Origin of the sequence: Velocimicrobium porci (assembly GCF_009696045.1) — a bacterium.
In the GTDB taxonomy this organism is placed as follows: domain Bacteria; phylum Bacillota; class Clostridia; order Lachnospirales; family Lachnospiraceae; genus Velocimicrobium; species Velocimicrobium porci.
In genome coordinates, this window is the sequence record NZ_VUMT01000012.1 from 1 (window position 1) to 57671 (window position 57671).

Genomic DNA, 57671 nt, shown 5'->3' on the forward strand with positions numbered 1-57671 from the left:
TTAAGTGATGGTCTTCAATATTATAAAGATTTAGAAAAGACATTACAAAAAACGCTTGTTGTAGCGGAAAAGGCTGCTGAAGAAACGAAAAATGCTTCTATTTCAAAAGCAAATGCAATTGAACAAACAAAGAAAAAACGTTACAAAATAATAATATCAAAATACATATAGAGGAGGTAACTTTATGTTAACACCTGTAGAAATGCAAAACAGACCACTAAAAACCGGACGTGGATATAAGAAAAATGAAATGGATGAATTTCTCGAAGAAGTATTCAAAGATTATGAACAATTATATAAAGAAAATTTAGAATTGAAAGATAAGCTTTCCGTATTAAGTGATGGTCTTCAATATTATAAAGATTTAGAAAAGACATTACAAAAAACGCTTGTTGTAGCGGAAAAGGCTGCTGAAGAAACGAAAAATGCTTCTATTTCAAAAGCAAATGCAATTGAACAAAAAGCACAGGCACAGGCACGTTATATTATTGAAGATGCAAAAAAGCAGGCCGAAAAAATCCACAATCAGACAGTGACCTTATTACAGCAATATGAAAATTATCGCTCTCAGTATAAACAGCTTGTATCTGCACAGCTTGAATTAATGGAATCAGATGCATTTCATTTACGGTTAAATAATATCGCTGATACACCTGACTTTTTAAAGGAAGAAGAAACAAAAAATGCAGATATTAAAATACCAAATATAAACAAAAGTAGAGCAGTAGAGCCAGAAATAACTTCACCTGAAGAAGAAATAAAAGATGAGAAATCAGATGATACAATTCCGGTAATAAATATTCCAGATATTGATATTCCTGAAGTTAATATACCTAAAATAGAAATGCCAGAGATGGAATCTACAGAAATGGTTCGTAAAGCACCTGATTCTGCAGATGTAGAACAAAAACCTATCGTTGTAGAAAGTACTACACATGTAGAACAAAGTAATAATAATACAAATATTAGCCATTCAGAGCAAAAAAATGAAGATTTAACATTAAATGAAATTGTAAAAAAAGAACTCACAGAAAATATATCTTCTATTAACAGTTCTTCTTTAGAAGCTTTTGCTCCGGAAAAGAAACCAATCAGGCAAGAGGCAAAAACGGAATTGAAAAGACCAGACAAAATACGTATTACCAGACCGGAACGTTTGTACATTCATAAAAAAATTACAAGCTCACAAGAAACTTCTGTACAAGAAAAAAATGATAATTTTGATGATACATTTGAATTCCTTTAAATTCTTCTTATAAGTGTTATATATAAAGGAGGGACTGTTTATGGATATTATAAATAAAGAATTGATTATAACAAAAGAGGATAATCCAATTTATACCATATATATCGAAAACAATTATAACAAGCTTTCTTCTGTCATTGATAAATTGCAATTAGAACATGGAAAAGCATTAATTGTAACGGACTCAAATATCGGTATTCATTATGCCCAAGAAGTAAAATCAATTGTAAATCAATCAATACCTTTTGTCGAAATTTTAACATTAGAGCCTGGAGAAGCGAATAAAAATATTGAAACAATTCAAAAAATCTACCATACATTAATCAGTTATCAGTTTGACAGAAAAGATATTTTAATTGCATTGGGTGGTGGGGTTGTTGGAGATATGACAGGATTTGCCGCTGCGACTTATTTAAGAGGAATTCGCTTTATACAGCTTCCAACTTCTTTATTGGCAATGGTCGATAGCAGTATTGGTGGAAAGACCGGAGTAGATTATTTATCCTACAAAAATATGGTCGGTGCCTTTCATCAGCCAAGTGCAGTATACATCAACCTTCAGGTGTTGAATACTTTACCAGAACGAGAATACTATTCCGGCTTTGGTGAAATTATAAAACATGGTCTGATTAAGGACAAATCATATTATCGATGGTTGAAAAGTAACAGTTCCTCCATTTTATCCAGAGAAAATGAAAGTTTGACCGAAATGATTTATCGAAGCTGTTCGATAAAAAAACAAGTTGTTGAATCGGATCCACATGAAAACGGCGAAAGAGCATTGTTGAATTTCGGTCATACAGTTGGACATTCAATTGAAAAACAATTAAATTTTAGTTATCTTCATGGCGAGTGTGTTTCATTAGGAATCGTAGCAGCAGCACAATTGTCTTATGAACATGGAAATCTTTCCATTGATGAATTGGAAGATATAAAAGAAACATTAAAACAATTTAAACTTCCGGTTTGCTTATCTAATGTTTCTTTTTCATCAAAAATAATTGCGCAAACTACAAGAAATGATAAAAAAATGGAAGCTGGACAAATTAAATTCATTTTACTTCATTCAATTGGCGCCGCATATATCGACAAAACAATTACAGAACAGGAGATTGAGAGTGCTGTTCAGTTAATACTAATTTAAGAGATTTTAAGAGATTTTAAGAGATTTTAAGAGATGAGGTAACCTATGAATCAGAAAAAAGCACGAAAAGGCGTAAGTATTCTTTTGTTACTTGTAATTATTGATCAGGCAACAAAGCAATTGGCAAAATATTTTTTAGAGGGAACAGAGGGTTTATCTATTATTCCAGGGGTGTTTTCTCTTCAGTACCTTGAAAACAGAGGTGCAGCTTTTGGAATATTTCAAAATAAAACAATTTTTTTAGTTGTATTAACATTAGCAATCATGCTTTTACTGTGTTATGTTTATATAAAATTACCAGATACAAAGCATTATCTGCCTATGGAATATACTTTGATTTTAATTGCATCAGGAGCGATTGGAAATTTTATTGACCGTATTATAAACCGGTATGTGATTGATTTTTTCTATTTTGAATTGATTGACTTTCCAATTTTTAATGTGGCCGATTGTTATGTAACAGTAGCTACAATTTTATTGCTTTTATTATGTCTTTTTTATTACAAAGAAGATGATTTTACATGTTTATCAAAGAAAAAAGGAGAATAAAATTTTAAAATGGAAAATCAATTACTTACTTTCTTAGTAACGGATGAAGATAAAAATAAACGAATTGATAAATATCTCACGGAAAAAAATCAAGAACTTTCACGTTCCTATATTCAAAAACTAATTCAAGATGGTCTTGTTACTAAGAATAATAAAATATTAAAAGCAAATTATAAGCTATCAGTTGGAGATACGATATCGGTTGCAATTCCTGCACCTGTTGACCTAGATATTGAACCTGAGCCAATACCTCTTGATATTATTTATGAAGATGATGATGTAATATTAATTAACAAACCTAAAAATATGGTAGTGCATCCTGCACCAGGACATTATTCAGGAACGATTGTAAATGCGTTACTATATCATTGCAAGAACAATCTTTCCGGGATAAATGGTGTTATGCGACCGGGTATTGTTCATCGGATTGATATGAATACAACCGGTGTTATTGTCGCCTGTAAAAATGATAAAGCACACAATTGCCTTGCAAAACAGTTAAAAGAACATTCGATAACAAGAAAGTATGATGCAATCGTATATGGTAATTTCGCTGATTTAACAGGTACGATAGAAGGTCCAATAGGACGTCATCCGATTGACCGAAAAAAGATGGCAATTAACCAAAAAAATGGGAAATCAGCGGTAACTCACTATACCGTTTTAGAAAATCTTCAGCAATTTTCACATATTGAGTGTATGCTGGAAACAGGAAGAACGCATCAGATTCGAGTTCATATGGCAAGTATTAATCATCCGCTATTAGGGGATGATGTCTATGGTCCTAAAAAAACAAAATTTAGCTATTTAGAAGGTCAGACACTCCATGCGAGAGTACTTGGCTTTATTCATCCTACAAGAAATCAATATATGGAATTTGAGGCACCTCTGCCTGAATATTTTAATCACTTATTACAACAACTAAGATAAATTGATAGGTATTACTAAAAAATTAATTATGTTGCAAAAGTATTACATAATAAGTTGACTTTTTTATTCTAATAATGTAGAATTTAATTGATAATTTCTACAAGTGTAGAGTTTGATTCTTATTATTTTGTTAAAGGTAATATTAATGGAGGTGTTTTTGTGAAGGAAATACGACTTCATGAAGGTGAATTAAATATAATGGAACTTTTATGGTCCAATAAAGTATTGGCTGCAAAAGATATCTCAAAAATTATAAAAGAATATATTGGATGGGAAAAAAATACCACCTATACAGTCATCAAACGTTTAATTGATAAAGGTGCCATTATTAGAGAAGATCCTGGTTTTTTATGTAAAGCCGCAATTCCAAAGCGAACCATTCAAATTATAGAAACACAGGCATTATTAAACAAATTGTACAATGGTTCACTCAGTAATTTTTTAACAGAATATATTGGGAATCAAACGTTGTCAACGAGTGAAGTTCTTGAATTAGAACGAATTATTAATGAATATAAGCTATAATTTTTTATTATGATATTAGCTGTAGTGTAGTAATAAGAACAGTATAAAAACATGTGTTTTTATATCAAAATAACTCTTCGCCAAATCCCTGTTTTGCGAAGAGAAATAAGGAGTTTATAAAAAATGTACAAATTCAAATCAACGTTATTATTTTTTTTCTGTTTTACTTTTATTCTTTTTTCGGGGAAAATTGCATATTCGGATACCGTTTCAGAACCGAATCCAACTTCAGAACCTACTGTAACTTCAGATTCAACACTAATTTCAGAACCTACTGCAAGTCCTGAGCCAACACCAACTTCAGAACCTGTCACAAGTCCTGAGCCAACACCAACTTCAGAGCCTGTTACAAGTTCTGAGCCGAATCCAATCCCTAAAGAGATCCCTTTGTTATCCCAAAAAGAATTAACGATTGTATATGGTAAAAAAGGAAATGTTCCAAAGATAAAAAATCTTCCGGCTAATTACAAAATTTCATATAAGGCTACAAATACATCCGTTGCCACTGTAAGCAATAAAGGTATAATTACTCCAAAAGGCATAGGGAATTGTAAAATAAATATAAAGATAACTGACTTATCATATGATAAAAATACGGTATATACTCTTCCACTTAATATTCATATAATATCAAATATAAAGAAAATTACATACCAGTATCTTGAATCTTCTTCGATTACATTAGCAGTCAGTCAAACAAGAAAATTAGATTATACTATTTCTCCAAAGACTTCTAAAATTCCTACCTTGGTCTGGAAATCTTCTAATCCTGATGTTGCTACTGTTTCGACCAATGGAATCATAAAAGCAAAAAAGCAAGGAAAAGCAAAGATTTCGGTTTTTGTAAAAGGGAATAAAGCGATATCGGATTCCATAAAAGTAACTGTAACAAAAAGAGCCGATTCTTTTTCACCTAAAAAGCTATCTATTGTTGATCCTTCATCTTCTAGATATACATACACTGCAATGGAAACCGACATTAGGCAATTACAAAAAAAATATGGCGATCGTATTCATGTAACAACAATTGGAAACTCTTATGATAATCGAAAAATTTGTGAAATCACTCTTGGTAATCCAAATGCCACTAAGAATATCGTCATTAATTCTGCTATTCATGCAAGAGAATATATGACATCCCAGCTTACCATGAGACAGTTAGAATATTATTGTAGTAATTATTACAATGGAATTTATAAAGGTCGCTATTATAGTGAATTATTTGATAACGTATGTATTCATTTGATACCAATGTTGAATCCAGACGGTGTTTCCATCAGTCAATTTGGCTTAAAAGGAATTCATAATGCTACTTTGCGTCGTAATGTAGAAAAGATAGGAAAAAAATATGGAAACGGTTCATTCTCCTTTTATAAAAAATGGAAAGCAAATGCACGTGGCGTTGACTTAAATCGAAATTTTAGTCCAGGATGGAAAACTTCAGCAAGAAACTACAAACATCCAAATAGTGCCTATTATAAAGGAACTATGCCGGCATCTGAAAAAGAAACACAAGCTATTATAAAAACAATTAACCTGCAAAAACCAGTTGCAACACTTAATTATCATGCAATGGGTTCTGTTATATATTGGTATTTTGGTCAAAAAGGAGAACTATTAAATAGGTCAAAAAAATTGGTTTCAGAAATTAAACGTCTGACCAATTATATGCCAATAAACGGAAGTTATAACAAGAAAGACGCTGCAGGGCTCGGTGACTGGACTTCTATATGCAAGCACATTCCAACTGCAACCATTGAAATCGGAAGATCACAATGTCCGGTTTCAATCAAAGAATTTCCGTCAATTTGGAATAAAAATAAAGAAATATGGGTGGCTACTGCCAGTTTATATGATTAATTTCATTATATATTTAGCAAAACAAGGAAAGGAATTGATTAAAATGAATGAAAATATTTCATATAATAAGCAACTTACTATTGATAATACTTCGAAATTACGAGAATTATTGACAACACTCCCTGGTTTTTGTAAGGAATATTTTCGGGCAATTGAACCAAAAACTTCGACTAAAACAAGAATTTCTTATGTATACGATCTTCGTGTTTTTTTTCAATTTTTAATTCAAACAAATCCACAATTTAAAACATATAATACAACCGATTTTAAATTAGAAGATTTAGAACAGTTAGAATCCGTGGACATTGAAGAATATTTAGAATATCTAAAATTGTATCAAAATCAGGATGGAAAAAGTTATACAAACGATGAACGTGGAATTCATAGAAAACTATCTTCTCTCCGTTCATTTTATTACTATTTTAACCGTAGAAAATTATTGAAAACAAATCCATCCTTACTTGTGGATATGCCCAAAATTCATTCGAAAGAGATTGTTCGCTTAGATTATGATGAAGTTGCTATGCTGTTAGATTTGGTAGAACATGGAAGTCCTAATTTAACTGGACGAAAAAAAACTTATTTTAAACAAAATAAATTAAGGAATTTGGCAATTTTTACCCTTTTGCTTGGAACTGGAATTCGTGTATCAGAATGTGTTGGCTTAGACTTAAATGATGTTGATTTTAAAAATGACCGAATTAAAATTATTCGAAAAGGTGGAAAGGAAGATTTTGTATACTTTGGAATTGAAGTTGAAGAAGCATTGCGAAATTATATAGAAGTCAGTCGCACTGCTATTACTCCTTTGCCTGGTCACGAAAATGCTTTATTTCTATCTATCCAAAAAAGAAGAATGACTGTTCGTGCAATTGAAAACTTAGTATCCGATTATGCAAGCCAAATTACAACCCTAAAACATATTACACCGCATAAACTTCGCAGTACTTATGGAACTACTTTATACCGGGAAACAGGTGATATTTATCTTGTTGCCGAAGTGTTAGGACATAATGATGTAAATACGACAAAAAAGCACTATGCTGCACTTGATGAAGACCGTAAACGTAAGGCAGCAAATGTAGTTAAATTAAGAGAAAGCTAGTATTTGTTATTAGTTATAATTAGGAAGTCACACCCTTTTACTTATATCAATTATCAATAAAAAGGTGTGACTTCTTAATTGGATTTTGCTTTTGTATAATAAGTATTTTTTTCTTTATACCATTATGGAAATTGCACTTTTATAAGTGGATTTCCCATATATTCGATAAATCGGAACATATCATCAACGCTAATTTCAATTGTTGCTGTATTAATATTTGGATGGAATGTAATCTTCTCTCTTTCTAAGATTTCCGTATCTACAACAACTTTGATATCATGCTCTTTGTTATTTATAAGTCCGAATACAGATACCATACCTGGTTTTAAATTCAAATATTCTACTAATTTTTCTTCAGAAGCAAAGCTAACATGTTTTTCTCCAACCAAAGGTGAGAATTCCTTAATCTTTAATGGCTTATTTCCATTCATTATTACGAGATAAAAATCTGTTTTTTTCTTATTCGTTAAAAATAAACTTTTACTAGGAATACCAGTTAAATGTCCCATACATTTATCTGCTTCCTCACAAGTAATCGTTGGCTCATGTTCTGTTCTTGAAAATGGAATATTTAATTCATCTAGTACTTTGTAAACCTCTTTTTCAACTTCTTGAATCATAATCTTCTCTCCTATTATTTAAAATTACATTTCTAATTTTATATATTAAGTTTATCTAATTTCGTACAAGATATCAACTACTTTTCCTTCTTTTTCTTTCTTGAACAACTATTATATGGAAAGATTACACGATTTTCACATGATTTTGTAACGCCCGTTCTAATTCTTTCTGCTGTATTCCAATGTATCTTTGTGTCGTTACGACAGAACTATGCTGAAGAAGCACGCGAACTAATTCGATATTATAATCTGAATTGACATAAATATCCGTGGCAAAATACTTTCGAAAACTATGCGTTGAAATGCAGTCTAATCCCATATAATCCGCGACAATCTTAAGCTGCTTTTGCACTGCTCTTACTGTAATTGGGAACAATCGGGCTTCCGGACGAATCCCTGCACGTATTGCATAATTTTGGATATAAAGATAAACTTCCATTGGAACTGTAAAGGTTCTTGCCTTTTTTGTCTTTTTTTCAATAATGTCTAACCGATAACGGTCACCATCCAGCACAATATCAATTAACCTTAGTTGAAGGACATCGGAGATTCTAAGTCCTAAATTTGCCTCAAGATTTAATATTGTTGCTAATCGTTCATTTCCTCGGAAATGTTTGCCATCTCCATAATCAAATCCATTTCTTATTAGTTGAACTATTTCCAAATAGGATTCTTTTGTCAAAGATAATGTCTTTTTATTTGCCAAACTAGGTACCTCATTTCATATAATATTTTCCTATTTTTATTTTACATAATAGTTCGTAAAAAAACAAGTAAAAGTTCGCCGCTAATCTGTCAAACCCTAATAAAACCAGTAAAGTTCGTATTCTATTACAGAATACGAACTTTGCTGGTTTTATAGGCATCGTTTTAATTCACTTGCTTTTCTATTTTTTCTGCCTGCTCTTCTATCTTTTCAAAGTGATACTCTTTCTTAATTTCTTCGATTGATCTTGCGTATTTTTCAAGATTCTTTGTATTATAATAATCTTTTATTAAATCGTAAAGTGTAACCGGCTTTTTTACGGATTGTGCATTCAAAGAATCCTGCCACACATGCGAATGATATAATCGATCTAACGTCATACAGAGTAATGCGCCGGAATCATATCGATTCCATTTAATTTCTGATGTATAGCCTGAATTTTCTGCAATAGCAGAAAAAAGAACAGAAAACTTTCTATCTTTATCAGACTTAATTCCAGATAGTAATTTTAACTTTGGTGTATCGGTGCAAGAAGATGCCTTTATCCCAACATAAGTTGCTGTTCCCTCCACTGTTTCATGTTTCTTTTCTTCTACGTAATCAATTGGATCTAATAACTTTCTATACTCAGAAATTGTCACATAATCAGCAACTGCCCTCTTTAATTCTTTATAGTCATAGGAGTTTAGTTGTCCTAACAACACATCTAAACTAGCGTATTGTAAACCGAGATAAGAAAACCATTCTTTTGATTTACCTGATAATATAATTTCCTTTTCTGTTCCCCAATCATTTTGAATTGTATAATGAAATAATTCATGTGAAAGAAATGGAACAAAATACTGGCTTGGCTTTAAGGCATGTTCTAAATTTTTCTTGTTATATTTCATATAATAAACATGAGAAGATTCTCCTAATTTCATATTAGAACCAATCGTCTGAAAATTACCGAAGGGACTCCACGTAGCTCCAATCCCTGGTGTTAAAACAGATAATCGATAGACATCTGGCAGATGATAAGAAGCCGGCATATCAATTTTCTGTGCATACCATTTATTTTCTAATCCTTTGACCCCGATGGCATAAGCATTTCCACGTAACAGATTTATTGTATCACCCGAAAAATTAAGACAATCCCCCTTCCTTACTAAAACAATTGGAAGTTCTCTTAAGTCATATTGTTTCCATAGTTTCTTTTCTTTTAACTCTGTTTCAGAATACAACATATTTAACTGTGAGAGCATCGTTCTATCGGTCTTACTTAAGTTATTATAGTTTCGATTGAATATATGATTTGATAAAATGGTTAGTCCTAATAAAATAATAAGTCCTGATAAAACAAACCAAAATTTCTTATGTTTTTTGTGTTTTATATTTCTTCTTTTCATTTGCAGCCTGCTACTCAAAATAGAAATAAATATCCCCTTTGTTTTGGTAGCTTCTCCTTTCCTTTTTCCTAAATTCTATATTGCTTCAATATAGAAAAGTATAGCATAAAAAATCCTTTTGTTATTTAATTTTTTCTAACATTTTTTAGCTTTTTCTTTCGTATAATTAATAGATTCATTTATTATACAACAAGCAGTCATGCCATTAAAATTTCCAAATACTGTGATAGTACACTTCTAATCCTCAATTTTTTTGCATAATTCATTAGCTTATGATAATCTTTCTCTTTTTCTTTTGTATAAGCTTTTAAAACACTATAAACGTAATCTTTTTCTAATTTATTACGTGCCTTTACAATATCACATATTGTTCGTTCCTTATCATATATTTGTATCAAATGGTTATACTTTGTAAGATATTCTATTTTTCCAAGTTCATGTAATTCAGGTTTGACTGTCATAACGCCTAAACCTGATTCTCTAAGTCGGTTTGTGGCATAAGTCTGTGGTACGGTAACATAAATCTTATCCGGTATTGTATCAACAAGATGATGAAGTACTAGGGCTGTTTTACCGGAAAAAATAATCTGTTTTGAACGAAGCTGAATATAATATAATTGATCCAATTTTGTCCGAGCTGTGATATAAATTCCATGAGAAACATGCTCTAGTTTTCCCTCTTTTTGAAATTGATTTAAATATTGTCTTGGAATTCCAAGGTCTTCAACATCTTTGGTTAAAATCGTTCCATCTGATTCTGCAATAAATTTTTCTAATGCTTGTTCATAATTCATATAATTTTCATTTCCTTTTTCCTTTTAGATTTACATTTGTATATCTATTATAAAATATAATTATACGAATGTAAATACAAATAAATTTTTCTATTTTATTTAATATATTCTGCAACTTTTTTTGCGAACTGACTTAACCATTTATCAAATGGAAATAATATAATGGTAGTTCCTATATTTAAAAAAGTATGTATATTTGCTATCTGCGTTTCTATATGCTCAGGGGTGAAGGCTATAAAAAGTGATTCTAGGGGAGTCCATAAAAAAAGAGGTATAAATACAACCATGCTAATAACATTAAAGAGTAAATGCACTAACATTGCTTCTTTTGCAGAACGATTTGCTCCGATAGAAGCCAAAACAGATGTAATACAAGTTCCTATATTTTGCCCAAACAAGATGTAAACAGAGCTTGATAAATTAATTAATCCACTTCCCGCTAATGCCTGTAATATTCCAACTGATGCCGAAGAAGATTGTATAATTGCTGTAAATATAGTTCCAATTACAACGCCGATGAATGGATTTGTAAAATTTGTAAGCATTTCAACAAAAAATGGATTATTTTTTAACGGGAGCATTGCCTGACTCATAGTTTCCATCCCAATATATAATACGCCAATACCAGAAAGCAGATTTCCAAACACATGAAATTTCTTTTTTTTAAAAAAAGTTATAAGAATCATTCCTAAAAATGCAATTACAGGAGCAATATAACCTAAATCAAATGCTAGCATTTGACTGGTAAATGTAGTTCCGATATTGGCTCCCATAATAATCCATGTTGCTTGCTTTAAAGTCATAATTTTAGAACCAACAAGGCTAACTGTCATAACCGTAATAAGTGAAGACGATTGGACAAACGCGGTTACAAGTGTTGCCGTGATGATTCCAAGACATTTTGTTGAAGTGAATTTTTCTAAAAGGATCTGCATTTTATTACCTGCCAGATGTTCTAACTCCTCCTTCATCATCTGCATGCCGAAGAAGAAGAATGTCAGACCACTGAGTAATTTTATAAAATTCGAACTTGTCATGATTATTATCCTAAAATGAAAAAGTATCACATTTGTGATACTTTTAATTTGTATATTATATTCTGTTAATCCGAAAATATTCGTTCCCATTCATTAATCAAACGTTCAAACGACCAAATAGCGTTTGCCGGACTTGTAGATGGTAATCTTATTGCTTTAATCTCCGTCTGTTTTAAACAATATCGCTTATAAAGTTCGTCAGCTTTTCCACCATTAACTACAATTTTTTTTATGTTTGTTTGCTTAAGAAGTGATGGAATATCATTTGGCACTACATTTTTTATACTGCTATCGCTCGAACCACAAATGTCACAACTTTCAATAACATCCCACAAAGCAATATGATTTTTTAGCAACAACTGCTTTTTTTCTTCAATCGAAACAGGTTGTTCTACATCTAATAGATAACTCAATACTTTCCAAAATCGATTTTGAGGATGATGATAATAAAATTCTCCCTCTCTTGATTTCACAGATGGGAAAGATCCTAATATTAATATTTCTGAATCTTTATTATATACAGGTCCGAATGTATGAGTCACATGTTCTGTTTTTTTCTTTTCCATTTTATTCATTCCTTTAATTTTATTCGTTATCTTCGAAATTTCTTTCTGGTACCGCTATATATTCCTCGTGATAAATCTTTAGTGTAGTAGCAAGCATTTCAAATCCCAAAAACATGACATGATGTGTGAATTTTTCAAATGGATCCGATATTAAAATTAATGCTAAACCAATTGTAACAATAGCCTGAATTAATTCAATTCCAAATTTTAAGTGAACAGACAGTTTATAAAATGCAATATTTAACTCTTTGGTACCTTTCATCAGACCAAAGCCACCCCATGTATACCCTAAAATACCTATCGAATTTTCATGTTTCAAAATAATAAATGTTCCCATTATTAAAAGAATCAATGCCTGTGCTGTTTCGGCTGTTTCTAATGTCTTGTATTCTTTTTTCCTTATTGCATTCCATTCATAAACAAAACCAACAATAACCATTGAGCCACCAATCATATAAGGAAGAGCAATTGTTAAATGAGATGGAAAAACGATGCAGATTACAGCAGCCAATGGAATTAAATAAATTCTAAATTTTTTCAACAGTTGAATCACTACAAAACTCCTTTATACAATTTAATCTGAATTGCCTATTACTTAAGCTTAATTTCTTCACTGGAATTTAAGTATTCCGGTTCTGTAATTTTCTCAGATGAAGCATCATGAAAATACGTTCTGAAAAAAATTATTTCCCCTGTAAAAGGTTCATAATTTAAAATATGAGAAGATTGCTCTGAATTTAGTTGATTTTCCGAAGCTTCTCCACCAAGACAAGTGTATTTATTTCCCTTTTCATCAAAAATATCTAAAATATACCCCTGACTTTTTTTTAATTTATCGCATGAATATTCAATTGAAGAATATATGGCATGTTGAGTAACTTGCTTAACCATTAGTGATTTTCCATTTGCCAAAGTATATTTTTTATTTACTGATATTCGATTCTTTTCATATAATTTCTCTGGAAATTGAAAATTAAATTCTGCTTTCTTTTTGTCATTTAGAGTATAGAGTGTTAATGTAGCCTTTTCTCCTGCCTGATTAGAAAGATTGCCTAAAATTTCTTTCGGATCTTCGCAAACAGCAATATAATAACTATCATCCCCATTGTTCTCTGTTGCAAAATTAGAAATTGATAAGAAATATTTTGTTCCACCTTCCAAAACTAATCGCATTTTCGCAGGATACTCTGATGGAAACAGACTTTCATTTTTTGATGTCAGCTTATAGCAAATATCAATTATATTCTCCTCACACAAAACAGATTCTACTTTTAAATCTGAATTGGCGATTTCTTTTATATCTGTTGGATTTGAACGAAATTCTTTTAATTCTTCCGAATAAAATCTGTCATATGAAGAATAAGAATTTGACGACGCAGAAATTACCGGTTCATTTTCAAATCGTCGCAATAAAATTGGTATTAAAAAAATACAAATCAATAAAACCAATGCTCCAATTGAAATAAATTTTGAATATTTCGTTGATATTTTTTTCATGTTGACTCCCTCTCTTCCACTTCTTTTTGCCAAGTAATAAAAATTATCCTGTTTTCCAACGTTTGTACATTAAATTTGCTCCTATAGTGAGAAAACAATTTATATTATCCTAACAAAAAGAAGACTTTTTTCAATTATAACATAAATAAAGAGGGAATCCTATTAATTTTTTCGAATACAGGTAAAATTTTTATAAAATCTAATACTATATAATTAATTGAATCATTTCGATTGTTCACCGAGAGAATATTTTTCTTTTTCATGAAAACGTTCTAAAAAATGATGTTTTTCACCATTTTGCTGGTATGATATTACTGTATTCAAATTAACATTGTACATACTTTTAAATATATTCATATCAATAATGTCGCTCGTTTCTCTAAATTTATTGATAAGTTGTTTCATTTCCTGTCTTTTCGATACATCAGCGGCATTTTCCGCATGTGCAATATTTTCAGTAAATCGACATGCACATTGAATAAATTCTAACTCATTATATTCCATCCAGCGAATAATATCTTTTTCCTTTACATAATAAAGCGGACGTATTAATTCCATACCCGGATGATTTGTACTTTTTAATTTTGGCATCATTGTTGTAAATTGTCCACCATATAAAATACTCATTAAGATAGTTTCTATTACATCATCAAAATGATGTCCCAATGCTATCTTATTGCAACCCAAAGATTGTGCCTTTTTATATAGATAACCTCTTCTCATTCTTGCACAGAGATAGCATGGATTTTCTTCAATATTAACAACAGTATCAAAAATCTCTGTATTAAAAATAGTTATCGGTATATTCATAATTTTGGCATTTTCAATAATTTTCTCGCGATTAACCTGATTATATCCGGGATCCATAACAATGAATTCCAGTTCAAAATTTACCTGCCCGTGTTTTTTTATCTCCTGCATACATTTTGCCAAAAGCATGGAATCTTTGCCACCAGAAATACATACCGCTATTTTATCCCCTTCTTCAATCAATTCATATTCTTTAATTCCCTCAATAAATTTTCTCCAAATTGATTTTCTATAACGTTTAATTATACTCCGTTCAATTTCTTGATATCGTTCCATCTTTACCATCACTTTCTTTTCTATTTTGTCCTAATAATATATTAGACTCTGAAAATAAAGTTATCTCCAGAGTCTAATAAATTTACTTTATCATAATTTTGTTGCTTTTTCAACTGTCATTTTTAACTGGTTTCGTTCAATTGTATCTAAAATTAACTTTTCCGAATTGGAATCAAGAAACAAAAATAGTTGTGCAATTAATTCCTCTCTATAATTTTTATGTATAAAAAACCGGTTTTCAATGCAACGAACACGTTCCGCCAATCCATTCATTTCTGTAACGGTATATTGAATTATATCCTCTACATCCTCTTTGAATACTTCTGTGTAAGAACTGGAAATTGTTAACCCGGTTACTTCTTTTATTATTTTTGCATAAGAGGCAGCTACAATACTTCCAAGGTCTTCCAGCCTTTTAATTGTTTCTTCATTTAATTGAAATAAAAAATATGGATTTAATTCTTCTCCTTTTAGTATCCATGATGCATAGGACTTTTTCAAAAGAATTAAAATACTTCCTTTAATTTCACTTTGCGAAAACATTGTTTTTATCCCAATTAAATTGTTATCTTTTAGATGAACTAATTCAAGTAATTGCTTTGCACGACTTGGACAAATCTTGGAGTTTTCCATATAAATTTTTTGATGGAATAAATCCCCAAGAAGCTTAGATGCAATTTGAAACCCTTTTTCTGTCAAGTCCCGTAATATTTGGTCAGTTTTATTTCTATTGGCAAGATACATATCTAAAATATCCATTGGCATCGGTTTTGAAAAATAGTATCCTTGAACATGATCACAGCCTATTTGTTCTAAAAATTCAACTTGATTTCTTGTTTCAACACCCTCACAAATTACTCGAACATGAATCCGATTTGCCATCTCAATAATACTCTCAATAATTTGATGACTTCGTTCAGATAGTTCCCCATCTGGCAAAAATCCTCTATCTAATTTCAACACATCAAATGGAATTAATCGAACCATATTTAGAGAAGAGTATCCGGAACCAAAGTCGTCAATAGAAACCATACAGCCCAATTTTTTTATCTGTTTAACAACCTTCACGATTCCGTCCATATCCTGTCCGAATACACTTTCTGTAATTTCCAGTTCAATATATTGTTTCGGAAAGCTAAATTGATTCAAAGTTTCTTGTAGCCGTTTGATGTAATCTGTTTTTGTAATAGTAATCCTTGACTGATTAATAGATATTGTATACATTTCTTCTTCTGACTCATAAATTGATTGAAGCTTTTCACACACACGTTTTAATACAAAAAAATCAATTTCAATGATAAATTCATTTTTTTCAAAAATCGGTATAAATTGATTAGGTGATAGAAAACCAAATTTTGGAGAAATCCAACGTATCAATGCCTCGGCTCCTACAAATTGCTCATCAGATAAGCGATATTTCGGTTGCATATAGATCTTAAATTCATCTTCTCTCAAAGCATTATTCATTCTGGAAATCAGCTTCTTTTCTTTGTTTAGCATTCGTTCCATTGCATCATCAAATAATGCAAAAGTATGATGCTTCTCACTAACAGATTTTCTTGCTGCGTCTGCTCTGTCAATTGCATAAGAAATTGAATCCACCTTTAAATCGTTAAAGAAGTAAATGCCACCCAAAAATTGCAATAAAATAATTTCATCTTCATAACAAACTTTTTTCTTTGCATATAATTTATCTAAGGCAATCATAAATTGGTCATTTGATTCTAATAATGTTAATACATGAAAAACTGAATTTCTGTCTCTTGCCAATAACAGAGTATTGGGCAATTCCTGTTTTAATAAATCCGAGAAATAACGAATTACTTTATTTAAAACAGAGTAGCCATACCATTCACTGATTTCTGACAGACTTCTAATTTCAAAAGAACAAATTGCATAATTTTGACCCTTTTTATTTTGTATAATTTCTTCTCCTAATTCATAGAAAGTGGAATAACTCATAAATCCTGTGACTGCATCAGCACCAGACAGGCGGGCAATTTCTTTTTCATAACGGATACTTTGAAGCTTTATTCCTATTATTTGAGCAATATAGCGGAACAAATTAATATCTTCGTAGCTTGAATGTTCATATTCATCTTTATACTCAATTCCTAAAACCCCGATTGGCTTCTCTGACACATAAAATAACAATTGTATGCCAGCCAAAGAGCTATTTGGAATAACCATTTGAAAACCTTTGGGCAATGGACAGTCCTTTGACCATTGAAGTATTTCATTTTCGTCAAAATAGGAAAAATATTGACCTAAGGAAAAACAATCCAACCGTTGAAATGAGAATCTTTTACTTTCTGTTTCTTTATTAAACCATTCATAATTCATAGAAATAAATCGATTATCATTAGACAATTCCAAAATATAAGTCCGTTTTAAATGATACAATTCCCCTACAATTTCTAGCACACGGTTAATTGCAAGCTTTGGTTGTCCAATTCTTGTAATTAAATTTAAACATACTGGTATTACATTAATTCGGTCATATTTTATTTGGAGTAAATTCTTAGGGATTGCATCAGTTGAAATGGAATCTACAGAATACTGTCCGTTTCCTTTTTTCTTTGCTTCCTCTAATGCCACCTTAGCTTTTTTTAATAAAACTTCAAAAGAGTCCTCACAGGTTAAAATAGAAGCTCCTACAGAAACAGTAACTTCAACCTTTTTATTTCCATAACTATAAACATCCTGAAGTGTTCTGCAGATTTTTTGACATTTTAGCAAAACAATTGAACTTTCCTTTATATCCTTCATAAAAACAAGAAAACATTCTTCTTTTATGCGGGTAATGATATCACTTGAGCGAAACATCATTTTTAACTTTTGAGCAGCCTCTGACAAAATCAGCTCACTATTTTTCTTTTCTACCTGCATATAAATTTCTGCCATATTATCAAGTGTAATTAAAAATAAACCGCACTGTGTCCGTTTAGAACAAAAAGCTAAATAATTGTTAATTAAACGGATTGCTGTGCGTTCACTATACAATTTTGTTAGATAATCATGAGAAACATCTTCAATCTCATACTTTTCAATTCCAACTTTGCCAGGCATTCCATTTTCTTGGAGTAAATGAGCATGAACAGTGGGAATGGAAATATGGAACCGAATTAACTTTAGTTCTTCTAAATCTGTTATCTGGAATACAAATGTCATAATTAAAGGACTCTTAAAAGACTTTGAATATTCATAATATTCCATGTAAGCAAATCCTTCAATTACACAAACTGTTTCATTTGAAATTACAGTATGAAATTGCTCGTCTTCTATAAAATAAGCAAAAGATTGCTCGTCTTTATGTTTTTCATAATAACAAATGGTTTCTTCTAAAGAATTGCTGTACTCTCCTTTTCGAATCCCATTCCATGAAAAATTCTCAGCTAAAAAAGGAACTATATTTTGGAAGGATTCCCTTCCCGTATAAAATTGAAGCATTTTTTCAGACAACTCAATTGCCTTATTTTCCAATCCAATCATAAACTTAGTTCCTCCTTTTATTGTAAAAACAACATTTGAATTCTCTTTTATTCTCACCATTTTTAATTATACATGTAAAATAATTATTAGTCAATTTACATAGTGCAGAAGTAATGATTAAATATTTTTGCAATATGCTGTAAAGTTTCTTTTTTTCTAATTAAAGATATAATTTAAAAAAGAGAAAGGATACTACAATAGTACCCTTTCTCTTACTTATTTTTTACACCTATCTTACGTTCTGTACCGGAAAGTAATCGTTTTATATTTTGCCAATGTCGTAAATAAGCAAGTATTGTAAATAAAAATGAAATAATCATCATATGTAAAAATACAGGACTTTCCTTATAAAATAAAAAGGTATTTAACGGCAGCAGCCATGCCACAATTAAAGAACCAAGTGAAACATAGCGGGAGATTGCAACGACTGATACAAAAATGATAATACCAGCTAATGTAATTCGTGGGTCAGCAATTGAGATTATAATACCTCCCATTGCAGCAATTCCCTTTCCACCTTTAAAATTCAAATAAAAAGGAAAATTATGTCCTAATACAACACCTAAACCAATATAAAGGGCATATAATTCCCAATAAGCAGTTTTATCGGCAAACATAATGCGGTAAACAACAATAGGAATAATTGCCTTAAACGCATCTCCTAAGAATGTTATTAAAGCTGCCTTTATCCCCAAAGTCCGGAGTGCATTTGTTGCACCTGCATTACCACTTCCCTCTTTCCGGATATCCATATTATTTGCTTTCCCAACAAAATACCCGGTGGAAAAGCATCCACAACCATATCCTATCAATAAACAAATAATAATCGTAGTTATCATATACCTATTTTTCCTTTCTCTCTCTTGTGATAAATCGAAGTGAAGTTCCGGTGAAACCAAACGCATCACGAATTCGATTCTCTAAATAGCGTGTATATGAAAAATGCATAAGCTCTTTGTCATTTACAAATATAACAAAGGTTGGTGGTTTTACTGACACTTGTGTTACATAAAAGATTTTTAAACGTTTTCCTTTATCGGAAGGAGGTTGTTGCATTGCAACCGCTTCAGTCACAATTTCATTTAATACACCAGTAGCAATTCTTAAGTTTTGATACTGAATTACAGTTTCAATTGTTTCAAATACTTTTGGAAGTCTTTGACCTGTTTTTGCAGAAATAAACATAATCTGTGCATATGGCATAAAGGAAAGAATTCTTCTAATCTCATCTGTATATTTTGCAACTGTTTTATTGTCCTTTTCTATCAAATCCCATTTGTTTACACAAATAATAATACCCTTGCCACGTTCATGAGCAATTCCGGCAATTTTAGCATCTTGTTCCGTTACTCCTTCAGTGGCATCAATTACTAATAATACCAAATCAGCTTTTTCTACTGCAGCAACAGTACGAACAATACTATAACGCTCAAGTTCCTCTTTAATACGACTCTTTCTTCGAAGTCCTGCCGTATCAATAAATACATATTCTTTTCCATTCCATTTTACAGCTGTATCAATTGCGTCCCGGGTCGTACCAGCAATATCCGATACAATAACTCTCTCTTCACCAAGAAGCTTATTGATAATAGAAGATTTTCCAGCATTTGGTTTTCCTACGATTGCAATTCTTGGCCGTTCGTCCTCTTCTTCCGTAGCAAGTGATTTATTAAAATGAGAAGTTACCTCATCAAGCATATCACCTAACCCAATCTTAGAAGAAGCTGAAATTGGATATGGGTCACCTATTCCAAGATTATAGAACTCATATACATCTGGCATATATTTTTCAAAATTATCTACTTTATTTACAACTAGCACAACCGGCTTATGAGATTTTCGAAGCATATCGGCTACTTTAAAATCTGCATCCACCAAACCTTGCTTTACATCAACTAAAAACATAATGACATCTGCAGTTTCAATTGCAATTTCTGCCTGCTGACGCATATGGGAAAGCATTATATCTTTTGTATCCATCTCAATACCACCGGTATCAATCATTGTAAACTGATAATTAAGCCAAGTCACATCTGCATAAATACGATCTCTTGTTACGCCTGGATAATCTTTTACAATGGATATCTTTTCCCCTGCTAATGAATTAAATAATGTGGACTTTCCTACATTCGGACGTCCTACAATTGCAACAATTGGTCTACTCATTCTTCTACTCCTTATCTATAGTTATTCATCCAAAACGATTGTACGAACCAAAGAAGCTCCATCTGAAGCTACAATCCGGATTTTAATACCTAATTCTTTTTCCAAATCATTTACTGTTAAATCATCTAATAATACTTCTTCACCACTTCTTAACAATACATCAGGCAAAATTAAATAATCTCCCAGTTCTTTTCCTTTTAATTGCTTTATAATATCCTGTCCTGTCAAAAGCCCTGCTACGGTAATATCATGTCCAAAGAAATCATTTTCTATCATATATACTTTACCACGAATACCAGGGTAAATACAATTCACTTTTTTAATTATTTTTTCTAAAATTGGTGCAGCAAGCCTGCCGGTTGCTAACGATATTGTCTTACTTCTTATTTCTTTTTGCTCTCTCGATATACACTCTAATTCCTCATCGACTTCATCAACAAGTGAACGAATCATTCCGACGCCATTTTCAATCTGTCCATATCCTTCATAATATTCTTCGTTTGGTATCTCTTCTTCTGCAATTAGATACCATTCATCACTTGGGAATACAAATCTTGTGCCATGTTCTTTTAAAAGTTTTTCCTGCCATTCATGAATTAGTTCTAAAACTTTTTTTGCATCTTCTTTTTCAAACTTTTCAAGCTGTACTAAATTATCCCGATATTTTGTCAATCCAACCGGAACAACTGATAAACTTCTCATATAAGGAAGCAGTTCCGACAGTTCTTTAATACTGCGCTCTAATTCCTCACCGTCATTATAACCTTTACATAATACAATCTGACTATTCATTTCAATTCCAGCTTCATACAGCCGTTTTACCTTCTGCAGCGCATCACCTGCAAAACGATTGTGGAGCATTTTACAGCGAAGTTCTGGATTCATTGTATGAATTGAAATATTAATTGGTGACAGTTTATATAATATAATGCGTTCTAAATCTTCTTCCTTCATGTTGGTAAGTGTAATATAATTTCCCTGTAAAAAGGAAAGCCTTGCATCATCATCTTTAAAGTAAAGAGTATCTCTCATTCCAGGAGGCATCTGATCAATAAAACAAAACATGCACTTATTATGACAAGAGCGATAAGCATCCATCAGCCCTTCCGAAAAAGAAAGTCCCAAATCTTCTTCATATTCTTTTTCAATATCAAGTTCCCATTCTTCTCCATTTTGTTTGCGGACTAAAACAGTTAAATATTCTTCATTCATATAATAATGATAGTCAAATACATCTTTTATTTCACAATCATTAATGGATAATAGAATATCTCCCGGTTCCAGTTCTAATTCTTCTCCGATACTTCCCGGAGCTACTTCTGTAATTTTATGTCCTTTCATCTAATCTTCTCCTTGATAAGAAAAGTCGCCTTATTCGGACGACTTTTCAAATAACTTATTTTTCCACTGCGGAGTCAATAACTACTTTTTGAGCTTTTTCCATCAATAACTGTTGTTTTAAATCTTCTTCTTTTACTTTCTTTTTTATATCTTCTTTTGTTCCATAACCATTATTGACAAATTCATCAATTTTAGCTTCGTATTCTTTATCTGTAACTTCCAGTCCCTCTTTTTCTGCAATTGCAAGAGCAACTAGTTTTTCAGCAACACCAGCTTTTACAATATCCTTTGTATCTTCTTCAAAAGTCTTTTCAGAAGAACCAAACTGGGATAAAATAGTATCTAAATCCGTATTGTAACTTGCTGCCATTTGTTGATAATATGATTTAATATTTTCAAATGCTTTATCTAATTCTACTTGAGGGTATTTTTTGATTTTTGTATTTTTAACAGCTTCCTGCCAAACAGCACTTTCGTTTTGAGCCTGTTTTTCATTTAATAGCTGTTCATTTGTAGCCTTTTTATATTCTTCTACTGTTTTATAATTTGTATTCTTCTTTACATATTTGTCATTTAATTCAGGAATAATTGGGTCACCCTGAATATAATTTACTTTAACTGTAAATACAACTTTCTTTCCAGCTAACTCTTTCGAATTATAATTTTTTGGAAATGTAAGATTTAGTTTTACTGTTTCTCCAACTTTTGCACCAATTAATCCATCTTCGAAACCATCAATAAAGGTATTAGAACCAATTGTAAGATCGTATCCTTTTTGGGAACCACCCTCGAAAGCCTTTCCATCTTTTTTCCCCTCATAATCGATGTTTACTGTATCACCATCTTTTACTTTTCCTTCTTTTATTTTCTTTTTCTCTGCATTCGACTCTAATTGCTGTTTAATGTAAGTATCTACATCTTCATCTGTTACTTTTGCAGCTTCTTTTTTCAAGCCTTTATATTCTCCTAATTGTACACAGTCACTTATTTTATAATTTTCATCTTTACTAGCCTGTGTTTCTGCTTTGGTCGTTTCTTCTTTTTTAGAAGAAACTGATTTGTCCCCGCATGCTGTCATCATTGCTACAAGGCTGACAACCATAATTGTTGTTACTACTTTTCGTTTCATTTTCATTTCTCCTTTTTCTTCACGCAGATTTTTACCTGCACTATACATTTATAACACATTCTGCTGAAAAAGAAAAGCATTTTATTGAATTCTTAAGAAAAGTCTGTTACAATCACCATAGATTATTTTATAAATACAAAAGTGAGGAATATAATATGCCAAATAGAATTATTGAAGAAGCATTTCCTGTTGGTACTTTAAAAATTGCTGCATTAGACAGCTTGAAAGAATTTGGTGAAAGTGTAAACCAGATTTTAGCAGAAACAAGAAAGGGGTATGCCGGAACAAAAAAAGCAGAGTTTTTTCCTGGATATATTACCGATAATTACTTAGTTGACTTAGATACACCTAGATTTGGAACCGGTGAATCAAAAGGTATTATTCATGAATCTGTTCGAGGAGCCGATTTATTTTTATTAATGGATCCGGTAAATGCAAGTAATTTATACAAAATAAATGGCGAAGATACTTTTACCTCTCCAGACGACAATTATCAGGATGTGAAACGCATCATTGCTGCTTCCAATGGAAAAGCAAGCCGAATTAATTTAATTATGCCTTTTTTGTATGAAGGACGTCGTGATATTCGTAGAAATTTCGAATCTTTGGATTGTTCGATTGCTTTACAGGAATTAATTGAAATGGGTGTTGAAAATATTATTACATTTGATGCCCATGAGCCAAGGGTTGTTAATTCCATTCCAATCAACGGATTTGACAACTTTAATACTGCCTTTCAATTTGTAGAAAAAGTATTAGAATATGACAAGGAACTTCTAGTCAATGGAGATTCTCTAATGGCAGTAAGTCCGGACGAAAATGGAATGCCTCGTGCTGTCTATTATGCCAATGTACTTGGTATTAACATGGGAATGTTTTATAAACGAAAGGACTATACTACAACAGTAGATGGTCTACACCCAGTAATTGCACATGAATTTTTAGGAAATGATCCAGCCGGCAAAACAGTTTTAATCGTAGATGATTTAATTACTTCCGGAGAACCAATTCTTGAAACAGCTCGTGAATTAAAGAAAAGAAATGCAAAGAAGATTTATATGTGTGTTACTTATGGTTTGTTTTCAGAAGGCTTAGAAGCATTTGACAAAGCGTATGAAGAGGGAATTTTAGACCAGTTGTTTACTACTAATTTAACTTATATTAGTGATGAACTAGTATCAAGACCATATTATACAAAAGTTGACCTTAGCCGATATGTTGCTCTCATTATTAATACTTTAAATCATGATACTTCGATTAATGAAATTGTTGACCCGGTAAAGAAAATCCATGAAATTATAAAAGACCGTCAATAGAAAAACATTTTTCAGTTATAACAACCAACAGACACATGAATAAAATCAGACGGATGATATCATGTGTCTGTTTTTGTAAAATTGTATTATAGATATTATTCTACTATCTGCAAAAAGCCATTTAAATTACCACGCATACCTTGCGAAGCCCTATGTGAAAAGAGCAGACCATTATTACAACAAGTACAAATTCCTGCAACACTAATATTTTCTTGTGGTATTCCTGCCTCTGCCAAAATAATTTGATTTGCCCTCCACAAGTCAAGCTGGTATTTTCCATTTTCTTTTTTGATAAGCACGGAATCTATTTGTTCTGGCAAAAATTCCGATTCAAATTGAAGTGCTACGTCTTTACTAACTTCATAACATTCTTGACAAATAGAAGGTCCAATTACTGCTATTAAATTCTCTGGATTTGTTCCAAACTCATTTTTCATTGTTTGAACAGTTTTTGCACCAATTCGCCCTACAGTTCCTCTCCAGCCCGAATGAGATAATCCAATTGCCCTTTCTTTTGTGTCCACAAAAAACAATGGAACACAATCTGCATAAGAAGTTACAAGCGTCACTCCCGGCTCATCTGTAACCAGTCCGTCAATTCCCTTTAACCCTTGTTTTTCGAATGGTTTTCCTGTCAAATTTTTTTTTGTCACCCGATGAATTTTTGTATCATGAACTTGATCTGAAAAAACCAAGCTCTCTATTTTAATTCCGATTGCATCGCATATTCTCTGATAATTCATATATACATGTTCTGGTTCATCATTTCTGATAAAACTAAGATTTAGTGATGCAAGATGTTCTTTACTTACTCCACCTAATCGCGTAGAAAATCCATGTTTTATAAATGGAATCTGTTGTAACGTTGGAAACTCAATATACGGTGTTTTATTGCTAAGATTTAATATACCATTTTTATTCTGTTTCCAATATTTTTTTGAATATATAATAGAATCTCTTCCAACTTGAAATAACTTTTTTGGTTCCATATTTATGTACATTTCTCCTTTTTCTTGTTTTCCTACAATGAAAGGGCAATTTATAGTTCATTAACAGCCTTCATATAAGCTTACCATTGAAATTCAAACGCATTTTCGATATGATTAATAGTTCCATCTCCATAAATGGCTATTACATCAAATCTACAAGGTAGATTTTTAGCATAGCCATTTTTTGCATAATAATATAACGCTGCTTTGCTTATTCGTTTTTGTTTCCAATGATTTACTGCTTCTAACGGGTCACCATAGCTGCCATCACTACGAAACTTGACCTCAAAAAATAGCAAGGTAGAATCTTTCTTAGCCAAAATATCAATTTCCCCATATAAATTCCTATAATTTCTTTCTATTATTTTATATCCTTTTGAAATTAGGTAACAAACGGCAATTTCCTCATATTTTGTACCGATTTTACGTTTATTTAATCTTGTATTTTTAGCTAACTCCTGCATAAATCTCCCTTAGATAATATTATACACTATAATGTTTCATTACTTTTCGCTATAATCTGATAATTTCCCCTTTATCCGATCCATATTATCAACAAACACTAGCACCTCCGCAACTACATCATATAATTCCGGTGGTATATACTCTCCGATATCCAATTTAGATAATGTATTAGCAAGTTTACTGTCCTGATGAACTGGTATTGAATTTTCTTTTGCTTTGTTAAGAATTTTATCTGCTAAATAGCCTTTTCCAGTTGCGATAATTTTAGGTGCTTCTTCATTGGGATTATAAGTAAGTGCAACTGCAGTTTTATTTTTATTCGCTGTTTGCTTTTCCATTTCACTTGCCACCTTTCAATCTTTTTTTTATTATATCATATTTTACAATTCAGGAACAATGCGAATAAAAAACAAAATTTTTCTTACATTTTTAACGCTTTTTCTATAACATAACACATCAAAAATAAATCAAGTATTCTTTTTTAGAACAAATTCTTATAAAAGGGCAAAAAAATATACATAATTTACAAAAAAGTAAGACGCTATTCCAAAAACAGTGTTTATAGAATAACGTCTTTTACTGTCTAAAATTTTTATGGTAAAATTCTATCTCCAGTAACTTTTGAATAATCAACAATATTACTGCATTTTGAATTAACTGACATAATTTTCCTTTTTATGTTCGCTTTATAATATGCAGAATACTTCAAAAGTTATACTTTTATTTGACTATAGAAACTAAAACAGATTTCATGCTCTCATATCAAAAGAATATCTTGTTACATTCCTCCCATCACTATTTTGACAAATAAAGTCTTCGACAAAATCAAAATTTTCATCCTCATTTACAACAAAACGGCTTGTAACTTGATAACCTTTCTCTGTTAAACGCTGACTTAACTCTTCAATATGCGTTTTAGTAATATCAGCAGAATTTTGGTCAGTAAACGTAAATTCTAAATTTAGATTTGTTTTTTGCATTGCTACCATGATATCGGTACTACCTAAAAACTCCATATCTAGATGCAAGAGCAACCGAATACAATCATTTGTCGTCTTTTTAACCGTTTTATTTGCAAATACATATAAATCAGTATGTGTAACCTGCTTTGATAATTGGACTGGAAGTTGCGTATAAATAAAATTTTGATTTAATTCCTTCATAAAATTCAAGTTATTTTTTATTTCTTTTGCTGACTGCTGAATTACTTCTTTTCCACTATTTATCGTTCCAAGTTTATCGTTTAATAAATTTACTTGTTTTTCTAATTCTTCTAAATGTTCTATCATAGACTCCCGTCCAAGCTGTTTTGGCTTTACTGACAATTTCGTCAAAAGTTCGTCAGAAGCTTTTTCTAGTAATCTTTTGAGAGACTCATTGTTTCTATTGACACTTGTCAATTCCGAATCTAGCGTTAACCGAATGTCATCAAATATGGAATCTCGAAAAATCTCATTTAAAACAGAAGATGCAGCTTCTTGCCCATCAGCAGTTAAAACATGATATATAGCACTTGGAAGTTCTTTTGCAATTTGTTTTAGACAAGTTGTGATTTGATGATTGGAATTTTTATAATTCTGCCACTGTTCCATGGATTCTTTTGTAATTGGTATTTCATTCTTTAACATTAAAACGATATCTTTCAAATCAGCTTCCGGATATTGATAGGAAAACGCCAATACTTTTTGTATGGTCCCTTTATCCAAAGGCATTTGGTATTTCAAAAGTTCCATAATTGTATCAATATTTTTATCAGTTGCAGCAAGACCGGCCTGCTCTAATGCCTGATAAAGAGCTACATCTTTTCCCACTAACATATTATTTAATACAGGGGATATAACAAGTTTATTCCCTTCCGTTGCTTTTACAACAAATTTAATTGTTTGATTGATTGATAATGCAACGTCCTGTTCTAGTTTTCCCTCAATCACCTGTCCGCCTATTTGAATTGTAACCGAATCTTGTTTAATATCTAATACTTGTCCATTGAATGTATCGCCGGGAACTAAATCCAGCAAAGATTTTGTCATTGTTTCCCTTGAGTTAGAAAGAATTTGATTTGTAAGTTCTAACCCTGAATTGCCTGCTAAACCAGCTGACTGGTTCCATGCGATTTTGTTCATCCTATCTCACCTCTATATAAAATTCTTTATAAAAGAAGCTCTATGGATTGGAGAAGCACCTAATTTTTTTAATGCTTCAATATGTCTTTGAGAACCATATCCTTTGTTCGATGCAAAATCATATCCTCCATATATTTTATCATATTCTTCCATCATATGATCCCTTGTTACTTTTGCCACAATGCTGGCAGCAGCAATTGAGATGCTTTTTGCATCGCCCTTAATAATTGGTACCTGTCTAATTGGGACTTGGGGGATTGTCACTGCATCATTTAACAAAATATCCGGTCTTATCTCTAAATTATTAATTGCCGTTCGCATTGCCTCATAAGTAGCCTGTAATATATTAATCTCATCAATCACAGCCGGTGATACAACACCAATTCCAACAGCAATTGCTTTCCTCATGATTTCTTCATAAAGCTCTTCTCTCTTTTTTTCACTTAACTGTTTCGAATCATTAATATAAAGGATTTCACAATCCTTTGGCAAAATAACTGCACCTGCTACAACCGGTCCTGCAAGAGGTCCTCTTCCAACCTCATCAATTCCGCAAATATAAGAATATTCTTCATATTTTTTTTCATAGCATCTCATTTTTTCACAACGGATTTTTTCTTTTCTTAATTTTTCCTCTTCTTTTTTATAATGTTCAATTATTTTTTTTACCCCTGCTCGACTATCCTCAGAGTAAGCAGTCATTAATGCGATTCTATCCTCTTTATCGACTGATTCAAATTCTTTCTTTATCTCTGCAATTGTTTTCTTCATGATTTTTTCTCTTTTCTTCTACTCCAAACAATTATTATCTTATTTATTTAAAAAAACTGTATTTTTTGAAATGGAAATATTCTCATCCATGCTTTCCCTATAATTTTTTCTCTTGGAATTATACCAATCGTAGGTTCTCTACTGTCAAGACTGTGATTTCGATTATCTCCAAGTACAAAATATTCGTCCTGACCTAGTGTAATCGGCTCTGCTGCAGTTCCGCCTTCGTCTATTTCCTCTTTTCCATAATTTTCTTCTAATTTTTCCCCGTTAATATAAATGGATCCATTTTTAATCTGTACTGTTTCCCCTGGAAGACCAATAATCCGTTTGATATAAAACACATTATATTCATATGGAAAAACTATAATATCGAATCGCTTCGGTTCACGTAACTGATAAATAAACTTATTAATCAAAAGGTAATCATTATTATCCAATGTATCCTCCATGGATATTCCCTCTACCCTTGTCTGGTGAACAAAATATTCATTCACCAGGCTCGCAATTCCATAAGCTAATAAAAGACATATAATCAATATAAAAAATTCTTTTAAAACACTTAAAATAACAGATGTTTTCTTTTCTTCACGAACGAAAGAAGCCTGTTCCATGGATTCACAAGGAACAGACTTTTCCTCTGATTTTGTATATTTTATTTTTTTATCTTTGTAATATTTCTCGATGTCATGACAAAATTCTAAACTTTCTTCTATTTTTGATTCATCATACATGCTATTTCCTCCTAAGCAGATTAAAAAAATTTAGAACTTCTTCTATTGTATCACGAACCTATTCTTCCTCTTCCGGTAATTCTAATGTAATTTCTCCAAGTCTTCCACTTTTAAAATCATCCATTAATATTCCAGCAGCCTTATCAAAATCCAATTCATTTCCTTTTTGAATACAACTTCGTTTTTTGGCAATCGCAGTTAAAGTATCTATTTCGTTTTCATAATACTCAATTTCATAAAATTTCTCTAATACATTTTTATAATTATCTCTTAAAAATTTTATTAATTCGAACGATAACTCTGTTATATTTAAAATCTCATCTTTAATGGATCCAATCAATGCAAGTCTAAGACCCACTCTCTGGTCTTCAAATTTTGGCCATAAAATTCCAGGTGTATCTAATAATTCTACTGATTTATTTAAACGAATCCATTGTTTCCCCTTTGTCACACCTGGTTTGTTTCCTGTCTTTGTGCATGCTTTTCCTGCAAAGCTGTTAATAAATGTTGACTTTCCAACATTTGGGATTCCGACAATCATAGCACGTACCGGACGATTTAATATCCCCCTCCTTCTGTCTCTTTCGATTTTCTCTTTACAGGCTTCTTTAATAACCTCATGTACAGCCTTTACACCAGTTCCACGTTTTGAATTAACAAGTGCAACAAAATATCCTTTTTCTTCATACCATGTTTTCCATTCTTTTGTATGAGTAGGATCTGCCAAATCGTACTTATTCAATAAAATAATTCTTGCTTTATTTTTAGCAAGCTCATCAATGTCCGGATTTTTACTACTATAAGGAATCCTTGCATCAACCAACTCAATTACAACATCTATTAATTTAATATCTTCCTGCATTGCACGTTTTGCTTTTGTCATATGCCCTGGATACCATTGAAAATTCATAATTTTTCTCCTATTCTGTTTCTTTTTTTACGTCTGTATTTTTTCCTTTTGTCACCCAATTTACAATTTCAAATGGATGCAGACGAATCCAAGCTTTTCCAACAATCTCTTCTTTTGTCACATTGCCAACATTGGCAAATCTGCTGTCTTCACTATTGTTTCTGTTGTCACCTAACACAAAATATTCGTCTTCATCTAAAGTAACCAGCTCATCAGCAAGTCCCTCATTTACAATCGAACTGACTTCTACTTTTTCTTCTAATTTCTCTCCATTAATATAGACACTTCCATCTTTTATCTGCACCTTTTCGCCAGGAAGCCCAACGACACGCTTTATTGTATAATAACTATGTTCTTTCCCTTCCGGTTTAAACACAATTATATCAAATCGTTTTGGTGACGTAAACCGATATAGCAATTTATTAATTAAAATCTTATCATTATTTGATAAAATTGGCTCCATAGAGCCTCCTACAACAGTTGTTTTTTCTATTCCATAAGCGACTACTAAATAAGCAAGAAAAATTACAAGCAATATTTCAACTGCCCATATAGTAATTTCTTTTATAATCCTCATCTTTTTCGATTCTTCTTCTATTCCATACGTAAAAAGAACCGTTTTTCTTCTCCGTCTTCTTCGATTTCTCCTCATTTTATATTATATCGTCCATTCCTTTCTTTCTGTATAAATAATCAATTTAATTGTAGCCATAACTTATGACAAAAAAGGGACAATACATCGAGTGTTGTCCCTTTATCGTACTCATTATTTTACTAATTCTTTTACTTTAGCAGCTTTACCAACTCTGTCGCGTAAGTAATTTAATTTAGCTCTTCTTACTTTACCACGTCTGATAACTTCGATTTTCTCAACGTTTGGAGAATGTAATGGCCAAGTCTTTTCAACACCGATTCCGTTAGAAATCTTTCTAACTGTAAATGTTTCTCTTGCTCCACCGTTCTGTCTTTTTAATACAGTACCCTCAAAAACCTGAGTTCTTTCGCGGTTACCTTCTTTTACTTTAGCAGATACTCTAACTGTATCTCCTACTCTGAAATCTGCAATTTCAGATTTTAACTGAGCTGCTTCAATATTTTTAATAATATCGTTCATTTGTGTGACCTCCTTCAAATATTTGATGTTCTTAATACTTACCAATGCACTTGCATAACGTAACAGAGGAACACCTCATCTCACAACAGGGTTAGTCTACCATAGAATGGAACGAAATGCAACTGCTTTTTTCATTTTTTTATTTTGATATCTGTTCCCATAATGGTTTACGCACTTTTTTTCTCGTAATTTCCACTAATCCAAGCGGTGTCATGTCAACTAAAACAGTTTTAACAGGGTCTTTCTTTAAGTATCCTTCCAAGACTTCCAGCAGCTCTTCCCTTGCTTCTTTTTTATCTAAATCAATAAAGTCAATCAATATAATACCTGATATATTTCTTAACCGAATCTGCTTGGCAATTTCATAAGCTGCCTCTAGATTTACTTTTAAAAATGTATCTTGTATTTTTTTATTTCCTTTTATAGCTTTTCCGGTATTAACATCAATTACGGTTAATGCCTCTGTCGGGTCAATGATTAATGTCCCGCCTGATTTTAGCCAAACCTTTCTTTGAAGTGCTTTTTCTAATTTGGTTTCAAGTCCATACAATCGTTTTAACGAAATTGAAGAATCCTCATAGAACCGGACTTTTTCTACATCTTCCTGCTGATAACAATTGAGATATTCTCGCATTTCATCATACAACTCTTTGTCGTCAGTGACTACTTCCTCTATGCTAGAAGCCATACCATTTCGAATATCACATAAATATGCCGCCGGTGCTTTATAAATTAAAGAAAAGCAAGTTTTATGAACACCAAATTCCAACAAATTCATATATAAGCTTTTAAGCACAGCAATTTCTTTTTCAATCTGTTCTTTTGATGCGTCCTTAGCATTTGTCCGTATAATCCATCCATAGTCTGACGATTTATGCGGTTTTAAAATATTTTTTAACCGTTCTCTTTCTTTTTCGTCAGAGATTTTTCCTGAAATTCCAAGATTCGTTTTTCCATGAGTTAATACTACATATTTACCTGTAAAATTAAATTCGGTTGTTAAAACGGGTGCCTTTGTCTTAACATCCTCCCTTGCAATCTGTACTACAATTGTATCGCCTACTGTTACTGCATCTGTATTTTTTTTGTTGACAAAAACAGGCTTTTTACAACTGTCAAGAGAAAGATAACACATTCTTTTATCTGCAATTTCCACAAATGCAGCACGAATGTTTTTTACTATATTTTTTACTTTCCCTAAATAGATGTTAGATAAAATACTTTCATGAGCAGTATCTTCCAGACTGACTTGAATTAATTCATCCTTTTCCATATAAGCGGACAAGATTTGATTTCCTTTTTTTGTAATAACAAAACGATTACTCATAGTCACCTCTATGCAATCTCTCCAAACTGGTCAAGTGGAACAAGATTTCTTTTTGTCTGACTTCCGTTTGGATTTATTTCCCCTTTTTTTGCGTTGGTATCGGTATACAATTCAATTCGATGAATCTGATAGGCAAATGGGTTATATTCCCAGTTATTTGCCTGACAAAACGCCTCCAATACAAGTTCAGGTTTTATATTATTAACACTTCCACAAGTAAGCTGTAAATATACCTTAATTCCATTTTTATATTCGCCTGCAGTCGTATCACCTAGATTTCTCCCAATCTTTTCCTCAAATTCTGGTTTCGTAAATCCGTAAGCATAAATAAATGGTTTTAAATCGACTTCCTTTTCACTCTTCTTCGTCTTTTTAATAATTTTTATTTCTTTCTGGTTTATAAATGATTCGAATTTTTCTTTAAAATTTGGTATTGTCTGATAACCATCCTTCACTGATATAAGGTAATCTGCAGCTGCTAACAAAGACATTGATGTTTTGCTGTCTTCTGGCAGAATCCGAAAACTTGTTACTTGCATTTCTTCTGTCATTACACCGTTCAAGGATTCTATCATTTCTTTTGAAGTCTTTGTTGAATTGAGTTGAATATCCAAATATTCCCCATCACTTGTAAGACCTACACCAAGTGGAGAAGCAAAAGACAATAATTGATGAGGACTATACCCCGTAGAATATGCAACATCAATATCACTTCTTCGGATTGCCTTCTGAAAATAACGCATAACATCTAAATGTCCAATAAATTTCATGGAACCGCTTTTATTAAATTTCATTCTTGCTTTTATCATATTTGTTCTATCTTCCTTTTCCTGTTTTAAATCCTTTTAACTATTTCTTTTTTCAATACAGACACCACACTTAAAAGATGCAGCACCACAACCTTGACAGGCTTGTCTGCAATTTGGTGTAACAGTCTGATTTTTAGCCTGCTCATATTCTTTCCATAAAAATTTCTTTGTAACTCCAATATCAATAAAATCCCATGGAAGAATTTCGTCATACTCTCTTTCTCTACTTGTATAGAACATATAATCAATTTGATTTTCCTCAAATGTTTGAAGCCAGACATCATAATGGAAAAATTCTGACCAGGCATCATAAATACATCCTTTTTTGTAAGCATCGTAAATTACTTTTCCTATTTTTCGGTCACCTCGGGCAAAAATACCTTCTAATACAGTAACCTCTGCCTCATGCCAATTATATTTTATACTCTTATAATTTAACTGTTCTTTCATCTTTCCATTTAAAAATCTTTGTTTTTCCAAAAATTCCTCCGCAGTTGCCATTCTTGCCCATTGAAATGGTGTAAATGGTTTTGGAACAAAGAATGATGTACTAGATACAATCTGTACCCGTCCATTTCGTTCTTGTTTTGGAATGGTGTAATATTCTTTTGCGATTTCATTGGATAATGTTGCAATTCCCTCAATATCTTCTAGTGTTTCAGTTGGAAGTCCAAGCATAAAATATAATTTTACACGATTCCAACCACTTTGAAACGCATCCATTGCACCTTTTAAAATAACTTCTTCTGTTAAGCCTTTATTGATAACATCCCGGAGTCTTTGTGAACCAGCTTCCGGCGCAAACGTTAAACTACTTTTCTTTACATCTTGCACCTTGCTCATAACATCTAATGCAAACGCATCAATTCGAAGAGATGGAAGTGAAATATTAACTCCTTTTGAGCGAAACTCATCAATTAAAAAATAAACTAATTCTGGCAAATTAATATAATCACTTGAACTTAAAGAACTTAGAGAAATCTCTTCATGTCCGGTTGCTTTTAACATTTTATAAGCTCTGTCCTTTAAAAATTCAAGGTCTCTTGCACGAATTGGTCGATAAATCATACCTGCCTGGCAAAAGCGGCAGCCACGGATACAGCCTCTTTGAATCTCTAATACAACTCTGTCCTGTGTTACTTTTATCAATGGTACTAAAGGTTTTTCCGGATAATAGGTATGACTTAAATCTGTTTCAACTTGCTTTTTTATTTTTTCTTTTGCATGCTCATTGATACGACGAAAAGCAGCAATTGTTCCGTCTTTCTTATATTCAACCTGATAAAACTGTGGTACATAAATTCCCTCTACTCCGGCAGCTATTTCAAGAAATTCTTTTCTTGTCCCACCTCTTTTTTTATGCTCTTTATAAAGGTCCATCAGTTCATCATAAACAGTTTCTCCCTCCCCAATATAAAACATGTCGAAAAAGTCTGCAATTGGTTCCGGATTATAAGCACATGGTCCACCTCCAATGACAAATGGATCTTCTTCTGTACGCTCTGATGAATAAATTGGAATTTGCGATAAATCAAGAATCTGTAATATATTTGTATAACACATCTCATATTGCAATGTTATTCCTAAAAAGTCAAATTCCTTAACTGGATCTTGTGATTCTAATGCAAATAACGGAATATTCTGTTCTCGCATAATTTTATCCAAATCTACCCATGGTGAATAAACTCGTTCACAATAGACATCATCTCTTTGATTAAACATATCATATAATATTTGAATTCCAAGATGTGACATTCCAATTTCATATACATCCGGAAAACACATGCAAAAACGAATATCTACTTCGTTCTTATCTTTCACAACCATATTTACTTCATTACCAATATATCTCGCAGGTTTTTCTATTGTTAATAAAATCTCATCCGATAGTGCTAGTTTTCTCATATAATCTCCATTCTTTCTAACTTATAGTATCTTAATAACCATAGGATTATAACACAAACTACTTAATTTAGTCTATGAAAAACAGAAATTATTTTCTCTTCTACCGAATCAATGCCAATGTCATACTGTACAATTTGCATTATTTTTTCACAATTCCATCCACGATATGAAAAGTTTCCCTGTTTTCCAACCAAAAAAAGTAAAAACAAAATGGACGCAAGTAATAAACGGATTTGAATTCCTTTTCCACCTTTACCAGGGGGAGCAATCTCTTTTCTTACCTGTTCTATTTTCTTTTTTCTACTTATTTCATCTAATCTTTCCTGATCTGTCATATAGTTCCTCCATCTTTATATCCGTACATATTATATCCTGCTTGTGATACTGCAAAAATTCGTTAATTTTATTTGATATTATAACTATATGATGAAATTAAAAAGTTAGACATTTCTTTCCATAATTTATTTTATTGTTAAATTCATATAATCAACCGGTGAAAAATCCAGTTCCTCTATAATTTTATTATACCGATACATCCAGCGTTCACTAATTCCAGCATGCTCAGCAACTTGTTCTACCGGTGCTCCGCCATGAAGCATATAAGTAATAGAAGCATTTCTTATATCTTGCAAATTAAACTTTCTGTTAATACCTGCTTTATCAATTAATTCTCGAACCATATTTTGTAATGTCCGAACTTTTAATTGCCCCCCTCGTTGATTTTGAAATAAAAACGGATTGCATCCAAATTGTTCTAAATATGACAATAAGTATTTTTTTACATCATCTGGAATTTTAACATAACGACGTTTTCCATTCTGTTCTAGCACCAAAAACATAATGTTTCTGCCATCTATACATATGTCATTTGGCGTAAGTCTGCAAATCTCATCTGACGTAAGACTGCATCGCAACACAAGTAATATCATTAAAAAAAGCATTGGATTGTCCTTAGCTTCCTCTAAAATAAAATCTAGTTCTTCCAAAGTAGGAATCTCTTCAATATGGAGATAGTTATCGTAATCTGGCGATTTTATTTTGGTATATACATTTACATAATCAGGACAGCCGAATCGCTTTTTATTTTGATATATAAAAGTTCCTACACTTCTTAGCATTGCTAATTTTGTCTGTATTGTTCTTTTAGAAAGTGATTGTTTCCCATACGAGATTAAATCAAAATATGCCTTTGCATCTGTCAATGTAATCTCTGTAAAATCACAATTCAAATATTCGCAAATCGTACGGATTGCAGAAAAATAATTCTTTTTTGTATCTTCTTTTTTAAGACGCTGTTCAAACTCGAACCAAATATGCTCAATAAACCATATGGATGGAAATTTTTTATTATTCATATTATTCTCCTTTTTTATTTGAACCAATTTTTTATTATTATATCATATTTTATTTTGATTTTATTGATTTTGTAATTTTATTTTTATTTAATCATGAATTTTGAAAGTAATTTTAAAATCTTTTAGCATATTACGTATATTATAGTACTTGCTTGACTTAAAAAAACATCTTCCCTTGAATTTTCTGCTGCCCTATGGTACGATAAAATTAATAAATGATAAAAGAGGGAGGTACCACAAATGCCATGGTGTCCAAAATGTAAAACAGAATATCGAAATGGAATTACAGTCTGTACAGACTGCGGTACTACACTTGTAGATGAATTAGAAGAAGAGGTTGTTTTTCTTCCGGTTATGGCATGTCTTGATAAAGATCTCGCACATCGTTTTTTAGATTATCTATATTATTCTAATATATCATCAGGTAAAATTGAACAAAACGATATCACTTTTGAGTATTCCGTTTCTGTTACAAAAGAAGAATTCAAACAGGCAAAAAAATTATATTCTGCCTTTTATGAAATCGAAGCAGAGAAAAACTCTAAAAATAAAACGGAAGAATTTCCCGATGAAGAAATTGCCAGTTCGACAGAAAAAATAGAACAAATGCAGAATCAAAAAATTGCAGATGAACTGCGCTCACCTAAAAATGCTTCTACCGTTTATGTCCGTAAAGAAGAAAAATATCAAGATATTATTTCTACTGCTTATGTTTTTCTTCTTGTTGGTGTTCTTGGCATTGTGTTTGTCGTTCTAAATTATGTTAATATCATTACATTTATAAACGGACCATTTTCATATGTATTATATAGTGCTTTATTTATCGGATGTCTTGTCGCTTCTGCACTATCCTTCCGAAGTGCCAAAGAGGCAAAAAAACAAATTTCTACCGAAAACTCATTAACAGAAAAAGTAAATCAATGGTTAAAGGATACTATCACAAAAGAATCTCTTCTTTCTTCCCATGAAGAAGGATTGAGTGATGAAGTAAATTTTTTAAATGAAATGAACTACTTAAAAACCCTTGTGTGTGAAGAATTTCCTGAATTAGATGAATCATATGCCGACACTTTATGTGAAGAATACTATAATGAATACTTAGAATAACTTTCTAAAAAGCGGAAGTTTCCAATTCAAAAAAACTGGAAGCTTCCGCTTTTTTGCTTCTGAATCTATTGTCTTACATAAACAATTCTTCTATTTCTTCTTTTGAAAGTTTATTAATAAATACTTCCTTTGCAGAAATAACGGAATCAGACAATTCTTTTTTCTTCTCTTGCAATTTATATATTTTCTCCTCAATTGTTCCTTTCGTCAACAACTTAATTACATGCACCGTATTTTTTTGTCCAATTCGGTAAACCCGGTCTGTCGCCTGTTCCTCTACTGCCGGATTCCACCAAGGGTCGTAATGAATAACCGTATCTGCACCTGTCAGATTTATTCCTGTTCCACCCGCCTTCAATGATATTAAAAATATTTGGCGTTCACCCGAATTAAACTGATTAACCATTTCAATTCTATCTTCCGGTTTGGTAGAACCATCAAGATAAAAGAAAGAAATTCCCTCTTCCTTTAATCGTTTTCCAATCATCTGAAGCATAGATGTAAACTGGGAGAACAAAAGAATTCTATGACCACTTTCTAAAATGGATGGAACCTGCTCCATTAACAACTCTAGTTTTCCACTTCCACCATTATAATTCTCAATAAATGTAGATGGATGACAACAAATCTGACGGAGCCTTGTCAATGCAGATAAAATTTGAACCTGACTTTTTTCAAATCCATTTTCCTTTACGGTCTTCCACACTTCTTCTCTAAAGTTTTCTAAATAAGATAAGTAAACCATATTTTGTTTTTCCGTCATTTCTGTTACAAGTTTTGTTTCTATCTTCTCAGGCAGTTCGGTTAACACATCTTTTTTCATTCTTCGCAGTACAAACGGCTGTATCCGCTTACTCAACTTCTCCCTTATCTGCTCATCTTCATCTCTCATAATCGGTTTTTCATACTGTTCAACAAATTTGGAATGTGTAAGCAAATATCCAGGCAAAATAAAATCAAAAATAGACCAAAGCTCCGATAAAGAATTTTCAATTGGCGTTCCTGTCAAAGCAAACTTGTGCTTCGCAGGTATCCGTTTTACTGATTTTGCATTTTGAGAACCCGGATTTTTAATAAATTGTGCTTCATCAATAAACATAGTATCAATTGATAACGTTTTATATAACTCATAATCTCTTCGAAGGAGAGGATAAGAAGTGATTAAAACATTAATATCATCTAAATCACGTAGTAATTCCCGACGAACCTCCGGCGCCCCGCTAATAATACGGCTTTTTAGCATAGGTGCAAACGTCTGAAGTTCATCACACCAGTTATAAACAAGCGAAGTAGGACAAACAATCAAATGTAGTCCGCCTGCACACGAAGTCAGATAAACAATTGATTCCAGTGTTTTTCCAAGTCCCATATCGTCCGCTAAAACGCCTCCCAAATTGTGCTCTGCCAATGTTTTTAGCCACCGATAACCTGTTACCTGATAGTTTCGAAGTTCTGCCTGAATCTCCTTTGGCACACGATACTTGTGTTTCCCAATCTGTGTCAGCTCAGATAACATCGTTTGAAATGAAGGTTCCCTTTGAACCTCAACTTCTTCTTCCACTTGCTTTAATAAATCATCTAAATAAAATGAGGAATATTGCGGCAAGGAAAAATGATTCTCTTTATAATTTTGATATGACAGATTTAACTCTTGTAAAAAAGCCAAGCTTTTTTGGGCTTCATCTCCCTCTAAATTAATAAAACTTCCGTTTTTCAACCGATGATACTTCTTTTTTAACTGAAGAGAACGAAATACTTCTCTCAATTCCTCCTTTGGAACATTTTCATAATTGAAATCCATTTCCAACAAGTTCATATCATTATTAACACGAACATTTGTAGAAACCGTTCCAGTCGAACGAATTGAAATTCCCTTAAAATCATCCGAATAAAAAATATTATAGTTTTCATTTAACGTTTTAATCCCATCTGTAATAAATGAATATATTTCTTCCTCTTCTCGCAATAAGAAAAAGTCCTTCTGCGGATAGAACCTAAAATCTTCAAACCAATTAAGAACTTCTTCCTCTTTCTCTTTCTGCCTTACAATCACAATTCCATGAGGAATCGAAACAGCTAACGGATTAATTTCATACTCCCCATATTTAAATTTTATAACTGCTTTAATATAATTTTTATATCGATCTAAATATATATCTGTTACGATATCATCGACAATATAATTTTCCCTTAACTTATCTGGAATGTCAATTTTCATCGTTTCATGAATATTAGGGAGAACTAAATCCAAAAATCGTTTCTTGTCTTCTCCTTTAAAAATCAGAGAACTTCTTTGTTTTCCAAAACTTTTATAAAATGGGAGTAAATTACGAATGAATTTTTTGTCCGGCATATAAATAGCATTGTTATATAACAAAAAGCTTCCGTCCGCAGATAATGAAATAATTCCAGAAGGACTATTATAATCCAAAAATACTTCATCTTCTTTTGCCGAAATATGAAACCTCAAATCGGGGTTTCCATCAAAAAACCTAACATTATCATATTCCGTTTCATGTAAAATCAGCGTAAATGTTTCTCCTTTTGTTTCATGCAAAAGTTTTGCAAACATCCGCTTTGTAAGCATCATATCCGCTTTCGAAAATAATGTCGTACCATAAGACCTTGTCAAATATTCCTGAATCTCACAGACTTCTAACAAATACTCCATAATTCCTTTTGAACGACGACTAAATCTACTCTCGCCGGGTATAAAACGAAATTCTTTTCCAAGAGAAATTGTTTCCTGATTTTTATAGTCAAGTAAAAACCTCTTCAGATTTTGTACTTTATACATTTTCGTGCTTCCAACCCGAATTGAAAGATTTACTTTTCCGTCTTCTCGGATTAAATCCGGTATACTAAAAATCGGCTTTATATCAAACGTTTCGCCATATAATTCTTTATAATCTAATTTATTAAAATACTCCAGTATATTAAAGATTATTTTTTCTTCTCCCTTACGTTCACTTCCTTCTGCCCGTTCCATATAATCATTAATAAACAGCAATGCTGCGATAATATGCTTGCATGCTCCACCTTTCTGCTTGGCATGCTCCGGGCAATTGCAGCTATATTCAATTGTTCCATCTTCTTTTGGAGATAATATGACAGAATAAGGGTTTTTTCCAGTTACGGTCGCTCGATATTGTTTTAATTTATTAGACCAAGTTACATTCGACACTGCTCCATTTTTAAAATACCGTACACCACGGCTATATATCATTTCATCAACTGCAAGTTTCTTTATTGTCTCTTTTGATAATTTTAACAAAGACCGTACACCCTTTCTTTTTATCATTCAAATTTACAGTAATCAATACATTATAACACATACAAAATAAAAAATCACTACATGAAAACAAATTATTTTTTTAATCTGCCTATTGACAAATAAATTTCTTTGACATAAAATGTTGGATAACAAAACAACAAAATTCAAACCGATGAAAAAGACGAGTACATATATACACTAATTTCCAGAGAGCGACGGTTGGTGCGATGTCGTAATAAAGCATATATGGAATGGACTTTTGAGGGCAGACCGAACGGATATCCCAGTAGGCTCTGATGGGAACTCAACCCATTACCAATGAGCTTATGTGTTAGCATAAGAGAAAGTGGATGTATTTTTAATACGTCAATTTGGGTGGTACCGCAGGTTTATACTCTTGTCCCTTAGATTAGGGGCAAGAGTTTTTTTATTGTATAGGAAATTACGTCCTATGAATTAAAAAGCCCTCCGGGCGGGAACGCACTGCGTCGGATAGAAAAGAAGGAGGTTCATTATGAGAAAAAAATTTTTAATTGGATTGCTTACTATAACAACAACATTCTCCCTTTTAACAGGATGTACACAAAGTACCAAGTCAGGTGAAGTTACTTCTATCACCGTTGGAATTGCACAAATTGCTCCACATGGTTCTTTGGATAATTGCAGAGAAGGATTTATTAAAGGTTTAGAAGATGGTGGTTACAAAGAGGGAAAGAACTTAACACTCGATATTAAAAATGCACAGGGCGATACTTCTAATGCTGCAATGATTACAGATACATTCGTTTCAAAAAAATACGATTTGATTTGTGGAATTGCAACCCCTACTGCAATGGCAGCCTATAATTCCGCAAAAGACACAAATATACCAGTTGTCTTTACTGCGGTATCCGATCCGGTATCCGCCGGTTTGGTTACCTCTCTTGATAAGCCAGAAAGTAACTGTACCGGGACGAGTGATTCTCTTCCTCTTGAACAGCAGATGCAAATGATTCGTGCAATGATGCCAAACGCAAAAACAATTGGTATTCTTTATACAACAAGTGAGGTAAACTCTAAAACACATTTAGAAAGATTCAAGGAGCTGGCGCCAAACTATAATTTTAAAATTGAAGCAATTGGTGTAAGTACAGCTTCTGATATTCCAATTGCAATGGATACTCTTGTAACAAAATGTGATGTAATCAATAATTTTACTGACAACAATGTTGTCAACAACTTAGATACAGTACTTGCAAAAGCCGAAGCTTACCATATTCCAGTCTTTGGTTCCGAAGAAGAACAAGTAAAAAAAGGATGTGTTGCAGCACAAAATATTGATTACTTTGCCTTAGGCGAAAAAACGGGGCAAATGGCAGCAAATATTTTAGATGGCAAAAAAGCTGATACTATGCCGGTTAAAATTATTTCCGACTGTGCTCCTGTAGCAAACAAGGAAGCAATGGAAAAATTCAATCTTGCAATGCCAAACGACTATAAGGATACTGTCACCTATCTTACAAATGACAGTCAAAAATAAGAACAAATTAAGAGGTTTTAATTATGGAACTATCATCTTTTTTATCAATTATTCAAGGAATTTTAGAACAAGGTTTTATCTATGGAATTGTAGCACTTGGAATCTATATTACTTATCATATTTTAGATTTTCCAGATCTCTCGGTAGATGGTACATTTCCTCTTGGATCTGCAGTGACTGCAGTACTGCTAATTCATGGTGTTAATCCATGGCTTACCATATTAATTTCCTTTTTAGCAGGGGCATGTGCCGGCTTTTTAACAGGCTTTTTCCATGTAGTATTAAAAATAAAAGATCTACTTGCCGGAATTATTACAATGACTGGCCTGTATTCCATCAATTTAATGATAACCGGTTACAGCCCCCTGTTACAAATCGGAGATGCAAAAACAATTTTTAACAGCGGTTTTCTTGCAAACCTGTCAAATTCTTTTGGTGTATGGAAAACTTTCATTCTAATCTTTCTAAACACAATTGTAATCAAATTATTTTTAGACTGGTATTTTAAAACAAAGTCCGGTTTTCTGCTTCGTGCTGCCGGTGATAATGAAAATATGATAACAATGCTTGCACAGGACAAAGGGAAGGTTAAAATAATCGGTCTTATGTTATGCAATGGATTGTCTGCTACAGCAGGCTCTGTTCTTTGCCAGCAGCAGCGATATTTCGATTCCAATTCTGGTACCGGTATGCTCGTTATGGGGCTTGCCTCTGTTATTATTGGAATGACTCTTCTTGGAAAATTAGCGAAAATAAAGGGAACAACAATGGTAATCTTTGGAGCGGTTCTTTATAAAGCCTGTATTGCAGTTGCTTTGAATTTAAGAATCAATCCAAACAATTTGAAACTAATTATGGCAATTATTTTCCTAATCGCCCTTGTATCAAAAGATTTATTCCGTAAAGGAGGAAAACAACATGCTTCATCTGACTCACATTTATAAAACTTTTCACACTGGAACCATAAACGAAACTACTTTATATCATGACTTTAATCTTTCTGTAAAAGAAGGCGACTTTATATCCGTCATTGGAAGTAATGGTTCTGGAAAATCTACTCTGTTAAATCTAATCTGCGGTACATTACAGGCAGATAAAGGGAGCATTTTATTAGAAGAAAAAGATATTACTAATGTAAAAGCTTATAAACGTTCTTCCTATATCGCAAGAGTATATCAAAATCCTTCTATGGGTTCTTGTGCTTCCTTTTCTATTTTAGAAAACATGGCAATCGCAGAAAATAAAGGAAAACCTTTTCTATTTAAAAAGGCGGTAAATAAAGACCGAATTGATTTTTACAAGACCCAATTAGAGAAATTGCATCTTGGTTTAGAAAATCGAATTCACGATAAAGTTGGGAATCTGTCAGGTGGACAGCGTCAGGCATTAGCTATGATAACTTCTACCTTAACACCTAATAAATTATTAATCCTAGATGAACATACGGCTGCTTTGGATCCAAAAACTGCAGATAACATAATGGAACTGACCAATGAACTTATTTTATCAAAAAAGTTAACAACTCTTATGGTTACTCATAATTTAAAATTTGCACTCAAATACGGAAATCGACTGATTATGATGCATCAGGGAAAAGCTATAATGGATCAATGCCAAACGGAAAAACAGAATCTAAAGTTAGAAGATTTACTTGATAAATTTAATGAAATCAGCATCGAATCTGGAAACTAAGCAAAAAAGTGGTCTTATATCATGGAAGTTTCTCAAACTCTCTAATGATAAGACCACTTTTCTCTTCTAAACTCTATCTTAGTTCCATCCGCAAGCTTCCTTTTCCATTCTTCGACTCAATGATACCATAAGCACCATTGATTACTGTAAACTGTGGATTCTTGTGCCCAATATCTGCATTGAAAATAATCGGTTTTTGCATATCACCCAAAATAGAAAGAACTGCTTCTTCATACGTAGTATCTGTGTAACTGGAAAACATACATGGTCTTCCAAATACAAAACCATTGACATTCTCAAACCATCCGGCTTCTTTTAATTGCCATAAACCTCTTATTAAAGCTTCACTCCCAAGATCAAAACTTTCTAAGAACCATAAAATTCCATCCTGCTTATAACGGTCAATAAAACTTCTTACATAATCATACCTTGTGCCCACTAAATTTAATAGCACATCAAGACAGCCACCAAGCAGTCGTCCTTGTATCACAATCTCTTCTTTGTCATAAACATTCGTCCAGCAAACAGGAAGGTCATTTTGATAGCTTTCTAAGCCTGTTACTTTATCATGAAAACCATCTTCATAATAATCAAAGCTTTCTTGTTTTAATAATTTTCCATTTAAAATCATAAAATTCTGTTCAACAGCCTTATGCCACGGTTCCATTCCAAAATCGTTAAAATTATTTCCATAGATTGTCGCAATGTCTAACATTGTAGTAACAGGAAATAAAAATGCAGTATTATCAGAGTAGCCCTGAAACCACTTTGGATTTTTTTTAATCAGATCAAAATCGACCATAGGAAGTATTTCACATAAAAAATCTCCGCCCTTTGCAGAAACAATTGCTTTTATCCTCTTATCCCGGTACAAATCCATTAACTGTATTGCTCTAAGTTCTTTCCTGCTGCTTCGCCCTTTTTCACTTGTGCGGACATCTTCCGTTTCCTTTACAGTATATCCCTTTTTCTTTAGTGCCAAAATTCCATGTTCCAGTCGAATATAATCTAATTCTTTTTTATTTCCATCAGATGGAGCTGTCACCCCAATCACATCACCAGGCTTTAAAAAATCCGGAAAAATCAAAATACAATCCCTCCTCTATCTTTTAATCACATTTATGACCCATATAGTAAAATCCTTTACATTCATCCAATGAAACTGTTACAAAAGTACCAATTAACTCTTCTTCTCCTTTAAAATGAACAAGCATATTATTACTCATACGTCCTGTCACATATCCTTCTGTATGCTCATTTACATCTTCAACCAATACTTCCACCCGTTTTCCCTGATCTTTCTGTGCTTCTTCTGCAGAAATTTTCTGTATTTCTTCTAAAAGCCGATCAAAGCGGTCTTTTATAACATCTTCCGGAATCTGTTCCTCCATAGAAGCTGCCGGTGTACCTGTTCGCTTTGAATAAATAAATGTATATGCACTGCTATAACGAACTTTTTTTACCACATCAAGCGTTTCTAAAAAGTCCTCCTCTGTTTCACCCGGAAAACCAACAATAATATCCGTTGTAAGTGCTAAATCAGGCATAGCTTTTTTTAAACGTTCTACTAAATCTAAATATTTTTCTTTGTCATATCGACGATTCATAATTTTTAGAATCCGACTGCTGCCCGATTGAACCGGAAGATGAAGGTGTGTACATATCTTCTTAGAATGACGCATAACTTCAATCAGCTCGTCCGATAAATCTTTTGGATGAGAAGTCATAAAACGAATGCGTTTTAATCCCTCTATCTTTTCAACTTCCTGTAACAGTTCTGCAAAAGTCATTGGGTCGTCTAACGTTTTTCCATAAGAATTTACATTTTGTCCAAGAAGCATAACTTCTACAACACCATCTGAAACTAATAATTCTATTTCACGAATAATATCTTTTGGATTTCGACTCCGCTCTCTTCCTCTCACATAAGGAACAATACAATAACTGCAGAAATTATTACAGCCAAACATAATATTAACTCCTGCCTTAAATGGATACTTTCGCTCACTTGGAAGATTTTCTACGATTTCTGTTGTGTCTTTCCAGATATCAATTACCATGCGGTCTGACTCTAAACGATTGCAAAGCAATTCTGCAAATTTAAAAATATTATGTGTTCCAAAAATAACGTCCACAAAACGATAACTCTTTTTTAACTTTTCTACAACATCCGCTTCCTGCATCATGCAACCACATAATGCAATTAACATATAAGGATTTTTTTCCTTTAATTTTTTTAGATATCCAAGTCTTCCATATACCCTAAGATTAGCATTCTCTCGAACCGTACAGGTATTATATAAGACAAAATCTGCCTCTTCTTCCTTTTCTGTTTCCTGATATCCGATTAACTCAAGAATACCAACAATTTTTTCTGAATCTCTTGCGTTCATCTGGCAACCAAATGTTTGTGTACACATACGAAGTGGACGACCAATTTCTTTACTTTTCTCCTCAATCAATTTTTTACATTTTGCCATGTAGTAATATTGTCTTTCCGGCTCCGTTGTAGGGACAGAACCTGAAATGTCAATTGTATCTAAATCAATTTTATAATTCATACTTATACCTTGTATATTGCAAGTTTTTGCAATATACAAAAATCCTTTCTTCTTATTTTTTTATATAAAATCACGTCAGAATCTACATCTTTGTCGAATATAATATGATTTTGTTTTCTATATTGATTCCGACTTTATATTCTATAAAAAAGAACCTAAATTGTCAAATAGTAAATTCATAGTCGCTGGAATGAAAGAAAGAGTGTCTTCCTAATAATTGTTAGGTTTCCACTCTTTATTTGTAGAATCATTATACTATGCTATTTGATTAATATACTCTTTCACTTTTATTAATTCATTTTCTATTGTATTCACACGAATTAAAAGAATCTCTTTTTCATTCTCAATTTTTAAAGCATTGTCCAGTTTTCTTGCTAGATCTAAATGACCTTCCGCAATAATTTTAATATTACGGTTAGTTTCATTCTCAATTGATAAATCAATTATTTTTACTTTTTGTTTTATTTCATTCAGATCAACAACGGAAGATGCAAAATCATTTTCAAGTTTTTGAACATTCTCCTTCATTTTCTGAATGTCTTCTTTTACAATCTGTAACTCTTCTCGTATTTCCTGCATATCCGCTTTTACAGTCTGTAACTCTTCTCGCATTTCCTGCATATTTTCTTTTACATCTTTTAATTCTTCTCGCATTTCCGTTCGTACAGTTTGAATATCAGTCTTTATTCCCTGCACACTATCAAATATCATTTTTAATACTTCATTATCGCTCATAAGCTTCCTCCTTTTAAGTAAATATAAACTGATATCCCTTATGTATTTTATAAACTAAATAGTGAAGCATCTCTCTACTGTTATAATATCATATTTAAAACTGAAAGTCCAACAAATTAATCTACCCACCTAATCGTTATCAAAGAATTATCTTTGCTGCTACTACAGGTGTCATAGCAACTTCGCGAAACGTTTGCCACTGATACTGCCATGATAAAGGAAACTCTGCTGCTTCTTCTACCGTTTCAATAGTAATTGCCGGGCATTTCCAATTCTCTGCAACAAAATGAACCGTATTTCCTCCAGAATCTCCCTGTTCGATTTCATGCTCTGGCTCTTCTAATTTATATCCTGTTTCTTTACTTAACAATTCTCCAATTCGTCTTTGCTCTCGATTATATACTTCATCCATTTGATTTCTATAATAAAAAATACTTTTCCCGCGCGAATGGTAATCAATATATAAGCTTGGATTCAAACGACAAAATGCCCTCATTAATATCTGTGTTTCTACTTCACTTGCTGGACAATCACGATTCCATTTTTTTCTCCATGTAATCGACGGAAAATTGCGATTTATATCAACACCTCGTATATTTTCTTTCCAACTTGCTTTTTCTGGATTTTCAATCGCCAATGTATATCCATCTGGATTAACAAGTGGAATCACACAAAATGTTACTTCTGTATTCAATAGCTTATTTATATCAACTTGTCTTCTACTCTGACAATAACGATATGCCTGACAATAATCTTCTACCATACGCATTAGTACAATCGGATTTACCGATTCTCTTCCATGAACACCGGCAGTTAAAAAAATTTTTTTCCCCCCTTTTCCTAATAATAACATAGGAATCCTTTGTCTACACCAGGAATACCCAATATTTTTACATTGTAATATCTCATGGAACGTATTCCCGAGCATAATTGCATCTTTTATCAGCTGTTCATATGTATATTTTTGATTTAGCTTTACAATTGACATATGTTCCTCCATTTTCCAGCAATCCTTACGTTTTCCACGTTTGGAATGAATTCTAATTATGACCCCAACATCATTGTATGTCTAAATCATAAAAAACATACCCTAGTTCTTATTACTTTTATCCTTTGATGATAACTCTGTTACTGTTCCATCTTCATTTAAAATTGAAATATTGTTTAACTGTCCTCTCAAATTTGCACGAACAGAAGCAATATAAGCACTTCGAAGTTTTGCCTGCTCTACTTTTTCTTCCTGCGTTAATCCTTCATTTTGGGATTTGTGATACAACTCGTTAATTCTTTTAATATCATTTTCGTTCATTTCTGCACCTTTATAAAATTCCTTTCTTTTTTATTTGTCCTTGTTTCTATCGGTTTGTTTTTATATAGTCTGTTAAATCAAAATCCTCTAACTTATGAGCCTTAAATAAAGTTCCAACGGACTCCCCATTAACAACCTTTGCAATATTATAAATATCTTTTCCATTTGAAATAACCATATCAGCTCCTGAATTTACGGCAATCTTGGCAGCAGATATTTTAGTTGCCATACCACCAGTTCCAAGACTTCCATTTGTATCCTTACCCATATGCTCTAATGATTCTGTAATTTTTTCTACAACATGAATAAATTTTGCATCTTTATTCGTATGTGGATCATCTGTATATAGCCCATCAATGTCTGACATAAGAATTAATAAATCAGCACCAATCAAAGCTGCGACTATGGCTGATAAAGTATCATTGTCACCAAATTCAATTTCGTCCGTAGACACCGTATCATTTTCATTTACAATTGGGATTACTCCCATCTGCAATAGTTCCCGAAATGTATTTTCAGCATTTCTTCTGCTTATATCATCTAACATCGTATATTTTGTCATAAGAACCTGAGCAGTCAGCTGACTGTATTCGGCAAACAATTTTTGATAAACCATCATAAGCTTTGCCTGACCGATTGCAGCACAAGCCTGTCTTACTGATAATTCCTTTGGTCTTTCTTTGATTCCCATCGCTTTTCTTCCAACGCCAATTGCACCGGAAGATACAACGACAACTTCCTTTCCCTGATTGTTCAAATCCGTAAGGATTCGAATTAATTGTTCCATCTTTAATAAATCTAATGTTCCTGTTTCTTCATGTGTTAAAGTAGAAGTCCCTAATTTAACAACAATTCTTTTTTTCTCTTTCATGTATTCTCGTTCATTCATGTCAATTCTCCTTATTGTATTGGTCGATAAACGGAAGCAATTGCCTCATAAATTTTTATTCCGTCCATCGCTGCAGAAGTAATTCCACCTGCATAGCCGGCTCCTTCCCCGCAAGGATAAACTCCCCTTATATTACTCATGTGCTCTTCATCCCGCCAAATTCGAATTGGAGAGGAAGTTCTTGTTTCTACCCCTGACAAGACCGTTTCTGGATTAGAAAATCCGCGAATTTTATGCTCAAACGCTTCCATTCCCTCTATTAAACTATGACACACATAGTCTGGAAGACATTCTCTTAAATTAGCAAACGAAGTTTTTCCTTTCGTATTGGGAATGACAGATCCATACCCACTGCTTTTCTTATTCTCTTTAAAATCTCCATAAAGCTGCGTTGGAATCAAACCATTTCCTTTTTGATATGCAGCTTTTTCCCATTTTCTTTGGAACTCTACCCCTGCCAACGGATGATTTTCTCCAAAGTCAAACGGGTTAACTGAAACGATAATCGCACTGTTCGCATTTCTTTCATCCCTTGCGGCATTACTCATTCCATTGATTGCTAAGTACCCCTGCTCTGAAGAAGAATTTACAACAAATCCTCCCGGACACATACAAAAAGAATATACTCCTCTTCCAGAGGAGGATTGATAGGTCACCTTATATTCCGCTGTCGGCAGTTTTTTATAAGCATCTCCATATTGTGCCCTACCAATCACCGTTTGCGGATGCTCCACACGAACACCAATTGCAAATGCTTTTTGCTCCATATCCATATGATGTTCATAAAGCATAGAAAAAGTATCCCTTGCGCTATGACCAATCGCCAACACCATAACATCACAAGGTACAATATCTTTCTTATTGATTTCAATTGCCTGCAGCTGATTATTTTCTACTTTAAGATCCGTAACAAGAGAATTAAAATGTACCTCACCGCCAAGGCGGATAATCTCTTCTCTTATTTGTTTCACAACTACCCGAAGCTTGTCTGTCCCGATATGCGGTTTATTTCGATATAGAATATGAGAATCTGCACCAAAATGAACTAATTCCTTTAACACCTTATGATTTCTTCCAATTGGGTCTTTCACTAGAGTATTTAATTTTCCATCCGAAAACGTGCCCGCTCCGCCTTCACCAAATTGAACATTGGAAGCAGGATTTAATTGATTTGTTGTCCAAAATGTTTCTACGGTTTTTATCCTATCTTCTACTGCTTCACCACGTTCGAATACAACCGGACAGTATCCAGCTCTGGCAAGTTCCAAAGCACAAAAAAGACCTGCCGGACCAAAACCGACTACAACAGGACGATTTTTCATCTTTTTTTCGCCAAACGGCGTAAAATGATAAGAACTTTCCGGAGCTTTTTGAATTGTTTTTGAAACCTTTCCTTTCCAAAATTGCTTCTCATTTTCTAAGCTCACATCTACGGTATAGCTATATTGAATTGCTTCTTTTCTTCTTGCATCCAAAGAACGTTTGACAAGTTTTACCGTTTGAAGCCGGTCCGGCTTTACATGAAGATGTTTCGCAATAAAAGGGAGCAAACACTCTATCTCTTCCTCCATTGATTCTGTTTTTATCTTATCTATATCTATTTTAATTTGTGATAATCGTATCATATTTTAATTTTCCACTTTCCTTTTTCTCAAATCCTGCATTTATTCCTGCAACATAGCCTGTTGACCATGCCCATTGCAAATTATAACCACCGCAGATTGCATCTACATCTAATAATTCTCCTGTCAAATACATGCCGGAAACAATTTTAGATTCCAAGCTCTGACAGTCTACTTCATTGCAATCAACACCACCAACTGTCACTTGTGACTGTTCAAACGAATTGACAGATTTGATTGTACAACTAAATTTTTTTATTCTTTCTACAATCATTTGAAACTCACTCTCACTCAGTTCAGACCCTTTTTTCTGCCTTTTAATTCCACTGCATTCTAACAAAACCGCAATTAATTTACTATCAAAAAAACCAACTAGTAAATCTTTTAATGTTTTTTCTGCATTATAGTGAATTAGCCTCTCTAACAAAAGAATTACTTCTTCTTTTGTATAATCAGGCATAAAATCCAAATCAATTTTAACTTGTTTCTTTTCCCCCAAAGCAATCGCCACATAACGACTAAGTTGAAAAACAGGAATACCAGAAATTCCATATTTTGTAAGCTGTACTTCCCCATTTTCGACCGCTTTATGTTTTCCCTCAATCAATAACTCAACCTTTGCTTTTACTCGAATTCCTGCAAGCTTTGAAAAACATGTTTCATTTGCTCTTAATCCTGCAAGTCCCGGATAAAGTTTGGTCACTGTATGACCAAGCTGTTTTAACAAAGAATAACTGCTGCCATCGCTTCCAAGCGATGCAGCTGACATTCCACCCGTTGCTAAAATAAGCTTACTGCTACTATATTGATAACTTTCTGTCAACGCAAGAAATCCGTCTTCTACCTTCCTGATTGAAGTAATATGTTCATTTAATTTTATTTTTACTTTCAAACGCTCTAATTCCAGTCGCAACGCTTCCACAATAGAAGAAGCCTGCTCGGAATACGGGTAATAATAACCATTTTTTATTCTTGGATAAATTCCCAGCTCTTTAAAAAATTCAACCGTCTGATTTTTATCAAATTGAGAAAACACCGTCTTAACAATACAGTCATTTTTAGAATGATAAAACTCCAGTTTTTGCAACTCGTTTGTATAATTACATTTTCCGTTTCCGGTTGCTAACAATTTCCGCCCTAATTTATCATTATGTTCTAATACTGTAACCGACTTGTGTTGTCTTGCACAGGCAATTGCAGCCATCATTCCTGAAGCACCGCCTCCGACTACAATCACATCTGTCTTTCCAGCCATCTTTTTCCCTCCGTTTCACATGTTTTTTTATTATAGCATGTTTTCTTATATTTGACTAGGAGGAAGTTCTTCTTGAAACAGCAAACGCATAAATAAAACGGTTTCCAATAAGAATACCGTTTCATTCATGCGTTTATTTTGCTTTCTATAGGAATCAACTTGAATAATTTTCTAAAATTCCATAAAGTTCTTGCTTATCTTTTACATAAAACCCCTGTTCTAATTTCGTAAGTTCTTCTTCGGGAAGAGAATCCACCATTAGTCCGGTATATTCAAAAACCCTCTTTTTATCGCTGTAATACACAACAATTTCACTGTTTTTTGCAACCATAAAAAACTTATAAGCTGCCTGTTTCGAATCGTAAGTTTTTCTTAATACTATTTTGTCTTTTGAAAACGATATAAGGTCATAAGCAATCAGACCATTTCTTTTTTCTTCTTTTGGCATTTCTTCTAAATAAACATTTAAGTATTCCGCCAGTTCTTCTCTCGTGTAACCGACAAATCGTTCTAATATCGACATCTTTTTATCTGTTACTGTCTTTGTTTCTATATCATATTCCTCTAAAACACATTGTGTATAAGGAGTTATTGTAGCTATTTTTGTAGTGTCTGTTTCAACCATTTCGGCTTTGCTTTTTTCTGCTTCGCTTTGTTTTTCCTCCTGCTTAAAATGCTGATAAGATAACCGATAACTTCCATAATAGCACAAGGACAATAGCATAACAGAAAAAAAAGTTCCTGCGATATAGATTCCTGCTTTTCTTTTCAATGGAATCGCTCCTTTTTCTTTCTTTTTGAATAGTCTGCCCAATATTTGGCAGACTATTCAAAAAAAGGAGTCACTTTATTTTTATTGCTACTTCTCTTCACTATAAAATTTTAAAAGTTCTTTTTGTTTTTCCGGATACAGGGCGATATAGCTTTTACCAGGATTTATCGATAATATATTACCATCCAAATCATAATAATACATTTCATGGCTCGCTTCCTTCTTTTTCCATGTTATTTCGGTCGCTTTTCCGTTCGTAATATAGTATCCGGTCCCTGACGAATTTTCAATATCCATTGTCTGATAGTCCTTCGTTCCGATATCCCATTGCTTTACAAACTGAAGAATCAGATTTTTAAAATGAAGCTGTTTTTTTGTCTGTGCATCAATATGAGGCTCACCAAATTGCCAGCGATAATACGTCTTATCTTTTTTATCATATTTGAAATAAGGCGTCGTATAACTTGAAAATCCAAGTTCCACTTTTTTCGCTTCTTTTCCATTTTTTATTGTTTGTTCCTTATCATAAAAATTAAAATGATTCTGATTTTCCTTTTTATACTCCGTCCGATATCCTTTTATTTCTGTTCCCTTCAAAATTCCTTTTTTACTTGCAAATGCATTATGAGGTGCTTTAATTGAATTATCTCTGTAAAAAACAGTCGACCCAACTGCTTCCAATCCACTTAAATTATCTACGCCTAATTGCTTCATTTTATCAATCGCCCAAGGTGTCTGACCATAGTGAACATAAATTGCATCATATTCATCTGCAATACTCACGTAATAATGTCTTGCACTCCGCGCAGAGCCAATGCGGTCTGAATCAAAATCTTCATATAATCCCATCAGACGGGTGATTCCGCCTTCAACAACTGCTTCATAAAGAATCGAAGCCTGTTCCGTAGAGCTTTGGGGACTTGCAAATTTAATATTATTTAACATAACTGCATACGGACGTTTCTTTGCAATTTTTTCATCCACCCATAATCCTGTTAATCTGCTTTTCGCTTCTCCATCGTGATTTTCTTCTTTTTCTTGCTTTGACTCTTCCTTCTTTGTTTCCTTCTGAACCACCTGTTCTTTCGAAACCTTTGTATCCTCTTTTTTACAGCCAGTGAAAGCAACAGCAAAAAGAAGAAGGACACAAATCCATTTTATTTTTTTCATAACCTATTTACACTCCTATTCTCTTGTAATTCCTAATATTTCTAGTATATCCCTTTGTTTCTGTTCCATAACAACTCGTTCCTCATCTTCCATATGATCATATCCACAAAGATGTAACATACTATGAGCCGTTAAAAATGCAATTTCCCGTTCCAAAGAGTGACCATACTCTTTTGCCTGCTCACTAGCTCGCTCGACCGAAATCATAATATCACCTAATAATAACTCCCCGGTTTCTGGATGAAAACAGTCATAAGCTTCTTCGAAATCCTCAAAATTAGAAGGTCTGTCATATTCCAGCATAGGAAACGATAATACATCGGTTGGCTTGTCCATATCGCGAAACTCTTTATTTACCATTTGAATTTCTTTGTTATTTGTCAAAACTACATTTACTTCTGTTTCATACGGGCAGTTTTCATAGTCTAATGTTTCCTCAATCACTGAGCAAATCAACTTTTCATAATCAAATGGTAATTGAATTAATTCATCACAATCAAAATGTACTGTCATACTCGTTCTCCTTTAAAATAAAGATTCTATAAAATATTGTTTTAACTTATTAAACTCAGAAATTGAAATCCCCGATTCATCTAATGCTCCTTTTGTAAACCGAATATCCATAATATTAGAAACAATTTTATTAACCGGCTGTTCTTTCAATTCCCGTCCTTCTTTTGATGCCTTTTTCTTTTCATACTCAAAGTAATGAATGGTAGAAACCACACTCTCCGCCAGCATAACTACTGCTGCCTCTTTTGACTTTGGTTTCTCAATCTTTGAATTATGCTGTTTTATAACATCTACAACTTCTTTTGGAAAATGATACTCTTTTGTGAGTAAAACTCCCTCTTCCACATAATCTTTTCCCTTTAATTTTCCAATTTCATGGTATAGTCCACCAGCCCTTGCAACCTCTTGATTACATCCAATCAACCGGGCAGCACCTGAAGATAGCTCTGCTATTTTTAAAGAATGGCCATAAAGCACAGTTGAACGTTCTCTTAACTGTTTTAGTAATTCAAAATCTTCCGATAAAATTTTTGGATATATATCTTCTGTTGAACTCCTAGCATTTCCTAGCATATCGCCATCCATTTTTTCCAATCCAATTTTACTTTCTTCCCATTCCATATACTTTGTTCCATAACGAAAGCCAAGGAATATAGAAACGGTCACAAGAACTGTTGTTCCAACTGAATAAAATGTATTTGTATTCATAGAGTCATGAAAAACAAAATTATTAGCGACAAATAACAATATAATATTGCAAGAAACAGTAATAATTGTAACATAAATAAAAGTTATCCTTTTGTCACAGTATTTACCTAATAAACATATAACCGCACCTAAAATAAAATAAAATAAAAATTCTTCAATTGTATACCGGTTTAAACTACAAACGAAATATGTAAAAATAAACTGTATCGCCAAACCCAAATAGAGATTTAAATATGCAGCAATCCACGCACCCCCTACCATCCATAAATTATATACAGGTACTGCTCCAGAGGCGATGGAAAAACAAAGTGACAAAAAATAAGAAGCTACAAACAGCTGTTGTTTTTGTTTTTCATCAATTAAGCGAAACTCATCAATATCAATTCCAAACCAGACAATTAAAACCATTAATATCGTCATTGCAAATGATTTTCTCAAACTATTTGCTTTTTGAGGAAATAAATTATTAGCAACAAATCCACCTAATATTGTTGCTAATAATAAAATTACTCCTATTAGAGTTTCCTTCTTTTTTCTAAATAACATTTTTTTCTCTTTCATAAATTATCTATCCTTTGTCAGCTTCTTCGATTTTTTCTTTCTCTTCCTCCCCTTTCTGTTCGACTCATTCTCGTTTCATAAGCATCATATGCCTTTACAATCTTTTGTACTAACGGATGCCTTACAACATCCTGATTTGTCAAATAAGAAAAGCCTATATCGTCAATTTTATTTAACACTTTTACAGCCTGTTCTAACCCTGATTTCGTTCCACTTGGCAAATCTTTTTGTGTCAAGTCCCCCGTAACTACCACTTTTGATCCAAAGCCAATACGCGTCAAGAACATTTTCATCTGAGCCGGTGTCGTATTTTGTGCCTCATCTAAAATAATAAAAGCATTATCTAACGTTCTTCCTCTCATGTAAGCCAAAGGTGCAACCTCAATTAACCCTTTTTCTGCATTTTTCATGTAACTGTCAGGACCCATAATTTGATATAAAGCATCATATAATGGTCTTAAATAGGGATCTACCTTGCTTTGCAAATCTCCGGGTAAAAATCCAAGTTTCTCTCCCGCTTCAATCGCAGGTCTTGTTAAAATAATTTTTCCTACTTCACCATTTTTAAATGCAGTAATTGCCATTGCCATCGCAAGATACGTTTTACCTGTTCCTGCAGGACCAATTCCAAATACAATCATTTTTTTTCGAATCTGATCCACATAATTTTTCTGTCCTAATGTTTTTGGTTTAATCGCTCTTCCTTGAATTGTATGACAGATTAAATCCGAGTCAATTTCTAAAATTGCCTCTTCCTTTTCTTCCAAACATAAAGATAAGGCATAATTCACGTTTTGTTCTGTTATTGTATTGCCTCGTTTTGAAAGCTCTGTTAATTGAACAAAAACACTCTTTGCCTTTGTTATATTTTGCTGTCCTCCAATTATCTTTATTTCTCCATTTCGTGCTACAACCGTAACATTCAAAGTTTTTTCAATAATTTTAATAAACGAATCAAATTGACCAAATATATTTTTTTCATGTT

Annotated in this window: 55 protein-coding genes and 1 other annotated feature (1 of these 56 running past the window's edge); of the genes, 13 read left to right on the forward strand and 42 right to left on the reverse strand. The window is 32.6% G+C overall.

Going from position 1 to position 57671, the window contains the following annotated elements:
- The 8 genes from FYJ58_RS15360 to FYJ58_RS08870 all read left to right on the forward strand — a co-directional run.
- Positions 1–171 (forward strand): DivIVA domain-containing protein (locus tag FYJ58_RS15360; protein ID WP_205839217.1); only part of this gene is annotated, 171 nt, incomplete at its 5' end.
- Positions 172–184: 13 nt separating this feature from the next.
- Entirely contained in the window at positions 185–1246 is a 1062-nt protein-coding gene (locus tag FYJ58_RS08840) for a DivIVA domain-containing protein (protein WP_154519376.1), read from the forward strand.
- A 49-nt stretch (positions 1247–1295) separates the two neighbouring features.
- Positions 1296–2390 carry a 3-dehydroquinate synthase gene (aroB, locus tag FYJ58_RS08845; RefSeq protein WP_408647380.1) on the forward strand — a complete coding sequence of 365 codons (1095 nt, stop codon included), beginning with the start codon at positions 1296–1298 and terminating at the stop codon, positions 2388–2390.
- A gap of 45 nt (positions 2391–2435) precedes the next feature.
- Positions 2436–2939, forward strand: a complete 504-nt coding sequence (gene lspA / locus FYJ58_RS08850) for a signal peptidase II (protein ID WP_154519378.1) — start codon at positions 2436–2438, stop codon at positions 2937–2939.
- Between the two features lie 9 nt (positions 2940–2948).
- Positions 2949–3869: an RluA family pseudouridine synthase gene (locus FYJ58_RS08855; RefSeq protein WP_154519379.1), complete on the forward strand. Its 921-nt coding sequence runs from the start codon at positions 2949–2951 to the stop codon at positions 3867–3869.
- A 159-nt stretch (positions 3870–4028) separates the two neighbouring features.
- The gene (locus FYJ58_RS08860; RefSeq protein WP_328597826.1) at positions 4029–4394 is read left to right on the forward strand and encodes a BlaI/MecI/CopY family transcriptional regulator; all 366 of its coding nucleotides are present in this window, start codon (positions 4029–4031) and stop codon (positions 4392–4394) included.
- Positions 4395–4517: 123 nt separating this feature from the next.
- Positions 4518–6254, forward strand: coding sequence for a M14 family zinc carboxypeptidase (locus tag FYJ58_RS08865; RefSeq protein WP_154519380.1), 1737 nt, complete (start codon positions 4518–4520; stop codon positions 6252–6254).
- Positions 6255–6297: 43 nt separating this feature from the next.
- Complete coding sequence (locus FYJ58_RS08870; protein WP_154519381.1) at positions 6298–7359, forward strand: tyrosine-type recombinase/integrase; 1062 nt, start codon at positions 6298–6300, stop codon at positions 7357–7359.
- Between the two features lie 122 nt (positions 7360–7481).
- On the opposite strand, the gene FYJ58_RS08875 is transcribed toward FYJ58_RS08870, so the two are convergent.
- The 14 genes from FYJ58_RS08875 to tig form a co-directional block, all read right to left on the reverse strand.
- Complete coding sequence (locus FYJ58_RS08875; protein ID WP_154519382.1) at positions 7482–7979, reverse strand: prolyl-tRNA synthetase associated domain-containing protein; 498 nt, start codon at positions 7977–7979, stop codon at positions 7482–7484.
- Positions 7980–8103: 124 nt separating this feature from the next.
- Positions 8104–8685 (reverse strand): tyrosine-type recombinase/integrase, encoded by a 582-nt coding sequence (locus FYJ58_RS08880; RefSeq protein WP_154519383.1) that lies wholly within the window; start codon positions 8683–8685, stop codon positions 8104–8106.
- Positions 8686–8849: 164 nt separating this feature from the next.
- Entirely contained in the window at positions 8850–10073 is a 1224-nt protein-coding gene (locus FYJ58_RS08885) for a hypothetical protein (RefSeq protein WP_154519384.1), read from the reverse strand.
- Positions 10074–10270: 197 nt separating this feature from the next.
- On the reverse strand, positions 10271–10867 hold the full coding sequence (locus tag FYJ58_RS08890; protein WP_154519385.1) for a type IV toxin-antitoxin system AbiEi family antitoxin domain-containing protein: 597 nt from the start codon (positions 10865–10867) through the stop codon (positions 10271–10273).
- Between the two features lie 95 nt (positions 10868–10962).
- Entirely contained in the window at positions 10963–11904 is a 942-nt protein-coding gene (locus FYJ58_RS08895) for a Na/Pi cotransporter family protein (protein ID WP_205839211.1), read from the reverse strand.
- A gap of 65 nt (positions 11905–11969) precedes the next feature.
- Entirely contained in the window at positions 11970–12470 is a 501-nt protein-coding gene (locus tag FYJ58_RS08900; RefSeq protein WP_154519387.1) for a DNA-deoxyinosine glycosylase, read from the reverse strand.
- Between the two features lie 19 nt (positions 12471–12489).
- A complete protein-coding gene (locus tag FYJ58_RS08905; protein WP_154519388.1) occupies positions 12490–13023 on the reverse strand; it encodes a DUF308 domain-containing protein in 534 nt (177 codons plus the stop codon).
- A gap of 38 nt (positions 13024–13061) precedes the next feature.
- On the reverse strand, positions 13062–13967 hold the full coding sequence (locus tag FYJ58_RS08910; protein ID WP_154519389.1) for a hypothetical protein: 906 nt from the start codon (positions 13965–13967) through the stop codon (positions 13062–13064).
- A 222-nt stretch (positions 13968–14189) separates the two neighbouring features.
- Positions 14190–15053, reverse strand: a complete 864-nt coding sequence (locus tag FYJ58_RS08915) for a tRNA 2-thiocytidine biosynthesis TtcA family protein (RefSeq protein WP_154519390.1) — start codon at positions 15051–15053, stop codon at positions 14190–14192.
- 90 nt (positions 15054–15143) lie between these two features.
- Complete coding sequence (locus tag FYJ58_RS08920) at positions 15144–18545, reverse strand: EAL domain-containing protein (protein WP_205839212.1); 3402 nt, start codon at positions 18543–18545, stop codon at positions 15144–15146.
- Between the two features lie 212 nt (positions 18546–18757).
- Positions 18758–19384: a glycerol-3-phosphate 1-O-acyltransferase PlsY gene (plsY, locus tag FYJ58_RS08925; protein ID WP_154519392.1), complete on the reverse strand. Its 627-nt coding sequence runs from the start codon at positions 19382–19384 to the stop codon at positions 18758–18760.
- 4 nt (positions 19385–19388) lie between these two features.
- Entirely contained in the window at positions 19389–20711 is a 1323-nt protein-coding gene (der, locus tag FYJ58_RS08930; protein WP_154519393.1) for a ribosome biogenesis GTPase Der, read from the reverse strand.
- Positions 20712–20732: 21 nt separating this feature from the next.
- The gene (locus FYJ58_RS08935; RefSeq protein ID WP_154519394.1) at positions 20733–22052 is read right to left on the reverse strand and encodes a DUF512 domain-containing protein; all 1320 of its coding nucleotides are present in this window, start codon (positions 22050–22052) and stop codon (positions 20733–20735) included.
- Between the two features lie 55 nt (positions 22053–22107).
- The gene (gene tig / locus FYJ58_RS08940) at positions 22108–23181 is read right to left on the reverse strand and encodes a trigger factor (RefSeq protein ID WP_205839213.1); all 1074 of its coding nucleotides are present in this window, start codon (positions 23179–23181) and stop codon (positions 22108–22110) included.
- A 155-nt stretch (positions 23182–23336) separates the two neighbouring features.
- Here tig and FYJ58_RS08945 point away from each other — a divergent pair, with 155 nt between their 5' ends.
- Positions 23337–24497: a ribose-phosphate pyrophosphokinase gene (locus FYJ58_RS08945; protein ID WP_154519396.1), complete on the forward strand. Its 1161-nt coding sequence runs from the start codon at positions 23337–23339 to the stop codon at positions 24495–24497.
- Positions 24498–24592: 95 nt separating this feature from the next.
- Here FYJ58_RS08945 and pgeF read toward each other — a convergent pair whose 3' ends face one another.
- From pgeF to FYJ58_RS09015, 14 genes are all read right to left on the reverse strand, one after another.
- Positions 24593–25486: a peptidoglycan editing factor PgeF gene (gene pgeF, locus FYJ58_RS08950; protein ID WP_154519397.1), complete on the reverse strand. Its 894-nt coding sequence runs from the start codon at positions 25484–25486 to the stop codon at positions 24593–24595.
- An 80-nt stretch (positions 25487–25566) separates the two neighbouring features.
- Complete coding sequence (locus FYJ58_RS08955) at positions 25567–25950, reverse strand: YraN family protein (protein WP_154519398.1); 384 nt, start codon at positions 25948–25950, stop codon at positions 25567–25569.
- 39 nt (positions 25951–25989) lie between these two features.
- Positions 25990–26289, reverse strand: a complete 300-nt coding sequence (locus tag FYJ58_RS08960; RefSeq protein WP_154519399.1) for an EscU/YscU/HrcU family type III secretion system export apparatus switch protein — start codon at positions 26287–26289, stop codon at positions 25990–25992.
- A 411-nt stretch (positions 26290–26700) separates the two neighbouring features.
- Entirely contained in the window at positions 26701–28074 is a 1374-nt protein-coding gene (gene fliK / locus FYJ58_RS08965; RefSeq protein WP_154519400.1) for a flagellar hook-length control protein FliK, read from the reverse strand.
- A 12-nt stretch (positions 28075–28086) separates the two neighbouring features.
- Positions 28087–28845, reverse strand: a complete 759-nt coding sequence (locus FYJ58_RS08970) for a ribonuclease HII (RefSeq protein ID WP_154519401.1) — start codon at positions 28843–28845, stop codon at positions 28087–28089.
- A gap of 47 nt (positions 28846–28892) precedes the next feature.
- Positions 28893–29579, reverse strand: a complete 687-nt coding sequence (gene lepB / locus FYJ58_RS08975) for a signal peptidase I (RefSeq protein WP_328597827.1) — start codon at positions 29577–29579, stop codon at positions 28893–28895.
- A gap of 58 nt (positions 29580–29637) precedes the next feature.
- Positions 29638–30489, reverse strand: coding sequence for a ribosome biogenesis GTPase YlqF (gene ylqF, locus FYJ58_RS08980; protein ID WP_154519402.1), 852 nt, complete (start codon positions 30487–30489; stop codon positions 29638–29640).
- A gap of 10 nt (positions 30490–30499) precedes the next feature.
- Complete coding sequence (lepB, locus tag FYJ58_RS08985; RefSeq protein ID WP_235912608.1) at positions 30500–31141, reverse strand: signal peptidase I; 642 nt, start codon at positions 31139–31141, stop codon at positions 30500–30502.
- A gap of 114 nt (positions 31142–31255) precedes the next feature.
- On the reverse strand, positions 31256–31603 hold the full coding sequence (gene rplS / locus FYJ58_RS08990) for a 50S ribosomal protein L19 (RefSeq protein WP_154519403.1): 348 nt from the start codon (positions 31601–31603) through the stop codon (positions 31256–31258).
- Between the two features lie 139 nt (positions 31604–31742).
- Positions 31743–32930, reverse strand: a complete 1188-nt coding sequence (locus tag FYJ58_RS08995; RefSeq protein ID WP_154519404.1) for a ribonuclease E/G — start codon at positions 32928–32930, stop codon at positions 31743–31745.
- Between the two features lie 8 nt (positions 32931–32938).
- Positions 32939–33739, reverse strand: a complete 801-nt coding sequence (locus FYJ58_RS09000; RefSeq protein WP_154519405.1) for a TIGR03936 family radical SAM-associated protein — start codon at positions 33737–33739, stop codon at positions 32939–32941.
- Positions 33740–33775: 36 nt separating this feature from the next.
- Positions 33776–35644 carry a TIGR03960 family B12-binding radical SAM protein gene (locus FYJ58_RS09005; RefSeq protein ID WP_154519406.1) on the reverse strand — a complete coding sequence of 623 codons (1869 nt, stop codon included), beginning with the start codon at positions 35642–35644 and terminating at the stop codon, positions 33776–33778.
- Positions 35645–35706: 62 nt separating this feature from the next.
- On the reverse strand, positions 35707–35979 hold the full coding sequence (locus FYJ58_RS09010) for a hypothetical protein (protein WP_154519407.1): 273 nt from the start codon (positions 35977–35979) through the stop codon (positions 35707–35709).
- Between the two features lie 126 nt (positions 35980–36105).
- Positions 36106–36999, reverse strand: a complete 894-nt coding sequence (locus tag FYJ58_RS09015; RefSeq protein WP_154519408.1) for a tyrosine-type recombinase/integrase — start codon at positions 36997–36999, stop codon at positions 36106–36108.
- Positions 37000–37239: 240 nt separating this feature from the next.
- On the opposite strand from FYJ58_RS09015, the gene FYJ58_RS09020 reads away from it, so the two are divergent.
- Entirely contained in the window at positions 37240–38106 is an 867-nt protein-coding gene (locus FYJ58_RS09020; RefSeq protein WP_154519409.1) for a hypothetical protein, read from the forward strand.
- A gap of 73 nt (positions 38107–38179) precedes the next feature.
- On the opposite strand, the gene FYJ58_RS09025 is transcribed toward FYJ58_RS09020, so the two are convergent.
- Positions 38180–41380 (reverse strand): DEAD/DEAH box helicase, encoded by a 3201-nt coding sequence (locus FYJ58_RS09025; protein WP_205839214.1) that lies wholly within the window; start codon positions 41378–41380, stop codon positions 38180–38182.
- Between the two features lie 163 nt (positions 41381–41543).
- Positions 41544–41788: a binding site (T-box leader), on the forward strand.
- A gap of 106 nt (positions 41789–41894) precedes the next feature.
- Between FYJ58_RS09025 and FYJ58_RS09030 the strand changes: the two genes are divergently transcribed.
- Genes FYJ58_RS09030 through FYJ58_RS09040 form a run of 3 tightly spaced genes read left to right on the forward strand, consistent with a single transcriptional unit; the run spans position 41895 to position 44591 of the window.
- Entirely contained in the window at positions 41895–42899 is a 1005-nt protein-coding gene (locus FYJ58_RS09030; RefSeq protein ID WP_154519411.1) for an ABC transporter substrate-binding protein, read from the forward strand.
- Positions 42900–42922: 23 nt separating this feature from the next.
- On the forward strand, positions 42923–43843 hold the full coding sequence (locus tag FYJ58_RS09035) for an ABC transporter permease (protein WP_154519412.1): 921 nt from the start codon (positions 42923–42925) through the stop codon (positions 43841–43843).
- Positions 43818–44591, forward strand: a complete 774-nt coding sequence (locus FYJ58_RS09040; protein WP_154519413.1) for an ABC transporter ATP-binding protein — start codon at positions 43818–43820, stop codon at positions 44589–44591. Before FYJ58_RS09035 ends, FYJ58_RS09040 begins: the two co-directional genes overlap by 26 nt.
- Positions 44592–44664: 73 nt before the next feature.
- Here FYJ58_RS09040 and FYJ58_RS09045 read toward each other — a convergent pair whose 3' ends face one another.
- The 13 genes from FYJ58_RS09045 to FYJ58_RS09105 all read right to left on the reverse strand — a co-directional run.
- A complete protein-coding gene (locus tag FYJ58_RS09045; protein ID WP_154519414.1) occupies positions 44665–45678 on the reverse strand; it encodes a S66 family peptidase in 1014 nt (337 codons plus the stop codon).
- Between the two features lie 22 nt (positions 45679–45700).
- Positions 45701–47152, reverse strand: coding sequence for a tRNA (N6-isopentenyl adenosine(37)-C2)-methylthiotransferase MiaB (miaB, locus tag FYJ58_RS09050; RefSeq protein ID WP_154519415.1), 1452 nt, complete (start codon positions 47150–47152; stop codon positions 45701–45703).
- A 255-nt stretch (positions 47153–47407) separates the two neighbouring features.
- A complete protein-coding gene (locus FYJ58_RS09055; RefSeq protein WP_154519416.1) occupies positions 47408–47887 on the reverse strand; it encodes a kinetochore Spc7 family protein in 480 nt (159 codons plus the stop codon).
- A gap of 139 nt (positions 47888–48026) precedes the next feature.
- Positions 48027–48875 carry a M14 family zinc carboxypeptidase gene (locus tag FYJ58_RS09060; protein ID WP_205839215.1) on the reverse strand — a complete coding sequence of 283 codons (849 nt, stop codon included), beginning with the start codon at positions 48873–48875 and terminating at the stop codon, positions 48027–48029.
- Between the two features lie 102 nt (positions 48876–48977).
- The gene (locus FYJ58_RS09065) at positions 48978–49196 is read right to left on the reverse strand and encodes a DUF896 domain-containing protein (RefSeq protein ID WP_154519418.1); all 219 of its coding nucleotides are present in this window, start codon (positions 49194–49196) and stop codon (positions 48978–48980) included.
- Between the two features lie 46 nt (positions 49197–49242).
- The gene (gene proB / locus FYJ58_RS09070) at positions 49243–50085 is read right to left on the reverse strand and encodes a glutamate 5-kinase (RefSeq protein WP_154519419.1); all 843 of its coding nucleotides are present in this window, start codon (positions 50083–50085) and stop codon (positions 49243–49245) included.
- A gap of 11 nt (positions 50086–50096) precedes the next feature.
- Entirely contained in the window at positions 50097–51710 is a 1614-nt protein-coding gene (locus FYJ58_RS09075; protein ID WP_154519420.1) for an NAD(P)/FAD-dependent oxidoreductase, read from the reverse strand.
- The gene (locus FYJ58_RS09080; RefSeq protein WP_154519421.1) at positions 51688–52962 is read right to left on the reverse strand and encodes a BaiN/RdsA family NAD(P)/FAD-dependent oxidoreductase; all 1275 of its coding nucleotides are present in this window, start codon (positions 52960–52962) and stop codon (positions 51688–51690) included. The genes FYJ58_RS09075 and FYJ58_RS09080 overlap by 23 nt, the downstream gene beginning before the upstream one ends.
- 154 nt (positions 52963–53116) lie before the next feature.
- Entirely contained in the window at positions 53117–53734 is a 618-nt protein-coding gene (locus FYJ58_RS09085; RefSeq protein ID WP_154519422.1) for a hypothetical protein, read from the reverse strand.
- An 87-nt stretch (positions 53735–53821) separates the two neighbouring features.
- Positions 53822–54904, reverse strand: a complete 1083-nt coding sequence (locus FYJ58_RS09090) for a DUF3048 domain-containing protein (RefSeq protein ID WP_154519423.1) — start codon at positions 54902–54904, stop codon at positions 53822–53824.
- Between the two features lie 15 nt (positions 54905–54919).
- Complete coding sequence (gene ybeY, locus FYJ58_RS09095; RefSeq protein WP_154519424.1) at positions 54920–55417, reverse strand: rRNA maturation RNase YbeY; 498 nt, start codon at positions 55415–55417, stop codon at positions 54920–54922.
- A 12-nt stretch (positions 55418–55429) separates the two neighbouring features.
- On the reverse strand, positions 55430–56686 hold the full coding sequence (locus FYJ58_RS09100; RefSeq protein ID WP_154519425.1) for an HDIG domain-containing metalloprotein: 1257 nt from the start codon (positions 56684–56686) through the stop codon (positions 55430–55432).
- 17 nt (positions 56687–56703) lie between these two features.
- Positions 56704–57671: the 3' portion of a PhoH family protein gene (locus FYJ58_RS09105; RefSeq protein ID WP_154519426.1), read on the reverse strand. 37 nt of this gene lie beyond the right edge of the window; the window shows 968 of its 1005 coding nt (coding positions 38–1005); its start codon lies off the right edge, out of view — the gene reads right to left on this strand; it ends in the stop codon at positions 56704–56706.

Excerpts from the sequence above, each read along its gene's own strand:
- FYJ58_RS08865 (WP_154519380.1), top strand. The coding sequence starts at position 4,518 with ATGTACAAATTCAAATCAACGTTATTATTTTTTTTCTGTTTTACTTTT.
- ylqF (WP_154519402.1), bottom strand. The coding sequence starts at position 30,489 with ATGAATTTTCAATGGTATCCAGGGCATATGACAAAAGCAAAACGTGCA.
- FYJ58_RS09020 (WP_154519409.1), top strand. The coding sequence starts at position 37,240 with ATGCCATGGTGTCCAAAATGTAAAACAGAATATCGAAATGGAATTACA.
- tig (WP_205839213.1), bottom strand. The coding sequence starts at position 23,181 with ATGAAACGAAAAGTAGTAACAACAATTATGGTTGTCAGCCTTGTAGCA.
- FYJ58_RS08885 (WP_154519384.1), bottom strand. The coding sequence starts at position 10,073 with ATGAAAAGAAGAAATATAAAACACAAAAAACATAAGAAATTTTGGTTT.
- FYJ58_RS08895 (WP_205839211.1), bottom strand. The coding sequence starts at position 11,904 with ATGACAAGTTCGAATTTTATAAAATTACTCAGTGGTCTGACATTCTTC.
- lepB (WP_328597827.1), bottom strand. The coding sequence starts at position 29,579 with ATGTATGATGAATCAAAAATAGAAGAAAGTTTAGAATTTTGTCATGAC.
- FYJ58_RS09040 (WP_154519413.1), top strand. The coding sequence starts at position 43,818 with ATGCTTCATCTGACTCACATTTATAAAACTTTTCACACTGGAACCATA.
- FYJ58_RS08995 (WP_154519404.1), bottom strand. The coding sequence starts at position 32,930 with ATGAGTAATCGTTTTGTTATTACAAAAAAAGGAAATCAAATCTTGTCC.
- FYJ58_RS09065 (WP_154519418.1), bottom strand. The coding sequence starts at position 49,196 with ATGAACGAAAATGATATTAAAAGAATTAACGAGTTGTATCACAAATCC.
- FYJ58_RS08910 (WP_154519389.1), bottom strand. The coding sequence starts at position 13,967 with ATGAAAAAAATATCAACGAAATATTCAAAATTTATTTCAATTGGAGCA.
- miaB (WP_154519415.1), bottom strand. The coding sequence starts at position 47,152 with ATGAATTATAAAATTGATTTAGATACAATTGACATTTCAGGTTCTGTC.
- FYJ58_RS08855 (WP_154519379.1), top strand. The coding sequence starts at position 2,949 with ATGGAAAATCAATTACTTACTTTCTTAGTAACGGATGAAGATAAAAAT.
- FYJ58_RS09090 (WP_154519423.1), bottom strand. The coding sequence starts at position 54,904 with ATGAAAAAAATAAAATGGATTTGTGTCCTTCTTCTTTTTGCTGTTGCT.
- FYJ58_RS09100 (WP_154519425.1), bottom strand. The coding sequence starts at position 56,686 with ATGAAAGAGAAAAAAATGTTATTTAGAAAAAAGAAGGAAACTCTAATA.
- rplS (WP_154519403.1), bottom strand. The coding sequence starts at position 31,603 with ATGAACGATATTATTAAAAATATTGAAGCAGCTCAGTTAAAATCTGAA.
- FYJ58_RS09000 (WP_154519405.1), bottom strand. The coding sequence starts at position 33,739 with ATGATAAAAGCAAGAATGAAATTTAATAAAAGCGGTTCCATGAAATTT.
- FYJ58_RS08840 (WP_154519376.1), top strand. The coding sequence starts at position 185 with ATGTTAACACCTGTAGAAATGCAAAACAGACCACTAAAAACCGGACGT.
- FYJ58_RS09015 (WP_154519408.1), bottom strand. The coding sequence starts at position 36,999 with ATGAATAATAAAAAATTTCCATCCATATGGTTTATTGAGCATATTTGG.
- FYJ58_RS09005 (WP_154519406.1), bottom strand. The coding sequence starts at position 35,644 with ATGAGAAAACTAGCACTATCGGATGAGATTTTATTAACAATAGAAAAA.
- FYJ58_RS09055 (WP_154519416.1), bottom strand. The coding sequence starts at position 47,887 with ATGAGCGATAATGAAGTATTAAAAATGATATTTGATAGTGTGCAGGGA.
- ybeY (WP_154519424.1), bottom strand. The coding sequence starts at position 55,417 with ATGACAGTACATTTTGATTGTGATGAATTAATTCAATTACCATTTGAT.
- plsY (WP_154519392.1), bottom strand. The coding sequence starts at position 19,384 with ATGATAACTACGATTATTATTTGTTTATTGATAGGATATGGTTGTGGA.
- FYJ58_RS08870 (WP_154519381.1), top strand. The coding sequence starts at position 6,298 with ATGAATGAAAATATTTCATATAATAAGCAACTTACTATTGATAATACT.
- FYJ58_RS08970 (WP_154519401.1), bottom strand. The coding sequence starts at position 28,845 with ATGAAGAAAACAATTGCAGAGATAAAGAAAGAATTTGAATCAGTCGAT.
- der (WP_154519393.1), bottom strand. The coding sequence starts at position 20,711 with ATGAGTAGACCAATTGTTGCAATTGTAGGACGTCCGAATGTAGGAAAG.
- FYJ58_RS09035 (WP_154519412.1), top strand. The coding sequence starts at position 42,923 with ATGGAACTATCATCTTTTTTATCAATTATTCAAGGAATTTTAGAACAA.
- FYJ58_RS09080 (WP_154519421.1), bottom strand. The coding sequence starts at position 52,962 with ATGGCTGGAAAGACAGATGTGATTGTAGTCGGAGGCGGTGCTTCAGGA.
- fliK (WP_154519400.1), bottom strand. The coding sequence starts at position 28,074 with ATGAACAAAATCGCATGGAACCAGTCAGCTGGTTTAGCAGGCAATTCA.
- lspA (WP_154519378.1), top strand. The coding sequence starts at position 2,436 with ATGAATCAGAAAAAAGCACGAAAAGGCGTAAGTATTCTTTTGTTACTT.
- FYJ58_RS08955 (WP_154519398.1), bottom strand. The coding sequence starts at position 25,950 with ATGCAGGAGTTAGCTAAAAATACAAGATTAAATAAACGTAAAATCGGT.
- FYJ58_RS08960 (WP_154519399.1), bottom strand. The coding sequence starts at position 26,289 with ATGGAAAAGCAAACAGCGAATAAAAATAAAACTGCAGTTGCACTTACT.
- proB (WP_154519419.1), bottom strand. The coding sequence starts at position 50,085 with ATGAATGAACGAGAATACATGAAAGAGAAAAAAAGAATTGTTGTTAAA.
- FYJ58_RS09060 (WP_205839215.1), bottom strand. The coding sequence starts at position 48,875 with ATGTCAATTGTAAAGCTAAATCAAAAATATACATATGAACAGCTGATA.
- FYJ58_RS08900 (WP_154519387.1), bottom strand. The coding sequence starts at position 12,470 with ATGGAAAAGAAAAAAACAGAACATGTGACTCATACATTCGGACCTGTA.
- FYJ58_RS08890 (WP_154519385.1), bottom strand. The coding sequence starts at position 10,867 with ATGAATTATGAACAAGCATTAGAAAAATTTATTGCAGAATCAGATGGA.
- FYJ58_RS08915 (WP_154519390.1), bottom strand. The coding sequence starts at position 15,053 with ATGGAACGATATCAAGAAATTGAACGGAGTATAATTAAACGTTATAGA.
- FYJ58_RS09030 (WP_154519411.1), top strand. The coding sequence starts at position 41,895 with ATGAGAAAAAAATTTTTAATTGGATTGCTTACTATAACAACAACATTC.
- FYJ58_RS09010 (WP_154519407.1), bottom strand. The coding sequence starts at position 35,979 with ATGACAGATCAGGAAAGATTAGATGAAATAAGTAGAAAAAAGAAAATA.
- lepB (WP_235912608.1), bottom strand. The coding sequence starts at position 31,141 with ATGAGGAGAAATCGAAGAAGACGGAGAAGAAAAACGGTTCTTTTTACG.
- FYJ58_RS08875 (WP_154519382.1), bottom strand. The coding sequence starts at position 7,979 with ATGATTCAAGAAGTTGAAAAAGAGGTTTACAAAGTACTAGATGAATTA.
- FYJ58_RS09075 (WP_154519420.1), bottom strand. The coding sequence starts at position 51,710 with ATGATACGATTATCACAAATTAAAATAGATATAGATAAGATAAAAACA.
- FYJ58_RS08945 (WP_154519396.1), top strand. The coding sequence starts at position 23,337 with ATGCCAAATAGAATTATTGAAGAAGCATTTCCTGTTGGTACTTTAAAA.
- FYJ58_RS08935 (WP_154519394.1), bottom strand. The coding sequence starts at position 22,052 with ATGAAAGGACATAAAATTACAGAAGTAGCTCCGGGAAGTATCGGAGAA.
- pgeF (WP_154519397.1), bottom strand. The coding sequence starts at position 25,486 with ATGGAACCAAAAAAGTTATTTCAAGTTGGAAGAGATTCTATTATATAT.
- FYJ58_RS08920 (WP_205839212.1), bottom strand. The coding sequence starts at position 18,545 with ATGATTGGATTGGAAAATAAGGCAATTGAGTTGTCTGAAAAAATGCTT.